Genomic DNA, 57,387 nt, shown 5'->3' on the forward strand with positions numbered 1-57,387 from the left:
ATCGGTTGCAGGCACTTGATGTCTGGAAAACGGCTGCGAACATCGCTTGATCCCACTAACGCGATGCCTTCGCCGATTGCCGACAGGTTAACGTGACAACACCATCTGGAGAGCACGCGTGCCATGGCGCTTGGCACCCCCCCACTGGCCTGGTTTTACGCCGCCGCGTGGCAGGTTTTTACTCCGCCGTTGACACCGGGAGGCATTCATTGCCGATGCCTGGCAAGTGGTTGGACGCAAAGTGTCCAAAGAACGCTTACTTTCAGATATTTATGCGACTGCGGTTGACTCAGTGGGGTTGCCAGTCCAGCCGGATTCTGACGCTGTCCGCATGTTCCGCTTGGTGCTGGCCGAAAGGAGAAGCCTAATCCGACAGCGCGATGTGATTGAGGCACGGGCCATCGAGTTGCTGTCGGATCTGCCCGACTATCAGTTGCTGACGACCATTCCCGGGATCGGCCCGATCAACGCCATGACCATCCTGGCCGAGGCCGGTGACCTGCGTCGGTTTCGGCATCATCGCCAGTTCCTGAAGTTCTGCGGCATGGACCTCGCCACGGTCCAGTCCGGCATGTTCCGCGGCCAGAGCAGGATCTCGAAGTACGGCAATGCCCGGTTGCGTCGCACCCTCTGGATGGCCGGCCAGACCGCTGTGCTGAAGCGGACCAATAGCTTCCGCGACAAGTTCGAACGCTACATCTCGAGGGCCCGGCACAACGCCCATCTACGCCGCAAGGCTTACACCGCCATCGCGGCCAAGATGGCGCGCACCGTACACGCCGTGGTCAAACACGGCGAACCCTATCGCCCCTTCTTCGAGGGGGTGAGCCCAGGCGGAAGGACCTCTCTCTGACATGAGCCGTGGAGGCAGTGCGCTGACCTCGTAGATAATGTTCGGGCCTTCTGCTTGGGATTTGGGATCTCGTATTGAGGACGGTGAGGGCCGCCATCGCGCGTACCCTGTGTTTGCTATGGAAGAGATCATTTCTTGACGGCAGAGCCCGTCTGGGCAACCTTAACAGGGCATCTGGAGTACCAAATGCCCCAAGACCTGCTGACCTAAGCAGCCAGATTTTCCCGACATAGGACGTTGTCACTTCGCAAGTGCTCCGTTGTCAGGCCCTCGGCTTTAGGTGGTTCAGGCTTTCCCTCAGGATCAGCTTGTCCAGCTTGAGCTCTGCTATGATCTTCTTCAGCCGGGCGTTCTCCTTCTCAAAGCTGCGCAGCTCCGACAGCTGTGAACGCGCCATCCCGCCGAACCGTCGGCGCCAATTGTAGTACGTCGCGTCGCTTACGCCGACGGCGCGGCATGCCGACTGTACATCACCGCCTTCCGCCAGCTTCAGCTCGATCTCGCGCAGATGCTTCAGGATGTCTTTGTCCGAATACCGTTTCCGAGCCATTCCAAGTCTCACTCTCTCGGCCATCGTAGTGGCCCAGTTCTAGGGGGGAAGGACAGTAGGTTACGGCTAAGCCAACATGTGGATGCACTCAACCGGCACGTATTGTCGCCAGAGACCTTTTAAACTGCAGAGGCCGTCCACAGCATCAGGTCAAAAGCAGGTCACCCTCAATTCAGATTGATGCGGCTGAGACGAGGGTCGGACAAAGGGCAGGTGACCACATAACTAACTGTAAAACGATTGACATCTTGGAATTAACAATTTTAAAGCGGCCAAAAGCCAAGCTGGAGTTACTCAATAAGCAGCTGGCAGTCTTTGAATAAGCAGCCCAAAGTCTTGTGATCCAATTCAACTAAGGAGCAATACCCGTGACCGCACATCTCTTCGCTTTGGAAGACATCGAACCTCGTGGACCCACTGAAGGAGAAGCTTTTGTTGCGCCGACTGCGGTTTTGATCGGGGACGTGCAGATTGATGTTGACGCTAGCGTTTGGTTTGGGGCGGTGCTTCGAGCTGATGACGATACAATATATTTAGGAGTAGGGTCAAATATTCAAGATAACAGCGTGCTGCATGTTGACCCTGGGTTTCCCATACACATCGGGGCAAACTGCACAATTGGCCATCGTGCGATGATCCACGGCTGTTGCATCGGTGATAACACTTTGATCGGTATGGGTGCCACTATTCTAAATGGAGCCAAGATAGGCAAAAACTGTTTGATTGGCGCGGGTGCGCTGGTCACCGAGGGCAAGGAAATTCCCGACAATACACTAGTGGTCGGAAGTCCAGCCCGTGCAGTGCGTAGTATCGACGCTGCAGGCGTGGCTGAGTTAACAAAATCCGCAGAGCTTTATCAACTCCGCTGGAGGCGATTTGCCAAAGGACTCGAACGTGCCGCTTTTCCCGTAGGAATTACCACTTCGAAAAACATTTGAAATTTGTCCCGGACTGAATTCCGCACAAAAGATCCAGGAACGAATTTTTTCTGTTAAGCAGTGGAAGTATAGGTTTTCCAAAATTAGTGGCTGGATGCGGATTACCTATATTTACGGATAAATTTGCCGCAGATCACAATGTTTTAGAGCTTTTTCTTACCTCGTCTTGTAACCAATCCAAGAAGGTCGGAAAAAACGGATGATCTTCCGTCTTTTTGGGGCGGATGACATAAAATGGGCAGACGATCTCAGCGTTGTCGCGAAACGCGACTGCAAGTCGGTTTGATGCGAATTCGCGGCTTAACAGCTCTTCAATTCCAATTGCGATACCCAGCCCGCTCATCGCGGCTTCATACATCATTGATGCATTTTCAAACCATTGGCCACGCGACGTGTCTAATGGCACACCATTTGCCTTCGACCATCGATCCCAATCGTTGGGTCTGGTGTCGCAATGCAGTAATGCGTCTTGCCAGTCTTCAGTGTCACCGAACAATGTCTCAGGAGGAAGGTAGTCTGGACGGCACACTGGAACCAGGGTCGTCTCCAGCAGCCGTGTCGAAATATAGCGAGGATCACTTGCGCAGCCCGAAAGGATCGCCAGATCAATGCCTCTTTGTTCAAATGGGACGTCATGGCTGAGTGTTGTAACAATCCGAAGCTGAGCGTCAGGATGCGATTGTACGTAGTGTGACCAACGCGGGACAAGCCAGCTGACAATAAAGCTAGGATAAGCGCTTATAATAAGCGGGCGATCAGTGCGTTGCTGCTTTAGGTCCAGCGTAGCTAATTTTATTCGGTCAAAGATATCTGCAACATTGTCGAAATAGATCTGCCCTTCGCGGGTCAGCGAAATTTTCCGGTGCATTCGGTGGAATAGCATGCAGCCCAAATAGGCTTCCAAAGATTGTATGGAGCGACTGACAGCCGCTGGCGTCACACTCAGTTCATTAGCAGCTTTAGCAAAGCTACCTACGCGTCCCACCTTAACGAAGGTTCGCAACCCATTAAGTGGTGGGAGCCACGGATCCATATGCAGCCTTCAGGTAACAAAAATTCAACTAATGACTAAAATTAAGTGTGTTGTAAGTCAATGGCCGATTTCGGACTTTAAGCGCACAACGAATAACAACTGGATGATTGTTCGTTAGCGCAAATTTGCTAAGGAGGCTTGTTGTGAGCGAGAGACGTAGAAAATTTTATGCGTGGGGATTTGAGGATCAGAGCGCAACGGCCGAAGAGATGGCCCCGGTTCTAGATACTTGGCATCGTACCTTTGGCGTCGACTCTTTCGATGTAATGGCTGCACCAACCCTCGACAGCATCGACATGCCTGAAAGCAGAATAAATGTTTTCCCGGAGGCAATTAAGACTATCTGTCGCACTGATCGGTACGAACGCGCCTTGCATAGCTATGGCCGATCATTCCTGGACAGCGCTAAGATGTTCCGTGGTGATTTTAGAAACGCCCCCGACGTGGTTGCTTATCCGCGCACCGAAGATGACGTCCGCGCAATCATAGACTGGGCTGGTGACATTGGTGCTGCGGTTATTCCATTTGGCGGCGGGTCGAGTGTAGTCGGCGGAGTGAATCCTGAAATCGAGGGAAACTATGCCGGTGTAGTGACCATCGACATGTGGTATTTAAATAAAGTTTTGGAATTCGACCCCGTGTCCCGTTCGGCGCGTGTGCAGGCTGGGGTGTATGGGCCCGACCTGGAAACACAATTGAAAGATCACAATGCCACACTGCGTCATTATCCTCAAAGCTTTGAGCTTTCGACGCTTGGTGGCTGGATTGCGACGCGGGCTGCCGGGCACTACGCGACACACGGCACTTATATTGATGACTACGTCGAAAATATTCGGATGGTATCGCCAAGTGGAATTAGCGAAAGCCGCCGTTTGCCTGCTTCTGGTGCGGGTCCGTCGCCCGACCGATACGTGATGGGTACCGAAGGATCAGTGGGCATTATCACCGAAGCTTGGATTAGGGTTCTTTCCCGGATCAAGCACAAAGCGACCAAGACAGTGACTTTTGCTGAATATGATCAGGGAGTTGAAGCGGTACGTGCGATCTCGCAATCTGGACTTTATCCAGATAACTGCCGGCTGATCGATGCGCTTGAAGCTAAGCTGACCGGATCATTTGATGGAACCCGCCCCATTCTGGTTCTTGGATATGAAAGCTCACATTATCCCGTCGATCAAATTCTGGATCTAACCGTTGATTTGTGTCGCGAGTTCGGAGGCACGCCAGTTAATGAGACAGAACAGGGACGCAACAGCGTAGCTGGTCAATGGCGTAACGCCTTTATTCGAGGGCCATACTATCGCGAGCACATGACCGCGCGCGGTATATGTCGTGAGACCTTTGAAACGGCTGTGTGCTGGAAAGATTTCAAAGAGCTGCATAGCACAGTCATCGAAACAGTGAATGCAGCGATCAAGCGTGTGACCGGTCGGGCAGGCACTGTTACCTGTCGCTTTACTCATGTCTACCCCAATGGTCCCGCACCGTATTTCACCTTCCATTGCCTGCCGGATCGTGAACGGATGGGTGAGCAATGCATGGAGATCAAGATTGCAGCCTATGATGCCGTGATGAAGGCCGGGGGAACGATAACCCACCACCACGCTGTCGGTAGACTGCACATGCCATGGTACGAAGAACAGCGTCCTGCACCGATTAGCGCAGCATTCTCGGCGGCAAAACAAGCGCTTGATCCCAAGTCGATCATGAACCCTGGTGTGATCATTTCTGAACAGGTGGGGATTAGATGAATTCGCCACTTGAAGGTTTGCGCGTCCTCGATCTATCGCGCATTCTTGCGGGGCCAAGCTGCGCCCAGACATTGGGAGATCTGGGAGCTGATGTCATCAAAATCGAAAGACCGGATAAGGGTGATGATATTCGCGGCTGGGGCCCGCCCTTTCTAAAAGATCGTGACGGTAACGACACGCTCGAAAGCGCCTATTTCATGTCGACCAATCGCAACAAGCGGTCCCTGACCATCGACATTTCTTCTCAGGAAGGTCTAGAGATCATTAATGACCTCATCGACAAGAGCGACGTTCTGATCGAGAATTTTAAGGTAGGTGATCTTAAGCGCCGCGGCCTGGACTGGGATACGGTCCACGCCCGCAACCCAAATCTTGTCTATTGCTCCATCACAGGGTTCGGGCAGTCAGGACCTTATGCCACACGGCCCGGCTACGACTTCGTCGTTCAGGGTATGGGCGGGCTAATGAGCATCACCGGCGAGACTGAAGGGATGCCGATGAAGGTGGGGGTGCCGATTTCCGACATCATGGCGGGAATGTATGCGACAGTGTCTATCTTAGCGGCTCTGAGGGAGCGTGATCAAACAGGTTCCGGGCGGCACATAGATATATCGCTGCTCGATTGTCAGGTCGGATGGTTGTACAATCAGGCCTCAAACTACTTGATCGGGGGTACGGAGCCACAACGGTTGGGCAATGCCCATCCGAACATCGTTCCGTATGAAACGTTTGCGACAGCTGATGGACACATCAACCTTGCCGTCGGAAACGACAATCAGTTTGAGCGCCTTTGTCAGGCTATCGAGCGACCTGATCTGGTGGACAATTCAAGGTCAGCAACAAACACCCAACGACTTGTCAATCGCAAAGCGATACTAATCGAAATCCGCTCAGAGTTTACTAAGCGTTCTTCGACCAAGTGGCTGGCCGATCTGCAAACGGCTGGAATACCTTGCGGGCCAATCAACACCCTTGCCCAAGTTTTTGACGATCCTCACATTCAGGCACGCGGCATCGTTCAAGAGGTCGAACATAGCGCCGCACCAGATGTGAAGGCCAAGATAATGCGTACCCCCATTCGGATGGAGGGTCACGAACTCGATGTTCGTCTGCCACCTCCTATGTTGGGCGAGCACACTAATGAAATCTTATCCGAGATGCTCGAGTATGATCCCACTAGAATTGCAAAGCTACGGGAGAATGGGGCGATATAAATGCGGCAATCTTACTCTACCTGAAGCTTCTGGAAAGACACGCCGAGGGAGCGGCTAACCCAAACAAGAGGGTCGGGAAAGCAACTAAGATTGGCAAATGATTCAATGGCACACGAGGTTCTTTTGTCCCTGTGGAACGCTTTGTGATCGGTTGACGAAAGGTTTCAACGCAATTCGGTGAAGTCTACGCAGCTGCTTGCCACGGAAAGGGTCGAAGAGAGAGAGCTAGTATTTTGCTAGCCAAAAGGGAGGAAGACTGATGAGATCGAAGCTGAAGCTGAGTGCGGCATTCATGGTGAGTGCTTTTACTTTAGCAACTGCCACTGGAGCTGTTGCAGAATACCCAGAACGCGCCATTCAAGCTATTGTCCCCTGGGGAGCGGGGGGCGGTGCCGACGGTGTTGTTCGGAAAATCATGAGCATCGCTGAACGTGATTTACCAGAATCCATCTTTGTCGAGAATCTGGATGGGGGCGTCACCTCTATCGGAATAAATCGACTCATGAACTCGTCTGCTGACGGTTACACCATTGGTGCTTTAACCTACGATAGCATCGTGACTGTGCCATGGGAAAAAATTCTACCCGGCTACAGTCTCGACAAGCTTGATATGATAGCTTTGGTCACCACCGAACCTAATGCGATGATCGTTGGTAGCGATACAGATTATACTTCCTTCGACGAACTTGTTGCAGCGGCAAAGGAAGCGGAAGGAGAAATCAACGTCGGCATTATGGGCCTAGGGTCCATGACGCATCTGACACTTTTGCAGCTTCAGGAAATGACCAATACTAGATTTCGCGTGGTTTCATTTCCCGACGGTAGCGCAGGTCAGAAAGAAGGCGTCCTATCCGGCGAGGTCGACGCGGCGGTCACCAGTCTTGGGGATTTTGCACCCTTGCTGGCATCCGGGGACGCGCGTGGACTTGTCGAGTTCAGCGCGACCGAAAATCCGGGGTTTCCTGATGTACCTACAAGCGAAGAGGTAGGGCTTAACCTTCAGACGGGGAGTTTCTTGTTGTTTGCTACTCCGGCCGGAACGCCTGATGAGGCGAAACGGATTCTGGAAGAGGCGATCAAGACCGCTTGGGACAGCGACGAGTTTCAGGATTGGGCGGAAAAGGTCGGTGTGACGGCCACCTGGATGGGGAGTGATGAGGTTACGGAATTCGCTACTAACTTTCAGGCTAAGGTTTTCGAAATTCTCGAAGACCTGACGGAACGTGGTATCCTCGAATAGCGGCATTCCTCAATGCCTGAAACTCACCCCAGTTTTTATAAATTGGAGGCGGGCGACGGTAACACCGTTGCCCGAATTACTCAACTTCGCGATGAGGGAACTTTAATGCCTGAAAAGCTCTCGTATTTCCGGTCTGGTGACTGGATCCTGCCAATAATTATTTTCATCTCTACTACAGCCTATCTTGTTGAGGCTTTGCAGAACGGTTCCTTTTTTCGTTACGGGCTACCTAGTGCGGGCTTCATGCCAATCGTTCTTAGTGTTGCAATGTACCTCTCACTATTGGCGGTTATTGTGGGGCAAATTAGGCGGCACAAGGTCAGACACGACATAGAGTCCGCCCCTAGATCCTTAGAAGAGATGCATGATCTGGAGCCTTCCGTTCGTCCCAGTGGTAGCAGCGCATATGTTTCGCTGGCCGCCGTTATATTGATTTCCCTCTTGTATGTATTGTTGTTTCGAAAGCTTGGGTTTGCAGTGGCCACCTTCTTTTTCTCACTGGGACTGCTGTCTACTTTCCGGTTCGGATGGTCGAAAGGCTTTCTCGGGATTGCACTGAATATCGTAGTGGCCGCGGCAATAAGTCTATTCGCATATTTGTTCTTTGCCGTTCTTTTCGGCATTCAACTCCCAAAAATGGAATTGCTGACATGATGGAACAGTTGCTGCACGTTCTTGGGGGCTTCGAAACAATCGCGGAACCGGCGGTGTTCGGGTATTTGGTAGCCGGCTTCCTGATCGGGACTCTCTTTGCGGCGATCCCTGGGTTGACAGGCACATTGGCGATAGCATTGATCTTGCCGATTACCTATTCGATGGACATTACCCCGTCGCTTGTCATGTGCGCCGCTATTTTCATGGGAGCTCAGTATGGCGGCAGCATCACCGCTATAACAGTAAACATTCCTGGCGCACCTTGCGCTGTTATGACTGCATATGAAGGCAACATATTAATGCGTCGGGGGGAGGGTGCTCGCGCGTTGCGCAGTGCGGGCCTAGCGTCGATGATGGGGGGCGTGGTTGGTGCCGTACTACTAATGACACTAGCACCTATAATAGCTCAAGCGGCATTGTATGTACAAACTCCCGGGAAGTTCTCTCTGATCCTATTCGCCTTTTTCGTAATCATTATTTCGAACGATCAGTCCATTGCGAAGGGCATCGTCGCTACGCTGCTTGGCCTCATGGTCGCCACGATTGGAATTGATGTGGCAAGTTCCAAGGCACGTCAAACCTTCGGACTGCCCTCTTTAGTTGAGGGTATCGATTTGATGGCTGTCATCATCGGGGCTTTTGCAATTAGCGAGTTATTGGTTCAGGTTACGGCAAGCTCTCGGAATAAGAATACTTTGAATTACAACCCAACCGAGTCAGTGAAGTGGAGTTGGCGTGACTTCCTGCCACGCGGTTCCGACTACAGCTTCATCGGCACCTACCGCTACATAAAGTTCGCGATGATTGGCTACTTCGTTGGCGTCCTGCCGGGAGCAGGGGGAAGCAGTGCAGCGTTTGTTTCATATGCAGAGGCGAAACGCAGTTCCTCGCGTCCTGAGGAATACAACAATGGTTCCGTAGAAGGAATTTCTGCCTCCGAAAGCGCTAACAACGCGATGTGCGGTGGTTCTCTCGTTCCGATGTTAACTTTTGGCATACCGGGAGATACTACATCCGCGGTGATACTCGGCGTCCTTATCATTAACGGCCTGCAACCGGGTCCACAGATGATGACTGAGCAATTCGCAGTAATAACACCAATGATGGCAGCTTTGCTCATCGCGGCACTACTGATCCCGATCACTCTTCTGTTCTTGGGTCCCTGGTACATGCGGCTTGTTTCAATCAACAAGGCGGTGCTTTTTTCGAGCATTGCAGTTGTTGCCATGGTAGGTGCATATGTATCAACTTTTTCTGTGTTTCAGATGGGAGCCGCGCTTGCCATCGGGGTTGGTGCCTATTTCATGCAGCGCGGTGGGTATCCAATGGTCTCCTTTCTGCTGGGTTTTATTCTCGGGCCAGACCTCGAGGTATACATGAGGCGTAGCCTTGCCATTACTGACGGGAGCCCCTCCATTTTCTTCACTAGACCGGATAGTCTTTTCTTTCTTGGACTAATTGCAGTGTTTTTCTTCTTCATGATCGTCCGTCCGTGGATTTCTTCGAGGCGAAAACACCTGTCACCGGATAAGTAAATCAAAGGCCGCCAAATTGGGCATCGATGGTGATCTGATCCCTGCAAACTGGACCGCCTGAAGCTGGAGTTTTCCGCTACGATTTCCCGGCTGGGAGAGGAGCGGAATCACATGAAGGCATCGAAGTTTTCGGACGCGCAGAAAGCGTTCATCATCAAGCAGGGCGAAGAAGGCACGCCGGTGTCTGAGATCTGCCGTAAGGCAGGCATCAGCCAGGTGACCTACTGGACCTGTCGCGGGATTGTGCCGCTCCTTTGTAAGACCGCATGTCTTTTCCACCGGCCCGACCCGGCCCTGCCTGATCCGCCTGTATGCTGGTCGCGGGGCGGCGGGTGCCGTCGGTTTGCGATGGAGGAAGACATGCGGAACACCCAAGGAACGATCTACGTCGGAATTGATGTGTCCAAGGACAAACTTGCGGTCGCGATCGCGGGTGGAGAGCGTGGGGACGAGGTTCTCAGCCTTGGCACGTTCGAGAACACACCCGCCAGCATCAGCAAGTTGCTGAAGAAGCTTGCCGGGCGAGGAGACATCTCGACCTGCTACGAGGCCGGACCGACGGGCTACGGCCTCTACCGGCAGATACGTGCGGCCGGCTGCGAATGCTGCGTGGTCGCGCCATCCCTGATTCCGGTCAGGGCCGGAGAGCGGGTCAAGACCGATCGACTTGACGCCCTGCGTCTTGCACGCCTTCTACGTGCCGGAGAATTGACCCCAGTCTGGGTCCCCGACGAGACGCACGAGGCGATGCGCGATCTGGTCCGGGCCCGGGAAAGTGCCGCAGAGGATCAACGCCACAAGCGTCAGCTCGTCTCGGCCTTCCTTCTGCGTCATGGGCGGGTCTATCAACGCTCCAAGCCGTGGACGATGCGTTATCGGCGCTGGCTGCAGACCCTGACGTTCGATCACCCGGCGCACCAGATCGCGCTGCAGGAGATGTTGCAGGCGGAAAGAAATGCCTCGGAGCGGCTGGAGCGGCTGACCGGGCACATCGAGGTCCTTGTGCCGGACTGGACGCTCGCGCCAGCAGTGAACGCGCTTCAAGCGCTGCGGGGCGTGGCGCTGATCAGCGCCGTCACCTTCATGGCCGAGATCGGCGATGTGCGGCGGTTCGAGACACCTGTGAAACTGATGGCCTATCTCGGGCTGGTGCCGAGCGAATACTCGACCGGCAAAACGACCAGGCGCGGTGGCATCACCCGTGCGGGCAACGCCCGCGTGCGACACAAGCTGATCGAGGGGGCCTGGACTTACCGCCTGCAGGCACGACCGGGAGAGCGGAAGCTCTACATCCTCAGAGAGCAGTCGCCGGAGGTCCAAGACATTGCCTGGAAGGCGCAATCTCGCCTGACCGCCCGATATCGCCAGCTCATCCGGCGCGGCAAGAAGCCGACCGTCGTCACCACGGCGATTGCGCGAGAGATGGCCGCATTCATGTGGGACATCGCCCGCCGTACCATGCCTGCGCGCTGAACTCGCTCCCCCGACGCGCCCAATGGCGGGCGCGAGGTCGACGGCAGGGGAATATCCGACACTCGCTTTGTGGCCAGCTTCGTGCTGACGCCCGTTGTAAGACAGGAATAGCCCCGAGACGCACAATCGGTCATGCGGTATCCAGCCCGCGCATCAGAGCTTGTTCACCGACGTCTTCAGACCTCGTGCCCACCCTTGGGCGTCCAGACCACGACGAACGCCCGGGCGTAACCAATCGTGTGGCTCTCCCCTTGAAAAAAGACATCAGAGCGGTGCGCCGATCACACGGATCTGACGTAGTTCCAGGGCAGCAGCTGGTCGATGTCGGTCTGTTTGTGCCCCGCGGCGATGGCTGTCATGGCACCAGCCAGATAGCCATGCGGTTCGATCCCATTGAGTTTGCAGGTTTCGATCAGAGACGCGATAACTGCCCAGTTTTGTGCCCCGGCATCGTGACCTGCGAAGAGCGCGTTTTTGCGGTTGAGGGCGATGGGACGGATTGTGCGCTCGACGGGGTTGGAATCCAGTTCGATGCGACCGTCGTCGAGGAACAGGATTAGCCCGTCCCAGTATTTGGCGATGTATTTCAGGGCCTCTCCTGTGGGCGATTTGGCTGAGACGCGTGCACGGCTTTGTGCGAGCCAAAGCTCGAATGCATCGATATTGGGTTTTGAGCGGTCCTGTCGTGCAGCAAGCCGTTGATCGGCAGGCAGGCCGCGCAGGTCTTTTTCGATGCGATAGAGTGCCTGGATTTGTGCCAGACCTTCCTGCGCAATTGGGTCTGCGCCAGATTGGGCAACATCATGCAGTTTGCGGCGGGCAGCAGGCCTACAATCGCTACTTGATCGGCGGGGCAAGTGGCGCGGAATACGCAGCTCTCAAGGCGCGGCAGTTCTTCGGCGTGCAGCAGATGCCGGTGCGGCAAGGCATGGGACAGACGGGGCAAGCAAGCGGCACAGGATCATCGGGGGCCGGGTCTCGAATGCTGGCGCAACTGGCCCGGTTGGCTAGGTTGGGGCGGCGATGACGGGTACCGGTCACGAACTCGATTTGGCCAGAGGGCAGTATTTCATCGTCCCACAACACTTGGGCGCATCCTTACAAATATCCTGGATAAAGTCGTGCTGCGCCTTGCGACGCCTGTGCTCCAGTAAAGCAATGCGCTCTAGTGCAGATCTGTTTGGACACTCTGCCCTTAGGATCGGTTTCCCACCTGTCATCTCTCGGTCGGTGTCTACTGGACGGCAAACAATCGAACGATTGCTGTCGGCCTGACGCGTGCAACCCCTCGGGCAAGGAGTTCTAGAATTGAGCAATCGATCCAAGCGGTGAGATGCCTTGGGTAAGGAGTTGGCCAACCAGCCCTTCCCGCGGAACATGCCGACTAGGATCTCTTCTTTCCAACCCAATGGAGCAGCCAGCTCTTCCATTTTTTCCTGAATCCGCGCCGCGTCCCCGTGAGAAAGACCTCCTTCAAGAGGCCACACTCCATACTTCCGCGCATACTCCTGATGAAGGAGGAACATGCGTAGGTATTCCCACCAGGCTATCGCCGCATGCGCTTCGATTAGCGGTTCAGTTGATCCATAGGAGATACAAAAGGTGGCATCGGGATTGATGTGTCTCTCAGGACAGGAAGCGGGGAAATGATTGGCCGCTACGTCCTCCGCCACGCTAACGCCTCCTCCGTGCAATAGAGCGAGCTTCAGAAGGTAGTGTCCCGCGATCGATCCGCTCGCCTTTTGGGGTTCGCAAGTTACCTGCGCCGTTGCTGGTCTATCTGTTTCTACTCTGACCCATAAAGGGGTGTGTTTCAGCAGTAGCCTAAGAGAGTTCATTTCTTTGCGAGATGCGCGCGCGGTTGGCTTGGTTCCGAGGGGACGTGGGCTCGAGCGTACAACGGTTGAGCCAATTCAGTCGGCGTCGCAAGAATGCTAGCTGAGACATCGTCGTAGTCGACTTCTCTCGCGTACCCCTGATCACTGAGGACATCAATAAGGCCCTTGGGAGCAACACGAAGTGCGTCTGGTCCGATCTTTACACCGCCCTCGTTGCACTCTCGCTGCATTTTCTCCGACGTAGATGTGGCCTTTGATGACGCCACTCGTACGGATCGTTCGCCTCGAATACCAATCCTCGAAATCGGAGTCGGGCCGAGCTCTAGACCTACGGCAAGCTCTAGGCTTTCGATCTCCTCAAGCATCGATTTGCAAAGGTCGAAGGAAGCATGAAATCCCGCTGCGCACTGTGTGGCTGTGGCGACACTCTTAGCTTCGTCAGTTGATGTGCCGCTGCCTTCTGCAACCAAAGCATGGATACTGTCACCGATGAACCGAACTTTGCGACCGCCAAAGTCGGCTTCTGCCACGTTTTGAAACTCTTGGCGTATGACAAAGAGCGCGCGCACGGCATCCTGAATGTTTCCTTCGGACACCGCCTCGTCGATGAAATTGGTGTAGCCCGATATGTCGGCGAACAATGAGACCAGAGGCATCCGGATTGATTTGCTCGGATAGAGTTGCGAGTAGTCAATCTCGCTCAAAGGAGGCTGCTTGAAGGAAAACCTAAAATCGGAGGAAGTTAAGTCGTCCACAATCCCCTTTCGAACATCGCCCGACCAAGTGTCTACAACTCGTTCCGAAAAGGCTTGCCTGTTCATTACGCCAAACATCAAGCTGCCATCGTCAGAAGTGTAGGCTGAATTCGTGCTGATTTGGCTTGCGTTCAGCCCCAAAAACTCTTCGAGCACGCCAACTTCTTGATATCCAAGCACGGCTCTAACTCGGTCTGAAACGTACACACCGGCCGTATCACCTTCTGCAAGCTTTGCTGCATGGTTGGCCGCTGAACCGAGAAACATCGGTTCTTGTTCAGACCCGGTCCCGTTGTTGATCGCAACGCATGTCCCAACATCAACACCGATCCGGAACTCAGTTCCAAACTCCCCATTGGCCAACCGATCATTGGCCAATTGGACTACGCGCTTGAAATCTTCAACAAAGGCAAGGGCTTGACCTATAGTTTCTCGCGATACTCCGCCGCCCCCGGTCTCAAGAAAAACTGCATGCATCCGCCCGCTGTGAAAGTCGACCCTTTGTGCACTGGTTTCTTCGATCACGCGATCCGCCGCGCCGTAGTATAGATGCAGCCCCTTAAGCGCCCGCGCGTGAGATCCCTCGGTTTCACGACCATCGTCCAAACGCATCTCATGGTACCCTACGATCGAGATATAGATCTGAACAGTATCGACTACGACTGCCTTGTCCCTTGGTAGGCTGAAAAGCGGTGGCGTAGTGGGCTGCTTCATCGCTGTCTGCAGCGCCTTATCGATTTGATATCGCGACCAATATTGGTCGAAGCGCTGGACATCCACTTCGGGCACTTCATCCAAGAGCTTCTGAATACGATCACGTGCGACCGAGTGCTTCCAAGGCATGATCTTCATCTCCTAACATAGCGGCTCAGCATGGCAGCGAGTCGCAAAGTTTTTTCTGTGGTCATACAAAATAGGAGTTTCCAAGAAAATGTCAATATGGTAGAAATTGGGAGACATCAGGGGGGGGGACAAGCTATGGACATCAAACCAAGTGTACGGCGACGTTTTGAGTTTATCGATTTTCAGTTGCAATGGACAGGTTCGATCGGTCGCAAGGCCTTGCAAAATCAGTTCGAGATATCGCCTCAACAAGCGACAAACGACCTAACCACATATCTTGATATCGCACCCCGCAACATGAGCTACGACCCGCGACGCCGATCTTACGTCGTGGGTTCAAAGTTCAAGCCAAAGTTCTCCAGCGGGGAGTCTTCCGGTTTCTTTCTTCATCTGGAGATGTTTCATCAAGGCTATCGCACTAAAGAGGAAATTTGGCCAACTCACTTGCCGGAGTTTGACGCTGTTGCCATCGCGTCTCGCAAGGTTGATCCGAAAATTCTTCGATCAGTACTCGATGCAATTGATGCAGAAGCATGTTTGGAGGTTCGATATGTTTCGCTCAGCTCAGACTCAGAAACCATACGAACGCTTTGCCCTCATGCCATTGCTAGCGACGGACACCGATGGCACATGCGTGCCTATGATGTGGAGAAGGGCCGGTTCTCAGACTTTGTGCTTTCAAGAATTGAAGCCGCAAGCGTATTGCAAGAGGAATGCCCGGATCCGCGCCCAGACGCACTTTGGCAACAAATAGCAGCGCTAAAACTTCAGGCAGATCCAACCCTTACCGCAAGGCAAAGAGAACAGATTGAGATCGAGTACGGCATGGTTGACGGCGTTCTCGAGCTCCCAGTGCGCAAGGCAATGCTGTTCTATTACCTTAGATTCTACGGCTTTGATCCTCTCGAAATGGATGGGAAGGCCATGCGAAATAAGAGCAGCTACCGTCTCAAAATACTTAACTTGGAAGAAATAGAGACTTGTTTGGAAAGAAGAAAATAAGCGATCCACCGCCACCGGTGGAAAATGATCAATTGTCGACAGAAGTGTTAGACAAGCACCGACAGATCATTTGTCGAAGCGAACTCGTTGCCAATGAAGACGACCTCGCGGCTAAAATTATTGGCATGTCGAGGCTGGTTAAGTTCGACAAGGGTCAGGTTTTAATGACCCACGGCGAGGATGCTGATGATGTTTACTTCATTTTGTTCGGATCCGTCAGAGTATCCATCAACTCAACCTTCATTGATACCAGAGAGGCACCTCAGACCATTGGCGAAATGGCGGCAATGAAACCAGGTGCTGCTCGCTCCGCAGATGTCTGTGTCGAGTCCGAGAAATTGGAAGCACGGGTTATCTCGGCACACGACTTTAGAACTCTAATGTCCACGCACACCGAGTTTTCTACGCGACTGTCGAGCATGGTAGATTCCATGAATCGAAAAAACATAAGATTACTTGGCACCAGTAGTAGATCGCCGGGAAACGCCTGGACATGGACTTCGATAGTGTTCGGCGCAGTAGTTGGACTCCTTTGTGGCATTTGGCTTGGGCTTGGGGGCTCTCCACTTTGGTTTGCGATTTTGTCGGCCCTCGGTGCCGGTGCCTTGAGCACCCTCGTTGCTATCCGGATGAATCCAGACCTGATTTATCGCAACATGTTTTGGCTTTCGGGCGCAGCTATGATTGCTCAAACAGTCCAAACCGTCTTTAGCCTTTCATTTTCAGTCGATGGGACACAGAACCAACTGCCGCTTCTTTGGAATTTCAACTCGAACCCCGAGCAGAAGTGGTGGGTTGTCTTAATAATCTATCTCTCCCTTGCCGCGTTGGCGTTCATGTCTTGGCTGGCAGATCGAGATCTTCGAAGGAACTCCAGCAAAAGTGAGTGAATTCGAGAACAAGATACACGATGACGTTCGGGGCATCTTCAAATCAGCCTGGACTGAGACCAAAGGACAAGTTGTTCCAAAGTCAGAAGACCTGGGCCTGTCAAATGTTGGGCGTTCAATATCCGCGACGATACTCTACGCAGACATTGATGGGTCAACGCAGATTGTAGATCGATACGACGCCAAGTTCGCGGCCGAGGTTTACAAAGCGTTTTTGCTCTGCGCCACAAGGGTGATCCGGCTAAACGGGGGAGATGTTAGATCCTTCGATGGTGACCGAGTGATGGGCGTATTTATCGGAGACAGCAAGAACTCTGACGCTGCCAAAACAGGTCTTCAGATCAACTATTTGGTTAAGAAGGCTATCAATCCAGCACTGAAAGACCAATACACATCGACCAAATTTTCTCTTCGCCATACCGTTGGAATCGATACGTCAGAGATGCTCGTTGTGAGGAGTGGTATTCGCAACAATAATGACCTCGTATGGGTCGGAAGCGCCGCCAACAATGCTGCACGAATGAACTCTCTTTCGAGCGATTTCGCAACGCGGTTGACTCCAGCCGTCTACAAGAAATTGAACGAAAAATCGAAATTCGGCGGAAACCCGAGGCGCAACATGTGGACCAGCGCGGACTGGAATGGGCGAACAATCTACCGATCCTCTTGGACTTGGCGACCATGAACTCCTATTTCGACCATCAAAGCAGACACTTAAGACTTGTGCAGCGAAAGACCTCTTCCCGCCCGCTCGATCGAAATACGATCCTAGCCACCCTATCGGGTAAACAGCTTTTCACCGCCGTCCTCTCGCAGCATCGCTTCCATATCGTCCAAGCCATCAACGGCAGAGCGCATCTGCGCCTCATCATCCACGCCCACTGTCTCGGCATCCGCAACCTGGCCCCCCAAATCCATTTCCATCTGTCGTTGTTCCTCGGCGATAACGGCTTGAACGACGGGCGCGGTCTTCTTTGTGGCGACATCGGTTTGCCCTGAAGATTGGCCACCAGCAGCCTCGCGTGTCCGCTCCACATCAGCTTCAGAACCACGGGGCCCGCTCGACGGCGGTGTCATCGGCATGGCGCGCATACTCAGCGGCAGGTTCCCCTGCGGCCCCCCTCCCCCCTGATCCGGAAACGGCAACTCACCCGTCTGCGCCGCGTGGATCGCCTTGAACAGCCGGTCGTCAAAATATTGGATCCGCTTTGCACGGACCGGCATTTGCGCATCGATCACCATGACGATCTCGTCGAGCGGCAGGCGGCGGGCCTCATCTTCGGGGAGCAAGGAGCTCTCTTCGGTCCGTGTGGATTGGCTGCGCCCTTCAAAGGGGTTCTTGCCGATGGACTGGGAGCGCGTGACCACGGTTTTCGTGGTCTTGCCGACCGCCTTGCTCAACTCTTCGACGGTTTTCTCATCCGAAGGCGTCAGGTAGAGCTTTACACCCGCGTTCCCCTGCAGCGCGCGGCGCGTGTTCTCACCATAGATTTCATCGAGGGCGGGGATTGTCTGGGTGACCACGGCCAGATGACCGCGGTAGGTCCGCAAGGTCTCGATGCTCTCGACCACGATGGGCATCTTGCCCAGGCGGTTGAACTCATCGAGCATGATCATCACCGGCCAAGGCTCATCCGGCCCGGGATCCTTTTCCTGCATGGCCGAGAGGAGATCGGAGAAGAACAGCCGGATCAGCGGCGCGAGCGGCTTCACCATGAGAGGCTGGACCACCAGATAGACCGAAAAGGGCTTCTTGCGGATCGTCCGGAAATCAAAGTCCGACACCGCCGTCGCCTCATCAATCGCCGGGTTCTGCCATTGATCGAGCCCCGAGGTCATCAGGAGCGAAACGTAGGAGGTCAGCGTGTCGTTGTTGGTCGAGGCCAACCGCGTGAAGATCAGCTTGGCCGCCCGGTTGTCGACCTCGTGACCCCGCGCAAAATACTCCTTCTGCTTGTTCCCGCCCGAGGCGGCGATGCGGTAGATTTCGCCCAAGGTGGGACGCTTGCGCTGGAAGGCCAGCAAGCCTGCTGCCACAAAGAGATCGATCCCGCCCTTGAGGAGGCCCTGCACCCGGTCATTGTCGCTCTGCAGGAAGAGCGTCGCCAGAAGCTGCAGTTCCATCTGCTGGCGCGCGGGATCTTTCAGCTCAAAGATACGCAGGAGCGGGTTGTAGCGATGCGTGCGCTTGCCCTCCCAATCGGTGGGGGCAAAGCGATAGACCTTGTCGCCCTGGGCGGCGCGGTGGCGCGCCGTGGCCTCGAAACACTCGCCCTTCACATCGAGGGTGACTGCGGAGCCCTGCCAGGTCAGCAGGTTCGGAATGACGAAGCCCGTGGTCTTGCCGCGACCCGTGGGCGCCACGATCAGCGCGTGTGGGAAGACCTTCGAGCAGATGTATTTTGCGCGGGATTTTGGGGGGCCGAGTTTGCCGAGGATAAATCCCGTGCCGGGCGCCCCGAAGAAGCCATTGGCCTTCATCTCGCGCGCGCTCTGCCAATGGGTCTGGCCAAACCGTGTCAGGGCCGATCCCGAGAGAGCGAGGCTCAGCATCATGCCGGCGGCGGCAAAGCTGCCGATGATCAGATGGATGAGCTGGGCATCCTCGGGGCGGCGATCGAGTATCGCGAGATAGTTCTGCGCGATATAGGCGAAATCGATCTCGGCCCCGAAGCCGAGGTCCTGGTAGCTCAGCACCGCCGAGGCGATGGTGTAGCCTATGGCGGCGGTCACCAGCGTTACCAGCAAAACGCCGGTCGCGATCCGCGCCTTTCCCATGGCGGCGCTCAATGGATTTGTCCCCGCTCGGTCTCGCCATCCACGTCTGTCGCGCGGTGTTTTTCGTATTCCGCGTCGGCGAGTTCATCGACCACCTGGCGCAAGGCCTCCGTATTGGCCGTCGCTGCATCGGATTGCAGGTAGACCTTGGCGACATAGAGCCGGTCGAGGCGGTCCTCGAGAACCTTGTCCAGCGCATCGGCATCCCCGGATGTGAGCCGGCCCAATTGACGGTCATCCAGCACCCGCGCGATCTCGGTTCGGAAAGCGTCCCGCTCCGCCTCGGTCTCGAAGGGCGCGGACAACTCCCCCGCCCGCTCATGGTCCAGGACACGCGCGATTTCGTCTGCGAGAAGGTCGGTACGGTCAGTCTGCGGCGCCGTTTCATCGCGGGTGGCTAGACGTTCGTCACGCGTGCCAACCCCAAGCCCCTCGCGCAACTCGTTGTCGCGGCGAACCTGATTGATGGCCTCCGTGTCCCGGATCTCCACAACGGCGGCATAGGTCGCGCCGAGCCCACGGGCGAGGTGGGAGGGCATGTCCGGATAGCGCGCTCGTAAGTCATCCGTGACAGCATCCGCAATGGGCGTGCGGAGGTCGCGTGCCTCCATGATCCGGTCGACATCGCGGGCGATCTCGCTGGCGCGGGAAGCATCGGTGATGGCCTCCCTGTAGGGCTCGGACCGGTCGATCACATCGCCCGGCCGTGTCAGTAGGTCCGGATGTGCCTCGAGATACGCGCGCTGCTCGGTCTCGATCCGGCGCTCCGCCCTTGAGACAACCTCCCAGTCCCGGTCCTCGATCTGCTGCGCTGTCAGGCCGTCAGCGCGCATCTCCTGACGGATTGTCCCTTCCATCGCCCGGACCGCGCCCTCGTGATAATGGAACCGCTCGCTGACCGCTTCCGTTTCCACAACGCCATCCCGACGCAGCACGTTTTCCCGTTTCAACAGCGTGCCAAGTTCGACATGCACGTCATTTAGGATGTCACGCGCCTGCTCCAGATCGGCGCGGCGTTCGAGGTTCAGATCGCGAGCCTCGGCGACCTTTGAGAGATCATCGGCGATCCATTGATGTTCCAGCGCGGCACTCGCGGCGCCGGTCTCGATCCGGGCTACCACTTCAGATGTGCTGATCCCGGTTCCGCGCAGCGCGGTGTCTATGCGCGACCGCAAGTCCGGCCCGGCCAGACGGTCCAGCCGGCTGGCGTCGATATTGGCCTCAGAATAGACCCCGCCTTCCGAAGGAGCCTCGGAGAGCGTGGATGATCGCAAACCGAGAGGCTGCATGTGCTGGATCTGCGCCTGGATCTCGATGAGGCGCTTTTCCAGCACGGGACGTTCCGCATCGGGCTTCTCGGCGATCATGCCCTGCACCCGTGCGAGCTTCTCCGCATAGAGGCTTCTCAGATCCTCGAAACTTTGATCCTCGGCCATATACACATCTCCTGTTCGATCCACCTGCCCGCCCCGCGCCAGCACCTCGCCGGCGCGGAAGAGGGCCGCGGCAATATCCTCGCGGGCCTCCCGGGAGGCTTCCGCGGCAAGCGAATGGTAGACGGTTCTGGTATTGGCGATCTCCGCCAGCGTCCGCGCCAGGTCCTGCCCCACACGTTCGCGCTCGCGGGGTGCGCGACCCTCTTCCTTTGCGGCATAAACTTCGCGGGTGGGGGCCGGGTAATGCACAACCCCGCGATCCACCCGGCGCGTCGCTTCCAGCCGCACGCCGTACTTCTCCGCCTCCTCGACCATGGCGAGGCGGAAATCTTCATAGTTGAAGCGATGGTTGCGCCCGAGGAAAAAGAACTCGCCTTCTTGCGAGCGGCGGTTCAGCACCAGATGCGCATGCGGGTGATCGCGGTCTTCATGCACCGCGATGATGTAGTCGAAATGCCCCGCGTCACTCTGGAAGAACCGCTCGGCCACATCCGTCGCGATGTCGCGCACATCCTCTCCCCGCGTGCCGATGGGGAAGGACATGAGCATGTGGGTGGTCTGGCCCAGCTTGGGTTTGAAGCCTGCATCCCACCGCTTGGCAAAGCGCTCGGTCAGATCCTTGATGTCACGCGCCTCGAGCTTCGCTTTTCCATCGAGGAACCCGCTACTGTCCACGATATGGGTGGACTTGGTGGTGAGGTACTCGAGCTGGTTTGTGAGCTGCGACTTTGTATGCGTGCCCCCGCCCCGGATCGCCTTGAAGACCGCTGGCCGGTGCCCCGCCGCCGCGCGCGCAAGCTGGCTCTGCTTGGCGACATGCAGCCCCTGCATCGAGCCCCGGATCCGGCTCCAGCCGTCCCGGAAGACCTCGCCTGTGACAGCGTCAACCGCATCATTCAGCCGCATGAGCAAACTCCCTTAACGCGGCCGTGGCCTTGAGCTGTATCGCATCGCGACGGCGCCGCAGGAGCAGGTCGATCTCGTCGGCGGAATCGAGGATGAACCGCGCCAGCCCGCGCATCTGCGCGAGGCGCAATTCGGAGAACTCGGCACGCGTGCCACCATCAGCCCCCTGCCCCTGCCGGTTGGCCTTCGTCATCTGCTTGGCGATCTGCGCGACCCCATTGCCAACCTCATGCAAAGAGGACCTGTATCGCGCCATCTCGACCGCCATTTGCGCGTCCGGGACGAACACCCCACCCGCCGCCTGGATGAGCCGCCGCAGACCCTCGGCCCGGCTCTCGATCCCGGCCTTCGCCAACACCGCGTCGAGCGCCTCAAGCTCCGCAGCGGTGACCTTCACACTGACCGCTGAGACCGGGATCGCGGCATCCGTCTGGCGCTCCGCATCGGCTTTGAGCGTGTACTGGATCGCCCGCACCGACACGCCAAACCGTTCCGCCAGCACTGAAGTGGAAACGCCTTCCGCAGCCTCGCGAACGATCTCCATGCGGTCCGCATCTGTGAGCCGTTTTGAACGAGACATGCGAAGAAAGACCCCCTATTTCCTGCCACCTTCCACCAAGGCTGCCCCCACCTTACGATAATATACCATACTGTCAATTATATACTTACGTAGTATTCAGTCTCAGGCAGCCTTGGTGTCCGCTTCCCCGCGGCCCGCAGGGACGCGGCTCTGCCGCCCTCACCACCGGGCGACCCACCTGTCCTATGGGTCCCCTTCCCCAACACCGCCCGAGGGTCTGGCCGAACGCCAAGTGTTCGGACGGAACCGCGGGCGGGCGCAAACTCCACCGACAGGGCGGACAGGCAGGGTCAAGGAGGGCCAGATTTGGCTCCGCCAAATCTCTGCCGCAAAAACCGGGAGGCCCTGGCCGATAGGTTTTTGCGGATGGCCCCCTTGAGGCTGACTGGCCGGTCTGTCGCGGCCTGATCATTCCGGGGGAAGTGCGTCCCTTGAACGCGCAGCGCCCGGCAGCCTCAAAAGGTCGCCTCGGGCGATCTAACCGCCGGACCCGGCATCCCTGGAACAGGGATCGGGCCGCCCCAAGATCGTCCTGGGGCGGCCCATCCTCGTGAGAGGATTCAGTCCTGGGGATCCTTCGCGCTCGGCGGGAACATCACCAGCTCCGAGACCGCGACCGGGAAGTCGAGCTTGAGGCTGAAGAACTCCGAACCGTCCCCGTTGCGGGTGTTGCGGAACATGGCGCCCACGCGCTGAAAACGGGTGCGCTCCTGGCCATCGGTGTCGGTGAACTTGACGGGGACGGTGGCGACGTAGTGGTTGGTCATTTGGGTTACTCCTTGTTGCGATGGGGATCTGCCAGCACGGGGGCAAGAGGCCCGGTCGCAAGTGCAAATGCGGAGGGTCCGCGGCTCCGCCGTGGAAGCCGTATTTGTGCTTGCCGAAGCGTGAGCTGAGGGCACGATTGGGCCGACCCCGTGCGATCCACATCTATGAGCAAAAAGGAGTGATCCGTATGACCCCTGCCATCACGCCGACGCCACCATCCGCGTCCGCGTCCCGCCAAGCCTGGGAAGGGAAGCTGACGGAGCCCGCCCGCGTGGATGCGGTGTTCCGAAACGCCACCCGAAGGTTGTGCAGGTCTTCAGCCTCATGTGCGACGTCTCGACCCCTCGGTTTTGCGCTGCTGACGATGTGCGTGCGGGGCGCACCATCACCAGCCCGAACCGATGCGGATGGGCCGAACTCTGACGGGCTGGGTAGAGGGATGACGGTGCTGGACGCCGTGAGCTGCCGATCAAGTGTGACCGATCGCACGCGCCATGAGACATGACGAAAGGGCCGCGCCAAGCGCGACCCCCTCTCTTCAATCTTGCGCAGTCTTCTTCGCCGGGTCAGCAACCCGCATGACCGTCAGGCCTTTCGCTTCCGCCTTCTGCCCTAGGTTGAGCGCGACCCCGTTGCCGCCGAAGAGTACAACCCCCGTCGCCGCGAACTTGTCGTCCAGCATCTCATCGTTGCACTTGAACGGTGCCGCCCGCCCGTGTGCGGACCAGCGCGGATCGAAGCGCGCCTGCGCGACCCCGCGGGCGCGGGCCCACCGAGCCGCAATCATCTCCGCGCCGTGCTTGCCACCCTTGTGGCAGAGGAAGATCTCCTGGTTGCGGTTTTGCTTGATCCGTTCGCGAACCTTGTCGAGCGTGTTGAAGATCACATCGACATCGGTCCAGTCGGTGGCGCCTGAGACGATCAGGGGGACCCCCTCGACTTTCGACTTCTCGGCGGTTTCGCGGTCGTGCTGCTCCAGGAGCTGCCGTGCCTCGAAGACCGCCCCGGTCTCTTGCGCCCGGACGCTTGCGCGCGACCCGGCTGCCGGGATGAAGGCGTGACCGGTCTCGATCTCGTAGCATTCCGCTGCCGCCTCGCTCATCACCTCGATTGCGCCGACGATCTCGCGCAGCTGCAGAAAGCGCGCCTGCGCCTCCTCAATCGCGGTCTCGGCGATCTCCGACCCGTCGTGGGATTTTGCCAGCGCGCCGATCTTGTCGGCGGTGCGGTCAATCTCCTTGCCAAGTGCCACCTTGCGCCGCTGGAGGATCGTGGCGAGCCCATGGGCCAGCGGTTCGATTTCCGCTTCAAGCCCGGTCCCGCGCAACTGCCCGAGCAAAGCCTCGAAGCTCTCGCGGATGATGTGGTCGGTCAGGATGTGATCTTCCGGGATCGGCAGCTGCGCGTCCTTCTCGGTCAGCCCGAAAAGTTCGATGGTCTCGTAGGTGTTCGCATTGTCGTAAGCCATGTCTGGTCTCCAGTGTTCGGTTCCAAGGCCACCACGTGAGTGTGGGGGCATGGCCGAATGCCTGGTTTCCGAATCTGCCTGGGTCAGGGACGGCGCAGCCGCCGGCTTGCCGGGCGCAAAAGTTTTCTGCGCGCAGCACCCGACACATGCACGCGCTCACGCACGGGACCGCCCCGCCCCACACGCCCCGCCCTCGCCGAAAAGTTTTGCGATCCTTGACGCGGGCTGATTTGGGGGCCATCCGGAGGATATGCTTCCGCACTCATGTGTGTGTTTAGACGGTAGGTTTGCCCGACCCGAGCAGGCAAACGGCCCGACCGGACGCGGGAGACGGATGCAGCGGCGGGATCGTTTTGCCCCGCAAAACAGACCAGAGCGCAATCCGGCGGAGCGGCCGGGGAGGGACGTGCTCGCGAGGCGGGCAAACCGGGATGCCGGGTGCGACGCCGCGGTGAGGCCGCATGGCCGAATGCGCGACGGACCGAAGGGCCGTTCTCCCCTGCGACACGCGAAGCCGAGCAGGGGAGGCCGCAAGGCATAAGCCAAGGTTGATGTGCAGGCGACTACGCTGACGACTATAGGCATTGCTTGTCCGGGCATTCGACTTAAAGGGCGGCAAGCGGAAATTTGCGGCGGATTCAACCAACGACAGCTCTGCCGCCGAAGTCGCAACCATGCCAAGCCACTGGGAATGGGAGGGTGTTGACTTGAACCTAGCTCGCCTTCTTCTGCTTGGATGTGCTGACCGGATAACCAAATGACAGAAAGAAGTGCGAAACGCGGATGGTACCATATTTCGGCGCAAGCGCGGGATCCCGCTCATGTTCGGTGTCGAAATCCGCCGTGCCAAAAATCTGCGATGGCCGCGTGATCGACCCGCCGCTTGCTGTCGGCTTTAGTCTCAGGTCAGCAGCTAGCCCGGCATCATCAAGCGCTTGCCGGATGGGCGGCACGACCTCCGACTCGGGATCGAGAAGCACCCCCACCATTGCCGCGACTGCCTGGTCGCGGCTATAAATTCCAGTAACGAAACGGCCGAGGCCCCTGTTTCGGAGATAGTGGTCGCGATGTTTCTTTTGACGTCCAAGGCGTTTGAACTCGAACACAAGCTTGATTTCCCGGGTCTCATCGTTCCAGCCGTAGACAATATCGGTGCGGCGCTCTTCGATCCAATCGCCAGTCGCTGGATCGATCTCACCAATAACATTCTCGGCTGCCCACATGCCTAGCAGTCCTCGCTCGCGCGCAACGTAGTTCTCGACATAGACCTTGAGCTTCTTGGTTAGCTTGTCCTCCTTGGTCTTCGGATTGAAGTCCGGGAGTTCGCGGACGGTCAAGTCTGCCCAGCCTTGCAGCAAGGCGTCGACCGCCGCCGTAGCGGGCTGAAGCGGAAATGCTGTGAGCCATTCATCCGTTGCAGTCACGCATTCACCGTCTGCTTACCTTGCTCTGCACGGACCTGAACATCGCGTACAATCCGCTCAGCATCTCGCATCGCCTGCCGGACTGTCCAACTGCGCCGCGTCAACGGTCGAACTAAGTAAAGCGCCCCATCCACCCAGAGCAGAGCGTCGGGTACGAGCGTGAGGAAGTCACCTGATGGCAGCGCACGGAGACCCGCGCTGCGCAACTGAGATAGGGTTTCCAAAACCAGTTCGTCACTCACCTCGGTGTCGATCTCGGCGCTTCTGTCTTCGTCGTTGGAGAAAAGCACACGGACAATTCCCGACGGCCCTGCGCGAGAGGGATCACTGGCCGCAACTTCTACCCGGAAACTGCCACGTCCGCCCATGCGATTACGCCAGCCAGTCAATGACTGGGCGAGCGCCTTCGCGTAGATGTCGAAATCCTCCGCCTTCACGAGATGCTGTGCCGGCGTGTCGAGGCTCTTGAAGCTGCGAGGACGGATCGAGGGCATCAGGAGATTGACGGTCTCGCGCACGAGTGTCCGCTCGTCTTGGCTTAGCCCAAAATAGGCAAAAATCGCATCGTCCAACTCGCTGTAGAGAGCCGTATATCGTGGCGCTTGCTCGAGTTCGTCCAAGCGGGAAATCTCGTCGAGATGGGCCGATACCCGTTCGACCACCCCCTTCGCCTCCTCAGGATCGGGCGCAATTGAGGGCTCGAAGAATGGGAAGGTCTCGACGTCTGCGAGGTGGACGCCGTTGCGCTCGCACAGCATCTTCCAGCCTCGCATCATCAAAAAGTAGCGAGCCAGGGATGACCGCAGAAAGACTGCGGCGAACTTGAGCAGCGCCGCATCGGCCTTGGGGCCTGAAATCACGCCGACACTATGGGTGAAAGATGCCGGCCGGTCATAGTAGACCGCCCGAATGTTATGCTCCTCTCGCGAAAAGCCGTCGGGGAACAATACACGTGGTCCATCGAAGACCGCCATGATGGCCTCGTTGAGACCGACCACTGTGGTTTGTTCGGCCGGCCAGCGCGTGAGCAGGGCCTTGTGAAGTACGGGCGAGCCGGCGCTGAGCGCGGCGACAGGCACAAACCGACGTTGCTTGAGCGGTTCAGCGCTCATCGCGTCGCGACTCTTGTCGTTGAGATGGATGCCTTTGCGATATACCCAGCGGCGTGAGGCCTTCGGCCCTCGCCAAAAGTCAGCAAAAGTCCCGCGCATGGTGAGACGGGTCCAGATCGCCAGATCGCTCGCATCGCCCCACATCATTGTGACTAGCAATTGCGGGTCATCCGCTACCGATCGTGTCTGGAGCTTGTGCCGATCGGCAGACTGCATGGTGAGACGGCCGAGTGCGAGACTTAGGTCAGCCTTGGGCACTAGGTATTCGAAGGTCTCGTCGAACGGCACAAGGTTTCCTGCGTCGGCGGATCGGCCTTCCCCAAGAAATACGTGGCAGGTGTTCTCTGCCGTGGGGAACAGCAACCCCTGCAGGTCGCCGAAATTGATCAGTCGGGTAGGCCGGTAGGTATCGAGCAAGGTCTTGACGAAATCCTCGCTGGATGCACCGAGCAACTGGCCAATCGGCAGGATAAGACAAATGCGACCGTTATCGGCGAGGAAATCGGCGGCTCTTAATGCATAAGCACCGGCAATTTGCCGACGGACAAAGGGAACGCCTGCCTGTTCGGCCCAGTCGTCAGCAGAGGTTCGGCTGGTACCCTCCGGCTCAGCCCAAGGAGGGTTGGAGATAATCAGCGAAAAGCGCTTTCCGCCGAACGCGTGAGATTCACGGAAGAAGTCGCCCTGCTCAGCTCCGTGGGCGAGGTTGCTATCCTTGAGCGGCGGCAACTTGGTTCCGTCGCGTTCCTGAGCTTCGAGGATGTCGGCCGGGTCGAGCCCTTCGAGCAGCGACAAATACAGGCTGAACGCGGTGACGCGGCAAGCCATAAAATTGATGTCGCTGCCGAAGATACGTCCTTTGAGAAGGTCGCCCCGTTCTGCAAAGCCGAGTTGTCGGCCCAGGCGCGCCTCCTGAAGCGCCAGCAAACGTCGATACGCGGTGGTAAGAAGAATTCCCGATCCGCAAGCCCCATCAAAAATGATCTCGTTGAGAGGATCTTGCGAGGCCAGAAAGGCCTGGTCGACCGCCAGCATCGCGAGATTTCGCGGGGTGTAATAGGCACCTTCCTTGGCCTGTTCTTCCGGGGTCAGAAATTTCTCGTAAAGCCCGGACAAAAGCTCGACTGGAATGTAGCTAAAATCATAGTTCCAGAAGTCTCCCTGGCCCGTGTGCATGTCGGTGCGACGGAGAAACTGGTTGAGCAGTGCGAAGCCATTGGTGGTCAAGGCATACCACGGATCGTGACGATCATCCCCGAGGAAGTCGCCGTTGAAATCCAATCGCAGTTTGTCGATGAGCGACCGCAGCCCTGGACGATCTGCATCGGCAACAAGTTTATGCAGCTGACCGACACCGCGGCGGCTTCGATATGTCTCACCGACGATCTCACGATGCTCGAGATAGGAGATGAAGAGCACCTGCCCCATCAGAAGCTCGGCCAAATGGCGCCGAGTCCGCTCGCTCGCAATGTCTCCGAGACCATCTTCAGTAAGCTTAGCGACGGCGTTCGTGACGTTGTGAAGAAGCTTGCGGTCGACACGTGCCTTTACGTCGAACCATTTCGGAACGCGCCGCGACAGATTGGCCGTCGCGACGTCGAGCGCGGAAAACGGGCCGTCCGGCCGGGCATCGGCAAGGTGGAGGCGTTCACCGGCTTTCTTGAGCTTGCGTGCGGGCAGGGCGAGCGCCTTGTCGCCCACGACTTCAATCACGATCGTGGCTAGGTTCTGGTTCCAAATTTTCATGCGAGCTTCGTCGAGCGCCGCGCTCGACAACGGTGCGTCGTCGTCGCTGACGAAGACGACGGTCGGCACACCTTCCACTTCGAACACGGCCCGCGCGCGAATGGCCCCCTCGGGCTTGAGCAATGTCTTGATCTCGAGCGCATAGGGATGCGCGTCGGGGATAGCTTCGCCCCGCCGGTGCAGCACCGCTGGCTCGGCAGAATAGCCGAGTCTGTCGAGCCATTTTTCGAAAGCGTCCGGACTCACCTCGCACCTCTCGAACAAATCAAGCACAAGAACATAACAGGAACATGTCCACTTGGAAAGCGAGGCGAAGAGCCATTGACCGGAAGAAGGCTGGAATACCTCATGCCGACCGCCGGTGGTGCTTTGTCGAAGGCGCGAAGTTGGCCCGGCCTTCTTGAGTCCCGCGGGTTGCCGGAAGGTTGAAGAGGTCCATCTGGGCGTGATTTAAGTCCGGCAGAGCGAAACCGTCGCGCAATATGGCTAGGTGACGATCGAGTTCCATCAAGAGGACTTCCCCACCGAGGATTTTCTCGTTCGCTTCCACAAACGTCCAACTGCCGTCGGAACCCAATCCCAGCCTTTGCCCCCACAGACTGATGAATGAACGATTTCGCAGCTCCTCGCGCAAGGTGGCGAAAGACGTCTTGTGGGTCTGCAGTTCCATGCTGAACTGGTCGCGCAAGATGACTGCGATGCGAAGCACGAGAATGGTCTGCCAGCTGAACTTCGCTGGCGATCCTTTGCCCTTGGGTCGCACATCGACTGAAACCAGGGCGCGCCGACTGGTCCACTCGCGGAGCTTCTCCGTCGAGAGTCCCGTCAGTTGGCAGGCAACTGGTGTAGCTACAAGGCGCAAAGGCAACTTTCCCGAGATCGGGTACCGCACCCGACCTTGTCAATACAACGGGTATCATACCCGTTCTCAGCGGTAAATGCCTTACTGGCTGGCCGTCCTAGTCCAAAAAAATCAGCACGTCCGCTTTCAGGATCAACAATCATATGCTCAAATGGCGGCAATGGGGCACGCGTAGAACTCCTGCCTGAAGACCCTCGAATGGTCGCTTCGGGCCGAGCCACGCCAACACAGTAAAAGGGGAACCGTGATCCCACGGCTCCCCTCCGGATTCAGTTAGTCTAACCGCGTGGGCTGATCACGCGACCAGCGACAGCCCCGCGCCCGCGTCCTGCGGTTGCTCACCGCTGTCGATGAACGGGATAATCGAGAAGGTCTGACCGCCGCGCTGCTCTTCGTTCTGCACGGCGTTCACGCGCAGGTCGCCATCGGGCGTGTTGATCAGCAGCGACAGGTAGTCGTTGCCGGTCCGGCTGCTCTTCGCCATCCAGGCCGAGCCGACGCGGATCGGTGTGCCCCGCGGCGAGCTGACCTCGATCCGGTAGTCGGGGTGGGTCTCCTCGGACTTGTAGCTGTTCTCGATCAGCATGAACTCCAGATCGAACATCATGTTGGCGATGTAACCGGTGAAGGCGTTGTCGGCATCCATGGCGGTGAGTTCGCCCGAGATCGAACCGGATTTCATCAGGCCGTTCGAGACCAGCGGGATGATCTCAAACTCGCCGCTTTGGGCGGCGCGCGCCTCTTTCGTCTGCACCGCGTTGACCCGGAAAGGGCCAAGGCCGACATCGAGCTGCATCGAGATGTAAGGGTTGCCGCTGGTATTGCCGGTCTCGTTCCAGGCCGTGCCGATGCGCACCTTACGACCCGACTTGTTGACCGCGGTCACGTCGAAATCCGGGCTGCGCTTGGACATCTTCGGGCGGTTTTCAAGCTGGATGGCGATATCGAAACGTGTCGAATGGATCATGCCGGTGTACTGGGCGGCTGCGGTCTCGACGTTGCGAGTGAGGGTTCCTGCGAACATGGGATGGTTCCTTTTGGATTAGCCGGTGCCTGACGTCCTTGACAGCACAACCGGGATTGCTTTTTCGACCCCTCCTGGGATCACAAACCAGAAAGCTCGCTTTCCTTTCTTCCCAACCTCCAGTTCAGCGCTGGCGTCTGAGAGTCTGTGCCACCTCATCGCCGGGTACGACGCCCCTCCCCTGCCCGTCTGGTCTTTGTTGGCTGTCCTGGCTCTTCTCGTCGCCACACTCCGGTCCAGAGACAAAAAACTCTGCTTCCTCTCCGTTCAACCGCTGCCCGCTCCGGTCTGTCAGACCGATGCAGCTGCCGTTCAGCACATAGGTGATGAGGTACTGACCGAGCCTGTCCTTGTGAACAACGTAGCCGGTATTGGCCCAATGCACGGTCTGGCCGGCATCGACGGCTGCCTTGATGTCTTCGAGTGTCATGCGAACCTCCTTACGAAGAATGGTGGGGAAACGACGCAAGAAGCCCGGTCGTCCAACCGGGCTTCAATGCAGCATTTGTTTGGCCAACGGCCGAGAGCTGTCAGGCACCTTGCGTGGCTTGCATCGCGTGCGCCGCAATCCAATCCTTCAGGCCAAGAACCGTTCTGCCGGCGGCGACCTCGGAGGCCCAGGCAACCCTTGGGTCGCCGCAGGGCTCATTGCCGACATGCCGGTCGATATGACCATTGGCCATCCATGGCTCAGGCTGGATCCGACGCAGCCAGTCCGCCATGCTCGGGATACGGCCTTGGCAGTCTTCGCGGATATGCTGCTCGCCGATCCAGCGCACGGGGATGTCCCGACCCGCGCTATTGGTCAGGGTCAAGCCGAAGACACGCTCCGCTTCGAACAGGCCTTGAGCATGATGACGCAAGGCGCGGTGCGTGAAGAGCGCGAGGTGCTCTTTCGAGGCGTCGAACCAATCGTGGACGGCCTGATAGTCAGACGGCACCCCGCCGAATTTCCGGGCAGAGCTTTCAGCATGATGAAGCGGATGGGCCATCTCAAAGACCCTCAACATAGCTGTGCGCGCATTCGACATAGCGGTCCGCGTGATCGAGGGTGATACTGTCGGCTGCAATGTCCCAGGTCAGCGTGCCATAGCCGCCCTCGTTGTTCTCGAACCCCGGGTGATGGTGATAAGCCAGCGACCAGGCGAAATCGCCAACCTCTGTGGCAAGCGCCTCCGGCAGTTGGACCTCCGAAGGCTGCACCGTCACATCCTCGACATTGCCGGAGTCGCCATAGCCTTCATATTCAGCAGTGACCTCGCTGATGCCAAGCGCGCGCAATTGCGCGATCAGCTCCGCTCGGGATGCCTTCAAGGTGGTTTCGCGCCCTACGCGCCACTGAGCCGCCATTGCGGCATAGTCGATCTGGGGATTGGTCATGGGTCTGTCCTCTTGTCTGAATTTGGGGCGCGCGCAGGCGTGCCATTGGCCTGCCCGCGCGCCCGGAAAGCGCAGATCGGCCAAATCCCGATCCACGCCGCCCGACCGGAAGCTCGCTTTGACTTTTCAGGCGGCTTGGTCTGCCGTGATGGCAGGCCTCTGCCCCACGATCCGGGCCAGAATGCTTCCCGTGTCGATCCCGTCCCCATGCGGCAGGAACACCCGTAGCTGGAAAGCGATGATCTCGGTGAAGCAGCCGAGGGCCTTGAGACCCTCAATCATGCCCCGATCCGCACCAGAGAGCTCGAGGCGCATCTCGCCTGCGACCCGGCGACGGGTCAGCGTCAGACCCCGGCCCAGATCGACCGGCGCGGTGGTGCCGAGGGCGGCAGTCAGCATCTCTTGCGGCGTTTGCGGGTTGGAGACAAGGAAGCGGGCGCGGAGCGCGGCCGCCCCTTCTTCGCTCAACGTGCGCCCGATCATCGCGGTCGCCCCGTCGGGCGTGACCCGGTAGATGCGCTCATTGGTGGCCGGAATGTCCTTCCAGATCGGCAACAGCAGCCCGGTCAGCAGGTAGAGCTTGGTCGTGGTGGTTTTCGGCAGGGACGCAGCCTCGGCATCCCAAAGCCGTGAGAACTCGGGCCTGCCGATCTCTTCCCAGGCCGAGGCCTCAAATCGCACCTCCTCCAGATAGCTGGAACCGTTTGGCCGCACCGCCTTGCGCATCAGCGTCACGACATCCTCGTCATATATCTGCATGGGGCGCGCCGAGATGAGCGCCGCCCGACCGGAGGCGCGATTGACCATCGGCAGCTTATCCGGATTGCGCGACATGGCCTCTTCGGCGTCCAGCACATGCACCGGGTCGGTGACCTCAAGCCCGATGATCCGCGTCACCGCGCCGGATTTCGGGCAGGTCCAGAGATCCTCGATGGAAACCTGCTCGATCTTTTCGCCACGAAGGGTTTCCACGCCGAGGTCGAGCGTGCCTGCCGCGCGCGCCCGTTCAGTCTGATCGGCGATCCGGCCCATGAACTCGGCAAAGAGCGCGTTCTGCATGTGGATGGGAAGCGCCAGCACCCGGTTGAGAAACCGCTGGATCGGCGGGAGCTCCTCAAGCAGCACCCCGTCCTTGTCGATCAGCCGCAGGGCTGTCCAGTCGGTGAAACTCTCGTAGCTCATCGCCGCGGCGCGCCCGGCGGCAAGATCGGCGAAATACCCGCGCAGTGCGGCCCGCGCGATCGGGCTTTCGAGATTGTCCTCCTCGCGGAACATCCCCTGCGAGCCGGTTTCGCGCTGGCCCTTGGTCAAGGCCCCAAGCTGGTCGAGGCGTTTGGCGATCGTCGAGGTGAAGCGTTTCTCGCCGTGCACATCGGAGGTACAGACCCGGAAGAAGGGCGCGGTGACCTGGGCCGAGCGATGCGTGCGGCCGAGCCCCTGGATGGCCGCATCGGCCCGCCAACCCGGCTCCAGCAGATAGTGCCGGCGCCGTTTCTGGTTCTTGGCCGTCTGCGCCGCGTGATAGGAACGCCCGGTGCCGCCCGCATCCGAGAAGATCAGGATATCCTTCTCGCCGTCCATGAAGGCCTGGGTTTCGGAGGAATTGCTGCTGGCGCTGCGTTTCTCGATGAAGAGATGGTCGTCCTCGGCCTTAAGGGGCCGGATGGACCGCCCCGTGACTTCCGCCACGGCCTCGTCGCCAAAGGCCCAGAGGATCTGGTCGAGCGCCGAGGGGATCGGGGCCAGCGTCATCAATTCCGTCATGGCCGCATCTCGTAGGGCGAGCGCCTCGCGCGAGACAACGAGCGCGCCGGTCTCATCGCGCAAGGGTTCCGCGACCATGTTGCCGTCGATTTCCACGAGCTTTTGCGCGTGGATAGGAAAGGCCTGCTCAAGATAGCCCACTACGAAATCGCGCGGCGTCAAGGCCCCCTCGACGAGCTCGTCGTCAGGGTCCATCGTCTCAAGCCGGCGTTTCAGCAGGCTCTCACCCGTCGAGACCACCTGGATGACGCAAGCGTTGCCCGCCGCCAGATCATCCTTGATCGCGCGGATGATGGTCGGGGCTTTCATGCCCATCAGGAGATGGTTGAAGAAGCGCTGCTTGGTGCTTTCAAACCGGGACTTGGCCGAGGCGCGTGCGGCCGAGGCATTGGTCTCCCCCGAGGCATCGTTGACACCGGTCGCGGTCAGTGCAGCTTCGAGATTGTGGTGGATCGTCCGAAACGCGCCCGCATAGGCGTCGTAGATCTCGATCTGGGCCGGGGTCAGCGCGTGTTCGAGCACGTCATACTCCACGCCATCGAAGCTGAGCGCGCGGGCGGTGTAAAGCCCGAGCGTCTTGAGATCACGGGCAACCACCTCCATGGCGGCGACACCGCCGGCTTCCATCGCCGACACGAAACTCTCGCGGCTCGGGAAGGGGTATTCGGGGCCCTGCCCCCAGAGACCGAGACGCGCGGCATAGGCAAGGTTGTGGACGCTCGTGGCGCCCGTGGCCGAGATGTAGAAGACGCGGGCACGCGGTGCGGCCAGTTGCAGCCGCAGGCCCGCAAGGCCCTGCTGGGAGGGTTTGACCCCCCTGCCCTGCTCGGACCCTGCCGCGTTCTGCATGGCATGGGCCTCGTCAAAGGCCAGAACGCCGTCGAAATCTTCACCCATCCAGTCGAGGATCTGGCTCAGCCGCGTGGTGCCACATTTGCCAGCGGACCGCAGCGTGGCGTAGGTCACAAAAAGAATACCGTCGCTCATCGGGATGGGCTGGTCCGGTTTCCATTTGGAGAACGGCTGGATGTCGGCGGGCGAGCCGCCAAGATCGGTCCAGTCGCGGATTGCGTCCTCGATAAGCGTGGCGGATTTGGAAACCCAGATCGCCTTCCTGCGCCCAGCCAGCCAGTTCACGAGAATGAGCCCGGCGCATTCGCGCCCCTTGCCGCAGCCGGTGCCGTCGCCGAGGAAATACCCGAGGCGATAGGCACGTGCGTCTGTATCATCATCGGCGCGCGTCAGCTTGGCCTGGTCGTCATCGATAGTGAACCGACCGGGCAGGTCGCGTCCGTGGGCATCATGCGCCATGATGATGGTTTCGAGCTGCGCCTCGGAGAGATGCCCATCCTCGATCAGCCTGGCGGGCAGGCGCAATTCCGCACTGGCCGCGCCAGAGGGCACGGGCGGCGCAACAGAGGCCATGGCGATGCTTTCGACGAGCGGCGTGGGATGTTCCTGCGCGCCTGCGATCTCAATCCGCTGCGGACGGTAGCGCGCATAGATGTCCGAGACGGGCCTGTTGTCGCGCGGGGTCTGAAAGCTTGTGAAGCTGAGCGGACGGACGGCATTGGGCCGTGGATTGGAGGCGGCGAGAGGCGCAGCGGCGGTCTTGCGCGGGGCAGAAGAGTGAACGGTCGGCCGCGCGTGCGGCATCGACGCCACCCTTTGGGCGGGGCGCGCCTCGGGCCGGGTTGCGGCCACTGCGTCGACATATGCCAAGGCTCCATCCAGATCCCGGACCGTGGCGCGGATCATCTCGTTGTCGTCCTGCACCTTGTCGAAGACCATCAGCTGGGTTTCGACAGAGGTGCCAAGCTTGCGGTAGACCTGCCTTGGCATCGTCAGCGCCAATCGCGGCGTCAGGAGACCGCAGGCGCGGGACCAATGCGCAGCATCGCGTTCGGGCGTGAGCCCCTGCGGCATGATCGCCACCATCCGCCCACCGGGTGCCAGGCGCTTGGCAGCCGCGATGAGATGCTTGGCAGCGATGTGCTTGTCTCGGGAGCGATCGACCGAGGAGGCAAAGGGCGGGTTCATCACCACGACGTCGGGCAGGACCAGCGTCTGCAGCAGATCATCGATATGCTCCCCGTCATGGCCTGTCACCTCGCCACCGAAGACAGCGCGCAATAGGCTCTGGCGAAAGGGGTCGATTTCATTGAGCACAAGCGTGGCACCGGCCCGGGTAGCGAAAGCTGCCAGGGCACCGGTGCCGGCGGATGGTTCGAGCACAGTCTCGCCCTTGCGGATGGCTGCCGCCCGCACGGCCAAGGCGGAAAATGGCAGTGGCGTGGAGAACTGCTGCAACCGGATTTGCTGTTCCGACCGGCGGGTTTCCGTCGGGAGACGTGACGCAAGGAGTTTTGCGGCAGAGTAATCATCCTCACTTTTGTCGCCACGTAGCAGCGCCTGCACAGCCGCCGCCTGCATCAGGTCATAGGCCTTCCGCCAGTCCCAGGCGCCCCCAGCATCACTGCCATGAAACGTCTCGCGCATAATGCGCGCGAGCGCTGAGCTGCGCAGGGGCTGGTTGTCGATTTCCGCGCCGATCTGCGCGAGGGCAGAGGCGAGGTTAGCGTCGGAGATTGAGAGAGCCGTGTTTGCCGGTTTGGGCCTGGACATGGGGATTTTCCTTTGGATCAGGGTCTGTGTTCCAAAGGACAAAAAGCCCGCTTTCGCTTTTAGGGTGGCGTGGTCAGACCGCGCTGACCTTCAAGGCCTGGTCAGGACTTGGGTTCGACCTGCCGCTTCGCATCAATTAATGCCTGTGCGGCCTGCATCACCTGAACCTGAGATGTTCCCGTGCGTGCATCCTCCAGCGCGGCCTGTACCTGCGCGCAAAACCACGCGTCATACGCGTTCGCATCAGCGGCCACGGAAATGCTCCTCGAGACCCCAGTCCAGAAGCTTGCCGAGGTCATCGGGCATGTCTGCAACGCGCACAGCAATTGGGAAACGGTGCCCCGTCAGGTCAGGCGCGCATTGCTCCTCTTGACCGAGGTGCTGCCCATCCTTTTCCGTTTCGTCCATTGTGCTTTCTCCGACCGGATTATCAGTCGATGCTACATCTTCCAGCGTCGCGTCGTAAACGATAATGCCATAGGTCACAGCCAGCTGGCCCACTTACCGACCAGGCGCCGCTTCAAGGGACGTCTCGAACCGCTTGTCCGCCGCCGCAGCTTCTTCCAGGAGTGCGTCAAAATTGTCAGGTGGATTGCCATCTTCCAGCATCCCTTTGAATGTCGCATAGGCATCTGTCTTGCTGCCGTAGGCGCGCAGGGTCTTGTCGTCGTTCACCCATGCCAGCACGATGACTTTCGCGTCGCTGTTGAACCGGTAGAACAACCGATACTGCTGGAAGAATTTCGCCCGGAACCAGTGCTTGCGGTGATCCCCGAGCGTGCTGCCTTGCCGGTAGGCGGCGGCACTCGGATCTGCCGGTATGGCCTCGGTGACCAGCTTGAAGATGGCGGCCAGCCGTTTCGTCGGGTTTTTCTTGCGCCAGGTCTTTGGATCGCGTGCCTTACGCGCCTCGACTTCCTCGATCAGCCCTTCGAGTTGGTCCAGAAAGAGCGGATGCGCATAAATCGACCATCCGTTTACGACAAGGGGCGCCCCTGCGGGCACGCTATCGCCGGTCATTCATCCTCGAGCGATAGCGGCGCATCGAGATCGACGTCAACGTCTCCGACCAGTGCTGCAAGACGGTCATGCAGAGCCCCATCGAAGGCCCGAATGCGGTCCGGATGCGCCTTGATATCGGCCTCGACAAAATCAAGGAACGCGCCGAGCGCGGGATCATCCTCGTCGCTGCGCACGGGCTCGATATAGACCCTGCCACTCGGCTCGGTGCAGTAGCGAATCTGGTCGCCCTTGCCCAGCTTGAGCTGTTTGCGCACACCCGCCGGCACGGTCGTCTGATAGCGATCCGTGAGTTTCGAGACATCTTGTGCGAGCGCTGTCATGACAGTCTCCTGAAAGAAAAGGGGCTTTGCTACCCGTGATAGGTAATGCATTTGCATTGTCTTGTCAAGACAAGCCGCAGGATCTGCTGTCGCCGGGCAGGTCGATGAGCTGTCCGGCGCAGCACCTATTCTCGCCCCGCGAGATACTCCGCCAGCACCGGGCTGGCAGCACCTTTCGCGGAGCTGAGCAGCTCAGAACCCGCAAGCGTGGCCTTCGAGAGGCGTACGAGCCCGCCGGTTTCCTCGATCCGGTAGCAGCGGCGTTTTTGCCGCCCCCGCTTGTAGTGGGTCGCGGTGACGATCTGGCATGTACTGCCATCGGTGAGCGTCACAGGGGTCGCGAGCCTGATCTTGTCGCCTTCGTCGTAGTCCGGGATCGCGGCCCAATCCCGGCAGCGCTGTCGCCAGGCGTGCGCATAGCTGCCTTCGTCTTTCAGGTCAGAGAGAAGCTCGATCAGCCCAAGGGGCGCGCGCGACTCGTTCGGGCCAGCGCTTTCCTCCATGTCCTTGTAGCCCCAGCAGCCGTCATCGTATCGGGTAAGGAAGACAGCCCCGAAAGTGATAGAGCCATCCGCATCGGTGACATAGGTCGCGTCCTCGACAGGGGTGCCGTCGAGATTGGTTACTTTTGCCGCCGCATACCAGGTGGAGCCGACCCTACAGGCTTTGACCAGTTCGGTTTTGCACGTGTCGCCATGAGAGGTGCAGAGCCGGGCGATTTCCGCCTTTTCGTCCGCGTAGGTCTTCACGCGACAGTCGGTGTAGAAGAGCCAGCCCATCACGCCGCCCTCCGGTCATCGAGCTCCATAAGCATATCGAGCGGCACGCGGTACGGCTGCATCGCATCGAAATGCTCGCAATTGCCGCAGTTCTGCACGATCGCGAAGGTATCGCAGGCATCCTTGAGGATGACCCGGAATGTACCGCCGAGGCCCGAGGGCACCTCGTAGGTTCCGCCGATGAGATAGTCCGAGGCCCGGCGCACGAAGACGCGGATGCTGTGGCCATCGGTGGCGAGCCGGATGGCCCCCTGCCCCCGGTCGATGAGCACCTGCACGTCATCAAAAATGTCGGTGTAGAACTGGCCGGTCAGATCGCGAAACGCCATGCGGCGCTTCGCCATCCAGTCTGTGTCGCGAAACGGGTTCATGCCATCGGCGAAGGCGAAGGAGGGATCGGCCTGCTCGGTCGTGACGATGCGGGTGGTCGTTCCATCAATACCGTTCGAGCGCAGATGCACGCCGTTGCCGACGATGAGGATCAGGGCCGGCCTGTCCACGGGCCCGTTCCAGTTGGGCAGGAAGGTTTTGCAAGCGCGCGCATGGGCGATCTGCGCCGCAACGGCTGAGGCAGAGAACTTGAGAATAGCCATGGGGATGTCTTTCCGTTGGGTATGAGAAGATAGACCCGCGCGGGGAATGCCTCGCGCGGGTCGTATGATGGCTCAGGCCGCTTGCGCGACCCCGCTATCAGGCTCGTGGGTTTCCGCGATGGGCTCTGCATCATCGCAGGCGACACCGGCGGTCTGCATCATCGGCGGGCACCAGGCGGCCACAGCAGCGCGCTGCGCGTCGGTGAGGGTGGCGAAGGGTTCGGCGAAGAGCTTGTCGCAGAAGGCCACAATCTCCTTCTTGCTTGACGAGGCCAACGTTACCGCCTCTTGAGCGAGGCCCAGATCCTCGCCGAGGATTTTCAGGAGCCAGGCCTTCTTGAAGCGGTTGAAGAGGGCCGCGTTCGGCGTCCAGTGGGCGCGGATGTCGGGCATGATCTCGATCTCGAAGTCATGCATCAGGCTCTCGCGCCGCGGGTCCCGCGCGAAGCAGGACTGCGTCGTGCTGGCGGTCGCATAGGCGACGAGCTTGGCCTTCTCGCCTGCCTCCAGCGCGCGGAACGCCGCGAACTGATCGGCAGGGGACCGGGTGTCATCGAGCCAGGAGAGGTCCAGCGCATCATGCGCCGCCGCCACATGCTCAAGCGAGGTCACGTCGATCTCGTCCATCTTGGCGTGGCTGCGGTATTCCTTGCGGGCCTCGATCTTGATCGCCTGCGTGACACTCATGCCGCTGGCCAGAACATCACTCACCAGCTTGAAGAGCGTCAGATCGAGCGTGGCCTCGGGATGCAGCGCCATCGCGGCCCCGAGCGCCATGGCCCGCTCGGTCTTGAGGTCTTCAGCCAGCGAGGCTGGGTAGCTGATTTCACCAGCGTCGGGGGCCTCCTCTCCGGTGGTGTTGGTCGAGGAACTGGGCGCGCCCTCTTCTTTCACGATGTCCTCCGGGCGGACGAGGCCCACATGGAGCGTGATCTGCCCGTTCGACCAAGACGCAATCACGCCTGCACGGGCGAGGTCCTCGGCGCTGTAGGCCTCCTGCAGATCGCGGGCTTCCTCTTCCAGAGCGTCCACCCGGTCGTAGAGCGCATTATAAGCGTCGTCTTCGAGCCCCTCATCCTCCATCTCGAGCTGCAGTTTCTCAAGCTCGGCGGTGATCTCGTCGATGCGCTTCTGGGCCGCCTCATCTGGCTCGATCGGGCCGGGATAGACGCGGCCATAGTCGGCCATGGTCGCGTAATCATAGCGCACCAAAGCATCAGCCCAAGCAAAGCCCAGCCTCATACGGGCCTCTTCGGCGGCGGCCCCAAGCTTCTCGAGCAGGATGGTCTCGACCAGCGCGGCGTCTTCCAGCACGGAATGCTCTTCCAGCAGATCGGCCGCAACCGCGCCGCCGCGGGCCTCATAGTCTTCACGCACAAAAGCCCCGATATCGTCACTTACCTGCACGCCGCGAGTCTTGAGCGCCTGTCGGACGGTATAGGCTTGCAGATAGCCGCCGTCTTTCGTGAGCGCCTCGAAGACCTCGCGTTGCGCCTCCTGACTAGGGTGCTCGGCAAAGGCTTTCATCGTGTCGAGCGTGATCGTCTTGGCCCGGGCCGCGGCGCGGATATCGGGGTGGATCAGACCGTAGCGCAACCGGCCTTTCACGGCCGCCACCGTGGTGCCGAATGTCTTGGCGATCGTCTCGGGCGTCTGGCCATCGATCTCCATCATCCGGGCGAAGGCCTCGAACTCGTCGATGGCGTTCATCGGCGCCTGGGTGATGTTCTCGGCGAGCGACAGCGCCGTGGTCACGTCACAGTCCTCCGGCACAAGGCGGCAGTCTACCTTGGTCTTCGCGGTGAACCCCTTGGCGGCATTGTCTGCGACCAGCTCGCTCAGCGCGGCATGGCGACGGCCACCGGCGAGCACGGCATATTTCCCGTCGAGCTTCTGGACGAGGAGCGGCTGGAGCAGGCCCAGCACAGCGATGCTGGCTTTCAGATGTGCGATGTTCTCGGGATCATAGGTTTCTGGCGAGTTGCTGCGCACATTGGCGGGGTGAGCTGTCAGATCGCCGATAGCGACAGAGACGGGTTTGAAACTTGCGGTCATGGGATGTCCTTTTCGATGGGTATGGTGCGGCCCGCGCTCGTGCGTGACCAATCCCCGGCTTCGGAGATCAAAACGACAGCAGGCCCGCTTTGCCTTTTGAGAGGCAGCGGGCCTTCATCGTCTGGGCTGTCAGTGGGAGGGGTCCCCTGCCCTTCTACCAGTCGCGCGCCAGCATGATGGTCAGCACGCGCATGGTGGTCGCGGGATTGTCCGGGGCCTCGGCACCGTAGCGGAAGTCGGAATCGGCCTCGTACAAATCCAGTTTCCAGAACACGGTCTCGCCGCGGATCTCGACCGCCCCGAAATCATGCCAGCCTTCGGGATCATTCTCGGGCTCGAACGTGGCAAACTCACCGGTGGCCTTGACCGCCTCGGCCATGAAGCCATCACCGGCCTCCATAAGCGAGCGGGTGACATGCATGCGACCCTGTATGGGCTGCGCAGGCCGCACCCCGAGGCAAGCGAGCTTGCGAAACGCGTCGTTTTGCGCCGCGATTACACTCGGATCAGGGCAGTCTGTCTGGGGTTGTGCGGTGATGGTCATCGGACATTCCTTTGAGAAGTTGAAACACCCTTCCCAAAGCCCGCTTTAACTTTTGCGGTCCCACACCGCTCAAGCGGCTTGGGCGCCCACCCCTGCCCTACCCGCGTCCGACCGTGCGATCAGGTAATCACAGGCGCGCTGCGCATCGGCGGCGTGCTTGAAGATCGCGTTCTTGTCAGAGCGCAGAACCCGTAGCCAGTTGTAGAGATACGCCGCGTTCATCTCGAGCGTATGCGCTGTGAAGCCGAGCGTCTGGCCAAGGAGCACCGAGGTCAGCTCGGCGACGATCTCTTCGCGGGCATAGGCCGTGTTGCCGAAGCGCGAGAGGCCGTAATCGCGGTTCAGCCGGTGCCGTGCCTTGGTGGCATGGGCCAGCTCATGCGCCCAGACCCCGTAGAAATTCCGCGGGTTCTCGAATCGCGCAATCGACGGCATGAATACCTTGTCCACGGGCGGCAGGTAATAGGCTTCCGTGCCGGTGAAGACCGTCGTTATGTCGATGGCGTCGAAAAACGCCTGCATATGCGGGATGGGCTCGGACGGCGGATGTTCAGGCGCTGGCACGGGGTCGGGATAGAAGCTCTCGGGCAAGCCCTCGATCTGACAAGCATTGAACACGCGGTAGGATTTCTGGAAGCGGAAGATGCGGGCCTCCTCGGAGCGAGCATTGTCCTCGCTGTGGTCATCCTCGCCGTCGGCATCTTTCCGGCTTTGACCGTAGTAGACAACGACAGAGGACTTCTCGCCCTTGCGGATCTTTGCGTCCAAGGCATTGGCCTGCGGCAGCGTCATCCAGAAGGGTGAGCTGTGGCCCGCCATCACGGTGCGCATGGTCAGCAGGAAGTTGTTCACGCCCTGATATGGTTCGCCACACACGCGCAGGGGACGAGAGCTGCCACCAGCGGTCCAGGGCTTGCGCCACGGCAGGACGCCGCGCTCGATGATGCGGATGATTTCGTTTGTGATGACCTCGGAGGCATCGAATTTGGGCGTGCGGGATCGTGCCATGGTTGGCGTCCTTTCTTGTGTTGGTGAGAAGATTGGGGGTCAGGTTGACTGACGGGGCCGCGGATCATTGGCGATCTTCGCGCCAAGCTCTTCGACTATGTCGATGTAGGTGGTCAGCGAGACGCACTTGCCGGCACCCGAATGCTCAGGGTCGAGCGATCCGTCCCGCGTCACCCGCGGCAGGGTCGCGAAAGCGATGACATCGGTGACGGTAAGAATATCGATGAACGGGGTTCCTCGTGCGACCGCGAGGGCTGCCAAGGAAAAGCGCTCGATCGGCGCGAAGGTCGACACGGTGGTCGAACCGAGATGGAGGAACGAGCCGCCCTCTCCGCAGATCACATGGGCATTCGGCAGCGTTGCAGCCTGCCTGAATATCCGAGATCGCGGAGAACGGCTTTCCGCTCGAGCTTCCGTGCCAGCTCCGTCTCGCCTGTTCGGCGCAGCTCTCTATGCCGCCACCACGAGGCGGCGGTCGTGCGCAACACGCGCAAGACACCTGTTTGCATGGGAATGCCCTTCATACGGAAAAACAGACCGGAACCCGGCCCGGACCCATTTGAGGGACCCCAAAGGCCCTCATCCGTCAGTCACAAAACCTGAAGAACACTTTCTCTTTTCGCGCGTACGGACCTTATTCTTCTCAAAAACCAATGTGTCCTCACCAAACGGCTCAATACCGCGCGGTCTCTAGAAACCCTTGATTTGGAACAGCAAATTCAGATCGGCAGGCAACATCGGCAATACATATCGGCAAAACCTTGCCTTGGAACAGGAAATATGTATATTTTTCCATTGCTTAGAAAATAAACAGATCAGCAAAAAAGCTGGAAACACCCGCCAGAATCGAACGCTGCCTCTTCGAGGAGCATATTCCAACAGAATTGGCCGACCTTTCTGTCGACATCCGGAGGGAAGCCACCGGGCTGAGACAAGGGCTGCTCCCTGACCGCGCAGCCGAGCTAGCCGATCTCGTCTACGTAATGAACTGCTACTACTCCAACCTGATCGAAGGATACAACACGCGCCCCCGCGACATTGAAAGGTCGCTGGCCGGCGGTGAGCTTGAGGAAGAAACACGCCCTCTCGCCCTTGAGGCCCGGGCGCACGTCATCGTTCAATGGGCCATCGATAAGATGCATCGCAAGGGCACCCTGCACCGCCCCACATCTGTCGAATTCCTGACTTGGGTCCATAAGAGCTTCTACGACGAGATGCCTGACGAGTTTCGGATCATCGAACACTCCGACGACCCACAAGAGACCATCATTCCGGGACGCATGCGCCAGGATGACGATCGAGAAGTAGCGGTCGGGCGCCACCTACCTCCTCCATCGTCGCGCGTTGAGGCGCGGTCTTCGAGCGGAAGGATCATCGCGATCGCGTCTGCACATCACCGGCTGAACTACGTCCACCCTTTCCCGGATGGTAACGGCCGTGTCAGCAGACTAATGTCTCGTGCCATGGCCCTCACAGCCGGGATCGGCGGTCAAGGGCTCTGGTCCGTATTGCGTCGGCTGGCCCGCGGGCTGACCGATCGGGGTGAGTACAAACGGTTGATGGATCTCGCGGATAGTCCCCGACGAGGAGACCGGGACGGGCGCGGAAATCTCTCAGAGGCGGCATTGAAAACGTTCAGCGAATGGTTCCTGAAAGTGACGCTCGACCAAATCACGTTCTCAGCAAGACTGTTCGATCTCGGCGGTTCTTCGGCATGGTGCACTGGAACGAGGCGACGCGCAGATTGTGCTGAAGACGTCCGAGCGTACTGCTCGCAACACGCTGAACAAACTGACCGCTGCCGGATACCTGACTTCCGTCTCGCCGAAGAGGCCAGTTCGGTTGGCGTTTCAGTTGGATTATCGAGAGCGGCTCTTTCCAAACCTTTTTGGTGATGGTGACCTCACACAATAACTCTAGGGATTTAGGGTGTAATGCCTGACCACAGATTTCTTCCATGGCCTGGGAGATTTCTATCAAGGCTCGCTCGTGTGTCACTTGTCCACCGCGGTGGACACCTGCTGGTCTGAGATAAACTGAAGAACCACCACGCGCCGCTAGGTGCGTTTGGATAGTTGTGGTTGCCATGACCGCTGCTTCCCGTTCGAAGTCCACCGCGGTGGACATTAGACGGTTTGCTCATTGGTTTCGGACAGTCGCTTGATCAAAGCTAATGGATCAAATTGGTTTTGCCTTTGACCCAGGGTGATACTGTGGAAATACGCTCCAAAATCCCTGATGCGTTTTCCGAGCTGTAGCATGATGAAGATCGCGCATGATGCTTTCTGCGTTCCTACAGCATTCTTGGCTTTCTCGAAAGTTTCTGGGTGAATGCCCATCATGGGTGCAAGTGTTCGAGCATGGTTTTCAATGTCCAACCAGTTTCTAAGTCTCTCTGTGGAGAACGATGTCGCCTGATCGCAGACTGAGGTTAGCAAGTCTGGTTTCAGGGTCTCATCGCCTATGTTGCTATCTAAATCTTTTTTTTCTTCTTTAGACTTAGATTGATGCCGGACAGATTGTCCGTCATTGGCGGGCAGTTGCATTTTTTCTGGTGGATCATCCGGGGTGGATAAACTCTGGCATTCTGCGTCCGTGTCGGAGAGCAGTGCGCGGTATTCGGGGAGGCTTAGCTTCCTGCGTAGAGTTTTTCGTGCGTGGTTGATGAATGTGTTGTTGGGATCATGCTCTTCCAAATGGGCGAGCTTTGTGAGGATCTGTTTGCGGACAAATATCCGATCCCGCCGGTTATTCTCCATTTCTTGCGCGATGGTGATAAGCTCGCTCGCACGTTGGAGCAAGGGTGCAAGCGACAATCCAAAACTGATGCACTCCCCGCCGGATGAGCGAACGCGGTAGCGCTTTCGGTTCGAGCTGTCATTGCGCTTGATGAATCCGAGTTCGACGAAGCGGTTGATGTGCCTGCGAAGTGTCCGTTCGTCGATGCCGCCAACTCGTTGGCAGATTGAATTGTTCGACGCAAAAACCGTTTCGCCGTGGCCAGGTTTCAAAAAGCTGAGCATTGCTTGAAGGGTCTGGATGTGGCCAGGGCGAAGCCCGAACACGCTGCGCGCGTCTCTCAGGGCCCGGAAGATGGTCCAGATATCGATTTCAGATGCGGGAGTTGAGCCGCATGATGCATCTGCACCAGCAACCTCGATTGGTAGTTTTGTAAATGCCATGATTTGATCACGATGACCGTTTGGCCCACAGCTTCCCTGTCTCCTCCCAAGATTTTATCTGGGAAAAGGCAATAAAAATCGGTTCACCGAATCGGTGACTCTTGACCGGTTTGCTGGAGGTTGCTACATCATGGGTGCAAATCGAATGATGAGGGCTCTCCAGGGGAAACTTTGGGGGGCTCTTTTCTTTCTGGTCTTCGCTTTTCTCCTTTGCTCGGGTTCCTCTATGTGGCTTGGGTTAAGACCCAGAGCCGCTCTCATTCCGCCAAGTATCGAAGAGTTGCAAAAGCGCCGCTTCTGCACGCTCCTCGAGCCACTGGCCGAATTCCGGGTTGTCCTTTTTGGCGATCTTGATAGCGATCGCTTTCTGATCGACTGTCAGCGTTCCGACAGTGTCGCCGCTCTCATTCTTGACGACGGACGTCACGCCGCGATTGGTCGGTTCTTTGTCTGCACGCGCCTTGTGCGAGCAAGCAGAATAGACCGCCTGAAATCTCTCGGGGCTTGGAGTGTCGTCGGGTAGGGCGGCGATCACCTCTTTGGCCGAATTCACCAAGTCTACCTTTCCCGATAGGGCCGCTAAATCACCCCACTGCCGTCTTCCGATGCCATGTGCCGGCCCGATAAGCTGAACAAGCCCATCAGGCAGTTGATCGATAACGACCCGGTGGTTGGACACGCCTTGCCGGGTTAACCCCAAAGCATCCTGAATGACGCCGGGCTTGTACCCAACTTCCTGCATCTCCCTGATAAACAAAGATTTTTCGATGAAAGACGGATCAAGTCGAAGGTTGTTCTCTTGACCCTGTGCGATAAGCGAGGCGTCGTCGTCCAATGTGCGAACGATTGCCTTGACCGTTCCTCCGATCTTGCGGATCGCTGCCAGTCTACGGCGGCCGTAGATGATGCGGTATCTGTCGGGTTGGCCCGATGGGCGGACCATGATCGGCACTTGTTGGCCATGCTTGCGAATGCTCTCGGCAAGCTCGTCGATACTCGTATCTTCCAGCACCAACCGATCGCGAAGGCCATCCATGTCAATCTGATCGGGTTCGATGTCCCGGATCGAATTGGCCGTGATTTCGCGCAAGGAGTCCCGCAAACCGCCAACAGAGCCGGGCAGCTTTGCAGTTTTTTGCAGGGTAGGGGAGGGAGCCGCGCTCTCTTTTTCGTCCTTCGGAGGTTGGTTGAAAATGTTTCTGGCCATCAGCGACGCCCCCATGCCATTTGGATCGTCTGCTCCAGTTCATCGGCAACGCCGTTCACGCTGGTCAGAGCGCGATCAATCGTTTTCCTGATGAACTGGCCGGGATCAACTTCATAGACGGTCTGCTGGGTCATTCCGGCGTCAGAGATTGCGGTAGACTTCAGCATGGGTTCAGTCATGACCTGGCCGGCGAGAATTGATCTCAGGTAGCCAGCCATTTGGGTCTGTGGCCCATCTGACGGCTCATATCTTGTGATCAGGAATTTGACGAAATCCCATGTCACACGGCGTCCAATCGCTTCTTCAACGGCCTTTACCGTTTCTGACGCAAGTTTCAGGAATTGGCTCATGGAAGCGATATCTAGCATGCCTGGTACGACCGTCACCAGGAGCCCTGTAGAGGCCGCCAATGCCGTGAGAGTCAGAAAGCCGAGTTGAGGAGGGCAGTCGATCAGTACGATGTCGTAACGTGCCTCTACCTCCTCGAGTGCCAAGGCGAGGCGCTCCGCAAAAATGGGCTGCATCCGACGGGCGAGCGCGTTTGCTGTCTCGGTTTCGTACTCCGAGAGCATCAAGCCGGCCGGAACCATGTCGAGCTTGTGAAAGTAGGTCTTTTGGATCACGTCAGAGAGCGGAACCTGATCCTCATATCTCAGAGCATCATAGATTGTTCCGCCTTCGGCGAACTCGAGTTCGGGCCGAAAGCCGAAAAATGTGGTCAAACTTGCTTGCGGATCGAGATCCAAGACCAAAACACGGTAGCCGCGCAAGGCGTACCGCTGTGCAAGATGTATCGTCGCTGTTGTTTTCGACGAACCACCTTTGAAATTGACGACAGATAGCACCTGAAGTCGGTCGCCATCGCGTCGACCTGGCCGATAAGATTCGGCATTCTTTCCCGTGCGCTCCAAGATATTGCGCAATTCGTCCACTTCTTGGGCTGTGTAGAACCGGTGCCCGCGGTTATCAGTATGCACTTCCGGGAAGCTATCGTCCTTGTGCCGGTTGCGCAGGTTAGACGTGCTTACGCGCAGGAGACCAGCGACTTCGGTCGAGCTGAAACGCCGCAAGGCTTTACGCTCTTCGGGTTCGAAGGCGATCTTCATCTGCCGATCCAAGGACTCGGCCAGATTGTCGGCAAACGTGCCGATGTCAGAAGAGCCTATGCCTTGCGCATATCCAACGTTACGATCATCCATATCCTGCCGCCCGCTCTTGGCCTCTGTTAAGGCTCTTGGTCATTTTGACGACGCACAACGTGTCTGACGCAATTTGCCGTCAGAATGGGAATGCCACGATCCAGCGAGTCCGGCAAGAAGAATCTAGATGTAGTGCAAAAGTTATCCACAACACCAATTTCAATCAAGCTGTCGGATCTTGGTTACGATATTGAAATTGATAATGAAAAACTCGATTTTATGGAGCGCCTCTTCGAAAAAAGGGAACGTTTCCCGCCGAGAAACAGACTAGGCATTATTGGTTGATGGTACCGCTGAATCAGTGCGAACCGAATGATTCTTCAAATTTTTTGGACTACAACAGGTTCCGTTGCGATGGCGCATCGGCGCATTTCCGTCGCCGCACCTGCAGGGCGATGGCTTTGCTTGTGGAGCGAGATGGATGTACACTGAACGTTGTTTTATCCATGCCTTGAGAGGACAAGATGCAAGTCGTTAAATGGGGGAGTTATCTAGCTGTCCGTTTGCCCGCCGAACTTGTGCTTGAACTCGGCTTGAAGGAAGGTGATGAGATCGACCTCGTCAAAGACGATGGTGCTGTGCGTGTTCGGCGTAAGCCTCGCGTGGATGAAATCCTCAAAGCACTGAAGCGGTTTCGGGGCAAGCTGCCCAAGGAGACGCGTATGTGTCGCGACGCGGTGCATGAACGCTGAGTTCGCAGATGCGAATGCCGTTTTCTACCTATTTGCAGACGATCCAAAGGCGGAGCGGGCCGAGGAGATACAAGGGTAGGGGTCCCGGACCAGTGTTCAGGTGCTGAACGCAGGGGTAGTTAAGTGTCGGAAGAGTGCAGGGTTCAGCCGGGAGGACACCGCATCCTTTCTTCTGGCACGTCATGACTGGCTATTTTCCGAAAGACCAAGCCACTCGACGCTCTCGAGCTGCGATCTACACTTGCCTCAAGCATCTGGTCGGAACGCTGTCAGTTGGGCATTATCCAAGAGTGGCACAAATTGGGTTGCGCTAACCGCGGTTCGTGTGCCATTGACTTATACGTCAGCGAAGCATAAATGGTAACTTAGAATGACACGATTGCAGACGGTGGTGGAACTGCCCGAATTCCAAAGGCGCGCCAAAGCAATCATGTCTGAGCAAGAGCGCGAGGCTGCAATCAACTACATTGCCGGCAATCCTGATGATGGGGTTTCTCTCGGCGGTGGGCTTCGCAAGATTCGCATCCCAAGAGTTGGGGGCGGTAAGAGCGGCGGTTTCAGGACGTTGTATGTATTTGGCGGGAACCATATGCCGATCTTTTTGATCACGATCTTTGCCAAGAACGAAAAGGCCAACCTGTCCAAGGCTGAACAAGCCGCGGCAGTCGAAATGAGCAAAGCGCTTGTCGCAAGGTATGGAGACGCAACATGACTGCATATGAATCGGTGTCGAAAGGCCTGGAAGAGGCCTTGGCATTCGCAGATGGAAACATGACGGCCGCCAAGGTCCATGAGGTATCCGTTGTCGATGTCGATGTGGCCGAAGTTCGCCAAAAAACTGGTCTCTCACAGGCTGAATTCGCCCGAAGCATAGGAGTAGCAAAGGGCACGCTCTTGAACTGGGAACATGGGCGTCGACACCCGACGGGCCCTGCTCAAGTCCTGCTGGCCTTGATCGCAAAGAAGCCATCGGTCGTGCAGGATCTGCTGCGAGGCGCTTGATCTGTGGTGCAAGGTGATATCCCTTTGACGCTCCTTTCGAAGATACGGTCGATGAAGCCTGCAGATTGCTGAGCTCGCGAACGGGGTGAGCGATATCTCATTGGCTATGGGATAACTTTGCTCTCTAAACTACTCCAACAATCCTAGCTTTTCCGCACGGTCCAGCAGCATCCTCACGGAAGAAGGCTGCCAGCTGGTCCGTCCACGAGGCGTGCGCTTACGCATGGATTCCAGCCGCTCGCAGATCGCCTGCAGCGTTATGTCAGGATCGGCACCTTTGATTGCCGCGACAATCGCGGGCAGGCGATCGTCGGTTTCGCGACGTCCAGTGCGTCCAAGCACTTCAGCGGGTAGAAACCCGTCGCGGATGTAGGCTTTCACGGCGCGGAGCAAGCGGCTTTGCGTCCAGTGCCGATCATGGGGCAGGGGGCCATTGATAATCCGCAAGACGTCTTCCCAAGCCATATCGGGGCGCAAGCGGCGCACATGGGGCACCCAATCTTGCGCGGTCTCGTTCAGGCGCTCCATGTAGCCGTCCTGTCGCGCCAGCCGCACCTTACGCAGCGCGGCGGGATCCTTGGCGCTTAGCCCAGGATTGCCACCAACGCGACCTTTGGCGCGCGCGGAGGCAAGACCCGCCTTGGTACGCTCGCGGATCAGGGCGCGTTCGAATTCGGCAGCAGCGCCCAAAACCTGCAACGTAAACTTGCCTTGCGGCGATCCAGTGTCGATTGGGTCTTGGAGGGAGCGGAAGAAAGCTCCCTTGCCCTCCAGTGTTTCGATCACCTCGAGAAGGTGCGACAAAGACCGCGCAAGCCGGTCGATCCGCACGACGACCAGCGTGTCGCCGTGGTCCACGCGCTCCAGCACGCGTGCCAGCACCGGCCGGGCGCGATTGCCGCCGGAGGCGTGCTCTTCATGGATTTCTGCGCAGCTTGCGGATTTCAGGGCCTGCGACTGGGGCAGGGGGTCTGATCCTCGGTTGATACGCGCGCATAGCCAATAAGGGGCATGAAATCCGGCCGTTTGCAATTTAAGGTATCGCTAATAAACGACCGTTTGTAAACGGATGCAAGGGCGATCTCTGTGCCCCTGCTCAACGGAAAGCCCTTGGTTTCCATAGGCTGAGCGCGATCAGAGAGCCCTCGCCGACCATCGCCCGCGCGTGCTATATAAGAAGCGCGGGTGCACTCTGACAAAACCCTTGGGTAAAATGCAAAAACCCAGTATTTTGCACATATGAAGCCTCAAGCGCCTGCCTTTCATGATGAATCGGACGTTCTCTTTCTCGATGCTGAGGAGGTGGAACAGTCGTCCGAGGACGATCTTTGGTTCCTGCCCGGTCCCATGGAAGAGGAGCCGGATTATCTGCCGCCCGGACCGCGGGCCGAACCGCGTGAAGCCGAGGTCCTCGACGATTGGCGGAAAGCAGAGGCGGGTCATGCCGCGCGTCTTGCCCGTGTGGCCGGTCGCGTCGGCGCGCTGGACGACCGCCTGAAGCGCAGCCCGGAAGGATGGCGGCACAGGCTTGCCCTGATCGAGGCTGCCGACCTCAGCTGGTTCGCGGGTGACCGCATTGGCCCGGATCGCATTGCTATTTGGATATCCATGCGCCTGTCAGGCGTTCAAGAGGACCCCGCAGGACTGGCGCGTGTCGGTTGGGCGGTACGTCGTCTGACAGGGGGACCAGGCCCCGAGGTGGACCTTTCTGCCTTCCTCGATCGTCGCGATCCCGAGAACATGGTCGATGACGCCGAGCCTTTTGCGGATCGCGCGGGCGGTTGGCTGAACCTGATGGCGCAAGCCGCCGAGCTGCACCCGATAACCCGTGCCTGCGCGGGTTATCACCTCTGGAGCCTTGCGGGCCTTGGGCAGCAGGGCGATCGAATGGAAGCGGCAGTCACGGCCGCGCGGATCGCGGCCAGCGAGGGCAAGGGAGCAGTCTTTGCACCTCTGGCCATGGGTGGGGCAGGGGGGCTGCGCGCTGGCGGCCCACCCGCTGACCGTTTGGCGTGTTGGCTTGAGGGGATGGAGACGGCATGTCTGACAGCAATGCGGCACCTAGACGATATTGAAGCATGGTCAGCGCGGGCGGAAGCCGAAATGACACCGCTTTCGGGCAAGACCCCGCGCGCCTTGCGCGCTGTGCTTACCGAATGGCCCCTTGTCTCTGCCCCGATGGGCGAGGTCCTGACCAACGCTAGCCGTGCCGCCGTTCAACGCAATCTCGCCTGGATGGAAGCGCGAGGCTTGATCCGCGAGGTGACCGGCCAGGGGCGATTCAAGATATGGGTAGCGGCACGATCTTGAATCTTCCAGTTCGATGCATGGGAGCTTCAAGAGTTCGGGAAGTTCGTGTCATAGTTTTCAGTTTCCAGAAATCGCGTCGAGCACCGGACAGTTGGGGACTTCGGCGCCAGAACACCTGGATGCCGTTGCAGCGAGGACGGATTCGATCCGCCGGAGGTCTGCAATCTTCGCACGCACATCAGCAAGGTGGCGCTCTGTTCTCTCCTTGACGTCGGCGCAAGTCGGGGCGGCTCCGTCCTCCAGCCCCAAAAGCCCGCGAATGTTTTCCATGGAGAACCCGAGTTCCCGGGCACGCAGGATGAAGCGCAGGCGTGTGGCGTGTGCGGTGGCATAGATCCGGTAGCCGGCATTGGTCCGGGGTGGGTCAGGCAGCAGGCCCGTTTTCTCGTAATAGCGGATTGTTTCGATGTTGCATCCGGTCGCCCGGGCCAGGTCGCCGCGTGTTAAGCCGCTCTCGCGTTCGTGATCGGTCATGGGCAGGTTTCCTCTTGAGCCTGTAGTTACTACAGACCCTACACCCATCATCAACCACAGACGAGAGGTGCGCGACATGACACTGACAGACGACAGAACAGACACTTCAGCGGCGGATCGCCCCGCCCGAAAGGGTTGGCTTGCGGCGGGCGGGGTTGTGGGCGCCTTTTTCGCCTCGGCCTGCTGCATCGGGCCGCTGGTGCTTCTGACTCTCGGCATCTCGGGCGCCTGGATCGGCAACCTCACGGCACTGGAGCCTTACAAGCCGATCTTTGCCGTAATCGCGCTCGGCTTCATCGGGGCCGGGTTCCGGCAGGTGTATTTGCGCAAGCCGACCGTCTGCGAGCCTGGTTCCTACTGTGCGCGCCCATCCTCGGCGCGGATCACCAAGACCGCGCTCTGGGCTTCCCTGATACTCGTCGTCGCTGCACTCACCATCGACTGGTGGGCCCCGCTTCTCTACTGATCCCGAAAGGACACCCTCATGAAGACGATCCTTGCCCTTGTTCTGTTCGGCCTGACCGCCACAGCACCCATCACGGCCATTCCTGCCGTCGCGCAAACCGTCGCCGCCGAGCAGACCGTCACCTTCGCGGTGGACAACATGACCTGCGCGCTCTGCCCGGTGACGGTGAAGCGCGCGATGGAAGGCGTCGATGGCGTGCGCGCCGTCGAGATCGACTTCGAGGCGCGCACCGCTACTGTCGTCTTCGACACCGCCGCGACCAGCGCCGAGGCGATCGCGACCGCGTCGGCCAATGCAGGCTACCCGGCGCGCGTCTCAGGTTGACGGGATGAGCGAGCAGACCGACCGCAAGATGATCGCGACAGGGATCGTCGGCACCGTCATCGCGGCGCTCTGCTGCTTCACGCCGATCCTGGTCGTTCTTCTCGGCGCCGTGGGCCTGTCGGCTTGACTTGGCTTGGCTGGATAGACTACGTGCTGCTGCCCGCGCTGGCGTTTTTTATCGGCCTGACCATCTATGCCGTCTGGCGGCGGCAGCGGCGCAGGGCATCTCAAGAAAATGGATGAGTTCATGAAATACGAAACCAAGGCACCCACGGGCGATTTCGACCTTGCCGTGATCGGTGCCGGATCGGCTGGCTTCTCCGCCGCGATCACCGCCGCCGAGGGCGGCAAGCGGGTCGCGCTCATCGGGCATGGCACCATCGGCGGGACCTGCGTGAACGTGGGCTGCGTGCCCTCCAAGACGATGATCCGCGCTGCGGAAGCCCTCCACAGTGCGCAGTCGGCGCATCGTTTCCCGGGCCTCAGCGGAGAGGCGCAGGTTGCCGACTGGTCGGCGCTGGTTGTGGCCAAGGACGATCTGGTCGCGACGCTGCGCCAGAAGAAGTACGCCGACCTGCTGCCGGGCTACGATGGAGTGACTTATATCGACGAGGGTCCGGCGCAGCTCGTCCCCGGCGGTGTCGAAGTCGGCAGGCGCAAGATCACGGCTCCCAAGGTGATCGTCGCCACAGGCGGCAGACCCGCCGTGCCCGATATCCTTGGCATCCTCGAAGCACCGACGCTCGACAGCACGTCGCTGCTGGCGCTGGACCATTTGCCCGACAGCCTGATCTTCCTCGGCGGCGGCTATATCGGCGTGGAGCTGGCGCAGATGATGGCGCGGATGGGCACCCACGTCACCATCGTCTGCCGCTCGCGCCTGTTGCCGCACACCGAGCCGGAGGTGTCCGAGGCGCTCACGGCGACCTTGCGCGCCGAAGGCTTGCGCGTCCTAGATGGCGCGACCTACCACGCCGCGCGGCGTGATGTTGACCGCGCGGTTTTGTCCGTGACGGTGGACGGTACCGACCGCGATCTGACGGCCCACCGCCTCGTCCTGACCACGGGCCGTGCGCCCAACACCAAGAGGCTGGGCCTCGCGGAGATGGGTGTCGAGACCGACGCACGCGGTGCGATCCGGGTGGGCGACGACATGCAGACCACGAAGCCCGGCATCTTCGCGGCCGGCGATGTGACCGACCGCGATCAGTTCGTCTACATGGCCGCCTATGGCGCCAAGCTCGCGTCCCGCAACGCCGTTCTGGGCGGGACGGAGCGCTACGACAACGCATCGATGCCTTGGGTGGTGTTCACCGATCCGCAAGTGGCCGGAGTCGGGCTGACCGAAGCGCAGGCGCGTGCGGCGGGTCATGACGTCAAGACCAGCGTGCTTACCCTCGACAACGTGCCTCGCGCGCTAGCGGCCCGCGATACCCGGGGCCTGATCAAGCTGGTCGCGGATGCGCAGACCGACCGCCTGCTGGGCGGCGTCATCATGGCGCCGGAGGGAGCCGACAGTGTCCAGACGCTCGCCATGGCGTTGAAGTTCGGCATGACGACAAAGGCGCTCGGCGAAACGATCTTTCCCTATCTTACCACGGTCGAGGCGCTGAAGCTCGCCGCGCAGACCTTCGACAAGGATGTCGCCAAACTGTCCTGCTGCGCTGGATGAAACGAGCAGATTTATCCAGCTTGGACCCTCAAGCGTGTCTAAGACGAGCAAGGCAGGCGAAATGACCCCACTTTCGGGCAAGACCCCGCGCGCCTTGCGCTCTGTGCTTACCGAATGGCCCCTTGTCTCTGCCCCGATGGGCGAGGTCCTGACCAACGCTAGCCGTGCCGCCGTTCAACGCAATCTCGCCTGGACGGAAGCGCGAGGCCTGATCCGGGAGGTGACGGGGCAGGGGCGGTATCGATTGTGGCGCATGTGAGCAACCAAATGGGCACCACCAGGAGCGTTTTTGCACAAGTAGAGACAAATGGCAGTAAAGGTTCGCTGAGCACTATTGCACGGGTTACGGCAAATGTCGCGTAGCCCTTAATTGGGTTCTGCCTCACTTTGTGTGGCGCAACTATCCTGAAACTGGAAAATTCAGGAGGTATAGTTGTGAGTTCGAAGAAGCACTGGTCGCCCGGGAGCGATGTTGCCGTTCAAAGCGTTGAGCGAAGTGAAAGAGGCGGGTGGATTGTATCTGGCGTCTTGGCTCCCAACGGCATTTGCCCAGACTGTGGATTGCATTCACGCCGACGTCACGGCTGGCGGCGTCGGCGGCTGCAGGATTATCCCGCGCATGGAGACGAGGTAACGGTTGATCTCGCAATTTGCCGTTGGCGATGTCAGGCACCCGCTTGCCCACGCCGGACATTCTCAGACCAAATCGCCTCGATTGCGCGTCCATTTGCACGTCGTACTTCGCGTGTCGGGGAGATTGTCACCCATCTTGGGCATGCGACCGGCGGACGGCCAGCCGAGCGGTTGTTGCATCGTTTGGGCCTTGGAGTCAGCGATGACACGGTGCTTAGGCAGCTGAAGAACCGTGCCCAAGACAGTGGCGAGTCGCCGACAGTCATCGGGATCGACGACTGGAGTTGGCGGAAATCGCAAACCTACGGCACGATCATTGTGGATCTGGAGCGTCGCGTGGTGATCGACATTCTTGAGGATCGAGATGTCGTCAGCTGCACCAACTGGCTGAAGCGACACCCCGAGGTGGAAGTGATCAGCAGAGATCGCTGCGGTCTCTACGCCCAGGCAGCACGGCAAGGGGCACCGCAGGCGAAGCAGGTCGCTGACCGGTTCCATATCGTACAAAACCTGCGGCAGGCCATCGAGGAGCAAATGAACCTTCACGGCCGTGCGACCGGCAGGGCGCTGCTGTCCGACGCCGACAACATCACCGCAGCCGGCAGCCTTCTGAAGTCACGCCTGGCGCATAGGACGTCTCGGGAAGAGATTTTCGCCACCATTCATGCGCTCCGAAATCAGGGGCTTTCATGCAGCGAGATCGGGCGGCGAACAGGGTTCCCGCGTCGCAGCATCGCGAAATGGCTGCAGTTCGAGACACCACCGGACCGCAGGCGGGCCGCTTTGAAGCCGACATCGCCGTGGTACTTTGAAGAGTTCCTGAGCCAAAGCTGGAAGGAGGGCATTCGAACTGGCAGCGCCCTGTTCCGTCTGATCCGAGAGCGCGGTTACGAGGGGAGTCAGTCGCATTTGCAGCGTCTGTTGGCGGGCTGGCGAAAAGCAGAACAGCAAGGGAGCGACTCCAAGGTAGAGCACGAAATCCTTAAGCCAGTCCGGGACCCGGAAACGGGGCACGCGATTTCCCCGGTCATCGCAGCCGCGCTGTGCATCAAACCCCGCGGAAAGCTCACCCCGGATCAAGCGCGGAAAGTCGACGCGCTCAAGGCCGGTTCTCCCGCCTTCGCAACGATGCGAAGTCTCGCCATGCGGTTCAACGGTATCCTGCGCAGCCGCCAAGCAGACCCGCTCCCAGCATGGATCGACAACGCGATCGAAACCGATCTGGCGCCCATCGTGCGCTTTGCCCGCACATTGAACCGGGACTTCGATGCAGTCAAAAACGCCATCGAGATGCCATGGAGCAACGGCCAAGCAGAAGGTCAGATCAATCGCCTGAAGACGCTCAAACGCGCCATGTACGGTCGAGCCGGTCCAGAATTGTTGCGGGCGAGAATGCTACCGTTCCGCCACACAGATTGAGGCAGAGCCTTTAATTCTGATATTTTTGCCCATTCACATTCTG

49 protein-coding genes and 8 pseudogenes are annotated in these 57,387 nt (G+C 58.8%); 24 read left to right on the top strand and 33 right to left on the bottom strand.

The features are described from left to right. Positions 1-193: 193 nt before the first annotated feature. Positions 194-853, top strand: a pseudogene (locus PVV74_RS21745) (IS110 family transposase); the annotation flags it as partial. A gap of 262 nt (positions 854-1,115) precedes the next feature. On the opposite strand, the gene PVV74_RS21750 reads toward PVV74_RS21745, so the two are convergent. Further along, the gene (locus PVV74_RS21750) at positions 1,116-1,403 is read right to left on the bottom strand and encodes a transposase (protein WP_274594636.1); all 288 of its coding nucleotides are present in this window, start codon (positions 1,401-1,403) and stop codon (positions 1,116-1,118) included. 368 nt (positions 1,404-1,771) lie between these two features. Between PVV74_RS21750 and PVV74_RS21755 the strand changes: the two genes are divergently transcribed. Next, positions 1,772-2,341, top strand: a complete 570-nt coding sequence (locus tag PVV74_RS21755; protein ID WP_274594637.1) for a gamma carbonic anhydrase family protein — start codon at positions 1,772-1,774, stop codon at positions 2,339-2,341. Positions 2,342-2,474: 133 nt separating this feature from the next. Here the strand turns inward: PVV74_RS21755 and PVV74_RS21760 are convergent, their stop codons facing one another. Then, positions 2,475-3,374, bottom strand: coding sequence for a LysR substrate-binding domain-containing protein (locus PVV74_RS21760; RefSeq protein ID WP_274594638.1), 900 nt, complete (start codon positions 3,372-3,374; stop codon positions 2,475-2,477). Positions 3,375-3,517: 143 nt separating this feature from the next. Here PVV74_RS21760 and PVV74_RS21765 point away from each other — a divergent pair, with 143 nt between their 5' ends. The 7 genes and pseudogenes from PVV74_RS21765 (at position 3,518) to PVV74_RS21795 (ending at position 11,241) form a co-directional block, all read left to right on the top strand. Continuing rightward, positions 3,518-5,125, top strand: a complete 1,608-nt coding sequence (locus PVV74_RS21765; protein ID WP_274594639.1) for an FAD-binding oxidoreductase — start codon at positions 3,518-3,520, stop codon at positions 5,123-5,125. Further along, on the top strand, positions 5,122-6,339 hold the full coding sequence (locus PVV74_RS21770) for a CaiB/BaiF CoA transferase family protein (RefSeq protein ID WP_274594640.1): 1,218 nt from the start codon (positions 5,122-5,124) through the stop codon (positions 6,337-6,339). Before PVV74_RS21765 ends, PVV74_RS21770 begins: the two co-directional genes overlap by 4 nt. Positions 6,340-6,598: 259 nt before the next feature. Beyond that, complete coding sequence (locus PVV74_RS21775; protein ID WP_274594641.1) at positions 6,599-7,579, top strand: Bug family tripartite tricarboxylate transporter substrate binding protein; 981 nt, start codon at positions 6,599-6,601, stop codon at positions 7,577-7,579. Between the two features lie 12 nt (positions 7,580-7,591). Continuing rightward, the gene (locus tag PVV74_RS21780) at positions 7,592-8,233 is read left to right on the top strand and encodes a tripartite tricarboxylate transporter TctB family protein (protein ID WP_274594642.1); all 642 of its coding nucleotides are present in this window, start codon (positions 7,592-7,594) and stop codon (positions 8,231-8,233) included. After that, positions 8,230-9,768, top strand: coding sequence for a tripartite tricarboxylate transporter permease (locus PVV74_RS21785; RefSeq protein ID WP_274594643.1), 1,539 nt, complete (start codon positions 8,230-8,232; stop codon positions 9,766-9,768). Before PVV74_RS21780 ends, PVV74_RS21785 begins: the two co-directional genes overlap by 4 nt. Before the next feature lie 111 nt (positions 9,769-9,879). Then, positions 9,880-10,017: pseudogene (locus PVV74_RS21790) on the top strand (transposase); the annotation flags it as partial. Between the two features lie 111 nt (positions 10,018-10,128). Then, positions 10,129-11,241 carry an IS110 family transposase gene (locus PVV74_RS21795; RefSeq protein ID WP_274594674.1) on the top strand — a complete coding sequence of 371 codons (1,113 nt, stop codon included), beginning with the start codon at positions 10,129-10,131 and terminating at the stop codon, positions 11,239-11,241. Between the two features lie 281 nt (positions 11,242-11,522). Here the strand turns inward: PVV74_RS21795 and PVV74_RS21800 are convergent. From PVV74_RS21800 to PVV74_RS21805, 3 genes and pseudogenes are all read right to left on the bottom strand, one after another. Continuing rightward, positions 11,523-12,074: pseudogene (locus PVV74_RS21800) on the bottom strand (IS66 family transposase); the annotation flags it as partial. Between the two features lie 204 nt (positions 12,075-12,278). Further along, entirely contained in the window at positions 12,279-13,079 is an 801-nt protein-coding gene (locus tag PVV74_RS22935; protein ID WP_368373169.1) for an E2 domain-containing protein, read from the bottom strand. Then, positions 13,076-14,677 carry an adenylate/guanylate cyclase domain-containing protein gene (locus tag PVV74_RS21805; protein ID WP_274594644.1) on the bottom strand — a complete coding sequence of 534 codons (1,602 nt, stop codon included), beginning with the start codon at positions 14,675-14,677 and terminating at the stop codon, positions 13,076-13,078. The genes PVV74_RS22935 and PVV74_RS21805 overlap by 4 nt, the downstream gene beginning before the upstream one ends. A 135-nt stretch (positions 14,678-14,812) precedes the next feature. On the opposite strand from PVV74_RS21805, the gene PVV74_RS21810 reads away from it, so the two are divergent. From PVV74_RS21810 to PVV74_RS21820, 3 genes are read left to right on the top strand one after another with little or no spacing between them, the layout of a single operon-like run. After that, entirely contained in the window at positions 14,813-15,679 is an 867-nt protein-coding gene (locus PVV74_RS21810; RefSeq protein WP_274594645.1) for a WYL domain-containing protein, read from the top strand. Beyond that, a complete protein-coding gene (locus PVV74_RS21815) occupies positions 15,658-16,569 on the top strand; it encodes a cyclic nucleotide-binding domain-containing protein (RefSeq protein ID WP_152477282.1) in 912 nt (303 codons plus the stop codon). Before PVV74_RS21810 ends, PVV74_RS21815 begins: the two co-directional genes overlap by 22 nt. Beyond that, entirely contained in the window at positions 16,562-17,254 is a 693-nt protein-coding gene (locus PVV74_RS21820; protein ID WP_254704042.1) for an adenylate/guanylate cyclase domain-containing protein, read from the top strand. Before PVV74_RS21815 ends, PVV74_RS21820 begins: the two co-directional genes overlap by 8 nt. 92 nt (positions 17,255-17,346) lie before the next feature. Here the strand turns inward: PVV74_RS21820 and PVV74_RS21825 are convergent, their stop codons facing one another. The 23 genes and pseudogenes from PVV74_RS21825 to PVV74_RS21935 form a co-directional block, all read right to left on the bottom strand. Then, complete coding sequence (locus PVV74_RS21825) at positions 17,347-19,347, bottom strand: type IV secretory system conjugative DNA transfer family protein (RefSeq protein WP_274594646.1); 2,001 nt, start codon at positions 19,345-19,347, stop codon at positions 17,347-17,349. Between the two features lie 8 nt (positions 19,348-19,355). Next, positions 19,356-21,689, bottom strand: coding sequence for a relaxase/mobilization nuclease domain-containing protein (locus PVV74_RS21830; protein WP_274594647.1), 2,334 nt, complete (start codon positions 21,687-21,689; stop codon positions 19,356-19,358). Next, on the bottom strand, positions 21,676-22,269 hold the full coding sequence (locus PVV74_RS21835; RefSeq protein WP_338020440.1) for a helix-turn-helix domain-containing protein: 594 nt from the start codon (positions 22,267-22,269) through the stop codon (positions 21,676-21,678). Before PVV74_RS21835 ends, PVV74_RS21830 begins: the two co-directional genes overlap by 14 nt. A gap of 560 nt (positions 22,270-22,829) precedes the next feature. After that, a complete protein-coding gene (locus PVV74_RS21840) occupies positions 22,830-23,036 on the bottom strand; it encodes a hypothetical protein (RefSeq protein ID WP_007120662.1) in 207 nt (68 codons plus the stop codon). A gap of 539 nt (positions 23,037-23,575) precedes the next feature. Further along, the gene (locus PVV74_RS21845; protein WP_274594649.1) at positions 23,576-24,505 is read right to left on the bottom strand and encodes a DUF2493 domain-containing protein; all 930 of its coding nucleotides are present in this window, start codon (positions 24,503-24,505) and stop codon (positions 23,576-23,578) included. A gap of 713 nt (positions 24,506-25,218) precedes the next feature. After that, positions 25,219-25,929 carry a Fis family transcriptional regulator gene (locus tag PVV74_RS21850; protein ID WP_274594650.1) on the bottom strand — a complete coding sequence of 237 codons (711 nt, stop codon included), beginning with the start codon at positions 25,927-25,929 and terminating at the stop codon, positions 25,219-25,221. Then, the gene (locus PVV74_RS21855; RefSeq protein WP_274594651.1) at positions 25,926-29,033 is read right to left on the bottom strand and encodes an N-6 DNA methylase; all 3,108 of its coding nucleotides are present in this window, start codon (positions 29,031-29,033) and stop codon (positions 25,926-25,928) included. The genes PVV74_RS21850 and PVV74_RS21855 overlap by 4 nt, the downstream gene beginning before the upstream one ends. A gap of 100 nt (positions 29,034-29,133) precedes the next feature. Then, positions 29,134-29,649 (bottom strand): hypothetical protein, encoded by a 516-nt coding sequence (locus tag PVV74_RS21860; RefSeq protein ID WP_274594652.1) that lies wholly within the window; start codon positions 29,647-29,649, stop codon positions 29,134-29,136. 295 nt (positions 29,650-29,944) lie between these two features. Beyond that, complete coding sequence (locus PVV74_RS21865) at positions 29,945-30,673, bottom strand: DUF736 family protein (RefSeq protein WP_274594653.1); 729 nt, start codon at positions 30,671-30,673, stop codon at positions 29,945-29,947. A 124-nt stretch (positions 30,674-30,797) separates the two neighbouring features. Further along, entirely contained in the window at positions 30,798-31,103 is a 306-nt protein-coding gene (locus PVV74_RS21870) for a hypothetical protein (RefSeq protein ID WP_274594654.1), read from the bottom strand. Between the two features lie 100 nt (positions 31,104-31,203). Further along, positions 31,204-31,665 carry a DUF6915 family protein gene (locus PVV74_RS21875; RefSeq protein ID WP_274594655.1) on the bottom strand — a complete coding sequence of 154 codons (462 nt, stop codon included), beginning with the start codon at positions 31,663-31,665 and terminating at the stop codon, positions 31,204-31,206. A 1-nt stretch (position 31,666) separates the two neighbouring features. After that, a complete protein-coding gene (locus tag PVV74_RS21880; protein ID WP_274594656.1) occupies positions 31,667-32,053 on the bottom strand; it encodes a DUF6878 family protein in 387 nt (128 codons plus the stop codon). Positions 32,054-32,179: 126 nt separating this feature from the next. Then, on the bottom strand, positions 32,180-36,442 hold the full coding sequence (locus PVV74_RS21885) for a strawberry notch-like NTP hydrolase domain-containing protein (protein ID WP_274594657.1): 4,263 nt from the start codon (positions 36,440-36,442) through the stop codon (positions 32,180-32,182). 101 nt (positions 36,443-36,543) lie between these two features. Next, entirely contained in the window at positions 36,544-36,696 is a 153-nt protein-coding gene (locus PVV74_RS21890) for a StaA (protein WP_274594658.1), read from the bottom strand. Next, complete coding sequence (locus PVV74_RS21895) at positions 36,686-36,850, bottom strand: hypothetical protein (RefSeq protein WP_274594659.1); 165 nt, start codon at positions 36,848-36,850, stop codon at positions 36,686-36,688. The genes PVV74_RS21890 and PVV74_RS21895 overlap by 11 nt, the downstream gene beginning before the upstream one ends. Before the next feature lie 93 nt (positions 36,851-36,943). Further along, positions 36,944-37,462, bottom strand: a complete 519-nt coding sequence (locus PVV74_RS21900) for a type II toxin-antitoxin system YhaV family toxin (protein WP_274594660.1) — start codon at positions 37,460-37,462, stop codon at positions 36,944-36,946. Continuing rightward, a complete protein-coding gene (locus PVV74_RS21905) occupies positions 37,459-37,785 on the bottom strand; it encodes a type II toxin-antitoxin system PrlF family antitoxin (protein ID WP_036562940.1) in 327 nt (108 codons plus the stop codon). Before PVV74_RS21905 ends, PVV74_RS21900 begins: the two co-directional genes overlap by 4 nt. A 125-nt stretch (positions 37,786-37,910) precedes the next feature. Next, positions 37,911-38,564: a DUF6927 domain-containing protein gene (locus PVV74_RS21910; RefSeq protein WP_274594661.1), complete on the bottom strand. Its 654-nt coding sequence runs from the start codon at positions 38,562-38,564 to the stop codon at positions 37,911-37,913. Beyond that, a complete protein-coding gene (locus tag PVV74_RS21915; RefSeq protein ID WP_274594662.1) occupies positions 38,564-39,157 on the bottom strand; it encodes a regulator in 594 nt (197 codons plus the stop codon). Before PVV74_RS21915 ends, PVV74_RS21910 begins: the two co-directional genes overlap by 1 nt. Positions 39,158-39,229: 72 nt before the next feature. Then, on the bottom strand, positions 39,230-41,212 hold the full coding sequence (locus PVV74_RS21920; RefSeq protein WP_274594663.1) for a ParB/RepB/Spo0J family partition protein: 1,983 nt from the start codon (positions 41,210-41,212) through the stop codon (positions 39,230-39,232). 154 nt (positions 41,213-41,366) lie between these two features. Next, positions 41,367-41,756, bottom strand: a complete 390-nt coding sequence (locus PVV74_RS21925) for a DUF3768 domain-containing protein (protein WP_274594664.1) — start codon at positions 41,754-41,756, stop codon at positions 41,367-41,369. A gap of 69 nt (positions 41,757-41,825) precedes the next feature. After that, positions 41,826-42,764 carry an ArdC family protein gene (locus PVV74_RS21930; RefSeq protein WP_274594665.1) on the bottom strand — a complete coding sequence of 313 codons (939 nt, stop codon included), beginning with the start codon at positions 42,762-42,764 and terminating at the stop codon, positions 41,826-41,828. A 39-nt stretch (positions 42,765-42,803) separates the two neighbouring features. After that, a pseudogene (locus PVV74_RS21935) lies at positions 42,804-43,288 on the bottom strand (hypothetical protein). Between the two features lie 303 nt (positions 43,289-43,591). Here PVV74_RS21935 and PVV74_RS21940 point away from each other — a divergent pair. Then, positions 43,592-44,678, top strand: a pseudogene (locus tag PVV74_RS21940) (Fic family protein). Between the two features lie 212 nt (positions 44,679-44,890). Here PVV74_RS21940 and repC read toward each other — a convergent pair. The 3 genes from repC to repA form a co-directional block, all read right to left on the bottom strand. Further along, positions 44,891-45,946, bottom strand: a complete 1,056-nt coding sequence (repC, locus tag PVV74_RS21945) for a plasmid replication protein RepC (protein ID WP_274594666.1) — start codon at positions 45,944-45,946, stop codon at positions 44,891-44,893. A 238-nt stretch (positions 45,947-46,184) separates the two neighbouring features. Continuing rightward, entirely contained in the window at positions 46,185-47,153 is a 969-nt protein-coding gene (gene repB, locus PVV74_RS21950) for a plasmid partitioning protein RepB (protein WP_274594667.1), read from the bottom strand. Continuing rightward, complete coding sequence (gene repA, locus PVV74_RS21955) at positions 47,153-48,352, bottom strand: plasmid partitioning protein RepA (RefSeq protein WP_274594668.1); 1,200 nt, start codon at positions 48,350-48,352, stop codon at positions 47,153-47,155. The genes repB and repA overlap by 1 nt, the downstream gene beginning before the upstream one ends. Before the next feature lie 90 nt (positions 48,353-48,442). Between repA and PVV74_RS21960 the strand changes: the two genes are divergently transcribed. The 4 genes from PVV74_RS21960 to PVV74_RS21975 all read left to right on the top strand — a co-directional run bounded on the left by PVV74_RS21960 (position 48,443) and on the right by PVV74_RS21975 (position 50,046). Beyond that, complete coding sequence (locus PVV74_RS21960) at positions 48,443-48,637, top strand: hypothetical protein (RefSeq protein WP_274594669.1); 195 nt, start codon at positions 48,443-48,445, stop codon at positions 48,635-48,637. A 179-nt stretch (positions 48,638-48,816) separates the two neighbouring features. After that, positions 48,817-49,044: an AbrB/MazE/SpoVT family DNA-binding domain-containing protein gene (locus PVV74_RS21965; RefSeq protein WP_067623053.1), complete on the top strand. Its 228-nt coding sequence runs from the start codon at positions 48,817-48,819 to the stop codon at positions 49,042-49,044. Between the two features lie 370 nt (positions 49,045-49,414). Then, positions 49,415-49,756, top strand: coding sequence for a type II toxin-antitoxin system RelE/ParE family toxin (locus PVV74_RS21970; RefSeq protein ID WP_274594670.1), 342 nt, complete (start codon positions 49,415-49,417; stop codon positions 49,754-49,756). After that, entirely contained in the window at positions 49,753-50,046 is a 294-nt protein-coding gene (locus PVV74_RS21975) for a helix-turn-helix domain-containing protein (RefSeq protein ID WP_274594671.1), read from the top strand. The genes PVV74_RS21970 and PVV74_RS21975 overlap by 4 nt, the downstream gene beginning before the upstream one ends. A 129-nt stretch (positions 50,047-50,175) precedes the next feature. Here PVV74_RS21975 and PVV74_RS21980 read toward each other — a convergent pair. After that, positions 50,176-51,059, bottom strand: a pseudogene (locus tag PVV74_RS21980) (recombinase family protein). 226 nt (positions 51,060-51,285) lie between these two features. On the opposite strand from PVV74_RS21980, the gene PVV74_RS21985 reads away from it, so the two are divergent. Continuing rightward, the gene (locus PVV74_RS21985; protein WP_274594672.1) at positions 51,286-52,356 is read left to right on the top strand and encodes a hypothetical protein; all 1,071 of its coding nucleotides are present in this window, start codon (positions 51,286-51,288) and stop codon (positions 52,354-52,356) included. A 57-nt stretch (positions 52,357-52,413) separates the two neighbouring features. Here PVV74_RS21985 and PVV74_RS21990 read toward each other — a convergent pair whose 3' ends face one another. Then, a complete protein-coding gene (locus PVV74_RS21990) occupies positions 52,414-52,830 on the bottom strand; it encodes a MerR family transcriptional regulator (protein WP_057796971.1) in 417 nt (138 codons plus the stop codon). Between the two features lie 76 nt (positions 52,831-52,906). Here PVV74_RS21990 and PVV74_RS21995 point away from each other — a divergent pair, with 76 nt between their 5' ends. The 6 genes and pseudogenes from PVV74_RS21995 (at position 52,907) to PVV74_RS22020 (ending at position 57,344) form a co-directional block, all read left to right on the top strand. Continuing rightward, on the top strand, positions 52,907-53,296 hold the full coding sequence (locus tag PVV74_RS21995; protein ID WP_057796974.1) for a mercuric transporter MerT family protein: 390 nt from the start codon (positions 52,907-52,909) through the stop codon (positions 53,294-53,296). Between the two features lie 18 nt (positions 53,297-53,314). Beyond that, positions 53,315-53,620 (top strand): heavy-metal-associated domain-containing protein, encoded by a 306-nt coding sequence (locus PVV74_RS22000; protein WP_057796972.1) that lies wholly within the window; start codon positions 53,315-53,317, stop codon positions 53,618-53,620. Between the two features lie 4 nt (positions 53,621-53,624). After that, a pseudogene (gene merF, locus PVV74_RS22005) lies at positions 53,625-53,863 on the top strand (mercury resistance system transport protein MerF). A 4-nt stretch (positions 53,864-53,867) separates the two neighbouring features. Then, entirely contained in the window at positions 53,868-55,292 is a 1,425-nt protein-coding gene (gene merA, locus PVV74_RS22010) for a mercury(II) reductase (protein WP_144435656.1), read from the top strand. 58 nt (positions 55,293-55,350) lie between these two features. Then, positions 55,351-55,551: pseudogene (locus PVV74_RS22015) on the top strand (hypothetical protein); the annotation flags it as partial. Positions 55,552-55,727: 176 nt separating this feature from the next. Beyond that, positions 55,728-57,344, top strand: coding sequence for an ISL3 family transposase (locus PVV74_RS22020; protein ID WP_073038202.1), 1,617 nt, complete (start codon positions 55,728-55,730; stop codon positions 57,342-57,344). Positions 57,345-57,387 lie beyond the last annotated feature (43 nt).

The organism is Roseovarius sp. SK2, assembly GCF_028807495.1.
Classification (GTDB): domain Bacteria; phylum Pseudomonadota; class Alphaproteobacteria; order Rhodobacterales; family Rhodobacteraceae; genus Roseovarius; species Roseovarius confluentis.

Coding starts and splice junctions, on each gene's coding strand:
- PVV74_RS21960 (WP_274594669.1), top strand. CDS start 48,443: ATGCCACGATCCAGCGAGTCCGGCAAGAAGAATCTAGATGTAGTGCAA.
- repB (WP_274594667.1), bottom strand. CDS start 47,153: ATGGCCAGAAACATTTTCAACCAACCTCCGAAGGACGAAAAAGAGAGC.
- PVV74_RS21905 (WP_036562940.1), bottom strand. CDS start 37,785: ATGACAGCGCTCGCACAAGATGTCTCGAAACTCACGGATCGCTATCAG.
- PVV74_RS21915 (WP_274594662.1), bottom strand. CDS start 39,157: ATGGCTATTCTCAAGTTCTCTGCCTCAGCCGTTGCGGCGCAGATCGCC.
- PVV74_RS21830 (WP_274594647.1), bottom strand. CDS start 21,689: ATGCGGCTGAATGATGCGGTTGACGCTGTCACAGGCGAGGTCTTCCGG.
- PVV74_RS21895 (WP_274594659.1), bottom strand. CDS start 36,850: ATGGACGAAACGGAAAAGGATGGGCAGCACCTCGGTCAAGAGGAGCAA.
- PVV74_RS22000 (WP_057796972.1), top strand. CDS start 53,315: ATGAAGACGATCCTTGCCCTTGTTCTGTTCGGCCTGACCGCCACAGCA.
- PVV74_RS21835 (WP_338020440.1), bottom strand. CDS start 22,269: ATGTCTCGTTCAAAACGGCTCACAGATGCGGACCGCATGGAGATCGTT.
- PVV74_RS21870 (WP_274594654.1), bottom strand. CDS start 31,103: ATGACACTCGAAGACATCAAGGCAGCCGTCGATGCCGGCCAGACCGTG.
- PVV74_RS21880 (WP_274594656.1), bottom strand. CDS start 32,053: ATGACCAATCCCCAGATCGACTATGCCGCAATGGCGGCTCAGTGGCGC.
- PVV74_RS21920 (WP_274594663.1), bottom strand. CDS start 41,212: ATGACCGCAAGTTTCAAACCCGTCTCTGTCGCTATCGGCGATCTGACA.
- PVV74_RS21875 (WP_274594655.1), bottom strand. CDS start 31,665: ATGGCCCATCCGCTTCATCATGCTGAAAGCTCTGCCCGGAAATTCGGC.
- PVV74_RS21795 (WP_274594674.1), top strand. CDS start 10,129: ATGCGGAACACCCAAGGAACGATCTACGTCGGAATTGATGTGTCCAAG.
- PVV74_RS21825 (WP_274594646.1), bottom strand. CDS start 19,347: ATGGGAAAGGCGCGGATCGCGACCGGCGTTTTGCTGGTAACGCTGGTG.
- PVV74_RS21990 (WP_057796971.1), bottom strand. CDS start 52,830: ATGACCGATCACGAACGCGAGAGCGGCTTAACACGCGGCGACCTGGCC.
- repA (WP_274594668.1), bottom strand. CDS start 48,352: ATGGATGATCGTAACGTTGGATATGCGCAAGGCATAGGCTCTTCTGAC.
- PVV74_RS21845 (WP_274594649.1), bottom strand. CDS start 24,505: ATGGCTTACGACAATGCGAACACCTACGAGACCATCGAACTTTTCGGG.
- PVV74_RS21810 (WP_274594645.1), top strand. CDS start 14,813: ATGGACATCAAACCAAGTGTACGGCGACGTTTTGAGTTTATCGATTTT.
- PVV74_RS21775 (WP_274594641.1), top strand. CDS start 6,599: ATGAGATCGAAGCTGAAGCTGAGTGCGGCATTCATGGTGAGTGCTTTT.
- merA (WP_144435656.1), top strand. CDS start 53,868: ATGAAATACGAAACCAAGGCACCCACGGGCGATTTCGACCTTGCCGTG.
- PVV74_RS21805 (WP_274594644.1), bottom strand. CDS start 14,677: ATGCCTTGGAAGCACTCGGTCGCACGTGATCGTATTCAGAAGCTCTTG.
- PVV74_RS21785 (WP_274594643.1), top strand. CDS start 8,230: ATGATGGAACAGTTGCTGCACGTTCTTGGGGGCTTCGAAACAATCGCG.
- PVV74_RS21975 (WP_274594671.1), top strand. CDS start 49,753: ATGACTGCATATGAATCGGTGTCGAAAGGCCTGGAAGAGGCCTTGGCA.
- PVV74_RS22935 (WP_368373169.1), bottom strand. CDS start 13,079: ATGAACTCTCTTAGGCTACTGCTGAAACACACCCCTTTATGGGTCAGA.
- PVV74_RS21840 (WP_007120662.1), bottom strand. CDS start 23,036: ATGACCAACCACTACGTCGCCACCGTCCCCGTCAAGTTCACCGACACC.
- PVV74_RS21750 (WP_274594636.1), bottom strand. CDS start 1,403: ATGGCTCGGAAACGGTATTCGGACAAAGACATCCTGAAGCATCTGCGC.
- PVV74_RS21970 (WP_274594670.1), top strand. CDS start 49,415: ATGACACGATTGCAGACGGTGGTGGAACTGCCCGAATTCCAAAGGCGC.
- PVV74_RS21910 (WP_274594661.1), bottom strand. CDS start 38,564: ATGGGCTGGCTCTTCTACACCGACTGTCGCGTGAAGACCTACGCGGAC.
- repC (WP_274594666.1), bottom strand. CDS start 45,946: ATGGCATTTACAAAACTACCAATCGAGGTTGCTGGTGCAGATGCATCA.
- PVV74_RS21770 (WP_274594640.1), top strand. CDS start 5,122: ATGAATTCGCCACTTGAAGGTTTGCGCGTCCTCGATCTATCGCGCATT.
- PVV74_RS21985 (WP_274594672.1), top strand. CDS start 51,286: ATGAAGCCTCAAGCGCCTGCCTTTCATGATGAATCGGACGTTCTCTTT.
- PVV74_RS21965 (WP_067623053.1), top strand. CDS start 48,817: ATGCAAGTCGTTAAATGGGGGAGTTATCTAGCTGTCCGTTTGCCCGCC.
- PVV74_RS21780 (WP_274594642.1), top strand. CDS start 7,592: ATGCCTGAAACTCACCCCAGTTTTTATAAATTGGAGGCGGGCGACGGT.
- PVV74_RS21995 (WP_057796974.1), top strand. CDS start 52,907: ATGACACTGACAGACGACAGAACAGACACTTCAGCGGCGGATCGCCCC.
- PVV74_RS21865 (WP_274594653.1), bottom strand. CDS start 30,673: ATGTTCGCAGGAACCCTCACTCGCAACGTCGAGACCGCAGCCGCCCAG.
- PVV74_RS21885 (WP_274594657.1), bottom strand. CDS start 36,442: ATGTCCAGGCCCAAACCGGCAAACACGGCTCTCTCAATCTCCGACGCT.
- PVV74_RS21900 (WP_274594660.1), bottom strand. CDS start 37,462: ATGACCGGCGATAGCGTGCCCGCAGGGGCGCCCCTTGTCGTAAACGGA.
- PVV74_RS21930 (WP_274594665.1), bottom strand. CDS start 42,764: ATGGCACGATCCCGCACGCCCAAATTCGATGCCTCCGAGGTCATCACA.
- PVV74_RS21925 (WP_274594664.1), bottom strand. CDS start 41,756: ATGACCATCACCGCACAACCCCAGACAGACTGCCCTGATCCGAGTGTA.
- PVV74_RS21760 (WP_274594638.1), bottom strand. CDS start 3,374: ATGGATCCGTGGCTCCCACCACTTAATGGGTTGCGAACCTTCGTTAAG.